This is a genomic window from Streptomyces sp. NPDC000880, from assembly GCF_053599675.1.
Genome location: NZ_JBSFMS010000019.1, coordinates 1 through 55,691 on the forward strand (window position 1 = coordinate 1; position 55,691 = coordinate 55,691).

The 55,691-nt window shown below is 70.2% G+C and carries 49 protein-coding genes and 6 pseudogenes (1 of these 55 running past the window's edge); 33 read left to right on the top strand and 22 right to left on the bottom strand.

Translation table 11 applies throughout. The features are described from left to right. Positions 1 to 102: 102 nt before the first annotated feature. Positions 103 to 472 (bottom strand): annotated as a pseudogene (locus tag ACWDO5_RS09130) (RHS domain-containing protein); the annotation flags it as partial. 723 nt (positions 473 to 1,195) lie between these two features. Between ACWDO5_RS09130 and ACWDO5_RS09135 the strand changes: the two are divergent. From ACWDO5_RS09135 to ACWDO5_RS09170, 8 genes are all read left to right on the top strand, one after another. Next, positions 1,196 to 1,615, top strand: a complete 420-nt coding sequence (locus ACWDO5_RS09135; RefSeq protein WP_450529687.1) for a hypothetical protein — start codon at positions 1,196 to 1,198, stop codon at positions 1,613 to 1,615. Positions 1,616 to 2,392: 777 nt separating this feature from the next. Continuing rightward, complete coding sequence (locus ACWDO5_RS09140) at positions 2,393 to 3,541, top strand: PLP-dependent cysteine synthase family protein (protein WP_450529688.1); 1,149 nt, start codon at positions 2,393 to 2,395, stop codon at positions 3,539 to 3,541. Then, the gene (locus ACWDO5_RS09145; protein ID WP_450529689.1) at positions 3,538 to 4,842 is read left to right on the top strand and encodes an MFS transporter; all 1,305 of its coding nucleotides are present in this window, start codon (positions 3,538 to 3,540) and stop codon (positions 4,840 to 4,842) included. The genes ACWDO5_RS09140 and ACWDO5_RS09145 overlap by 4 nt, the downstream gene beginning before the upstream one ends. 379 nt (positions 4,843 to 5,221) lie before the next feature. Beyond that, the gene (locus ACWDO5_RS09150; RefSeq protein ID WP_450529690.1) at positions 5,222 to 6,499 is read left to right on the top strand and encodes a serine/threonine-protein kinase; all 1,278 of its coding nucleotides are present in this window, start codon (positions 5,222 to 5,224) and stop codon (positions 6,497 to 6,499) included. 573 nt (positions 6,500 to 7,072) lie between these two features. Beyond that, entirely contained in the window at positions 7,073 to 8,566 is a 1,494-nt protein-coding gene (locus ACWDO5_RS09155; RefSeq protein WP_450529691.1) for an APC family permease, read from the top strand. A 1-nt stretch (position 8,567) separates the two neighbouring features. Continuing rightward, on the top strand, positions 8,568 to 8,984 hold the full coding sequence (locus ACWDO5_RS09160; protein ID WP_450529692.1) for a universal stress protein: 417 nt from the start codon (positions 8,568 to 8,570) through the stop codon (positions 8,982 to 8,984). Positions 8,985 to 9,347: 363 nt separating this feature from the next. Further along, positions 9,348 to 9,695, top strand: coding sequence for a hypothetical protein (locus ACWDO5_RS09165; protein WP_450529749.1), 348 nt, complete (start codon positions 9,348 to 9,350; stop codon positions 9,693 to 9,695). A gap of 662 nt (positions 9,696 to 10,357) precedes the next feature. Next, complete coding sequence (locus tag ACWDO5_RS09170; RefSeq protein WP_450529693.1) at positions 10,358 to 11,047, top strand: CAP domain-containing protein; 690 nt, start codon at positions 10,358 to 10,360, stop codon at positions 11,045 to 11,047. Positions 11,048 to 11,381: 334 nt separating this feature from the next. On the opposite strand, the gene ACWDO5_RS09175 is transcribed toward ACWDO5_RS09170, so the two are convergent. Together ACWDO5_RS09175 and ACWDO5_RS09180 are read right to left on the bottom strand one after the other, a co-directional pair. Next, positions 11,382 to 12,473 (bottom strand): sugar ABC transporter substrate-binding protein, encoded by a 1,092-nt coding sequence (locus tag ACWDO5_RS09175; RefSeq protein ID WP_450529694.1) that lies wholly within the window; start codon positions 12,471 to 12,473, stop codon positions 11,382 to 11,384. 472 nt (positions 12,474 to 12,945) lie between these two features. Next, positions 12,946 to 13,314 carry an ArsR/SmtB family transcription factor gene (locus ACWDO5_RS09180; RefSeq protein WP_450529695.1) on the bottom strand — a complete coding sequence of 123 codons (369 nt, stop codon included), beginning with the start codon at positions 13,312 to 13,314 and terminating at the stop codon, positions 12,946 to 12,948. A gap of 70 nt (positions 13,315 to 13,384) precedes the next feature. Between ACWDO5_RS09180 and ACWDO5_RS09185 the strand changes: the two genes are divergently transcribed. Further along, positions 13,385 to 15,373, top strand: coding sequence for a heavy metal translocating P-type ATPase (locus tag ACWDO5_RS09185; RefSeq protein WP_450529696.1), 1,989 nt, complete (start codon positions 13,385 to 13,387; stop codon positions 15,371 to 15,373). Between the two features lie 109 nt (positions 15,374 to 15,482). On the opposite strand, the gene ACWDO5_RS09190 is transcribed toward ACWDO5_RS09185, so the two are convergent. After that, positions 15,483 to 16,880 carry an NAD(P)-binding domain-containing protein gene (locus tag ACWDO5_RS09190; protein ID WP_450529697.1) on the bottom strand — a complete coding sequence of 466 codons (1,398 nt, stop codon included), beginning with the start codon at positions 16,878 to 16,880 and terminating at the stop codon, positions 15,483 to 15,485. A 338-nt stretch (positions 16,881 to 17,218) separates the two neighbouring features. Between ACWDO5_RS09190 and ACWDO5_RS09195 the strand changes: the two genes are divergently transcribed. The 3 genes from ACWDO5_RS09195 (at position 17,219) to ACWDO5_RS09205 (ending at position 18,785) form a co-directional block, all read left to right on the top strand. After that, on the top strand, positions 17,219 to 18,004 hold the full coding sequence (locus tag ACWDO5_RS09195) for a DUF72 domain-containing protein (RefSeq protein ID WP_450529698.1): 786 nt from the start codon (positions 17,219 to 17,221) through the stop codon (positions 18,002 to 18,004). 137 nt (positions 18,005 to 18,141) lie between these two features. Continuing rightward, positions 18,142 to 18,438 (top strand): DUF3303 family protein, encoded by a 297-nt coding sequence (locus tag ACWDO5_RS09200; protein WP_450529699.1) that lies wholly within the window; start codon positions 18,142 to 18,144, stop codon positions 18,436 to 18,438. Positions 18,439 to 18,464: 26 nt separating this feature from the next. Beyond that, positions 18,465 to 18,785: a GYD domain-containing protein gene (locus ACWDO5_RS09205; protein ID WP_450529700.1), complete on the top strand. Its 321-nt coding sequence runs from the start codon at positions 18,465 to 18,467 to the stop codon at positions 18,783 to 18,785. Between the two features lie 2 nt (positions 18,786 to 18,787). On the opposite strand, the pseudogene ACWDO5_RS09210 reads toward ACWDO5_RS09205, so the two are convergent. Both ACWDO5_RS09210 and ACWDO5_RS09215 read right to left on the bottom strand, forming a co-directional pair. Continuing rightward, positions 18,788 to 18,922 (bottom strand): annotated as a pseudogene (locus tag ACWDO5_RS09210) (SpoIIE family protein phosphatase); the annotation flags it as partial. Between the two features lie 139 nt (positions 18,923 to 19,061). Continuing rightward, positions 19,062 to 20,096, bottom strand: a complete 1,035-nt coding sequence (locus ACWDO5_RS09215; RefSeq protein WP_450529701.1) for a M28 family peptidase — start codon at positions 20,094 to 20,096, stop codon at positions 19,062 to 19,064. 187 nt (positions 20,097 to 20,283) lie between these two features. Here ACWDO5_RS09215 and ACWDO5_RS09220 point away from each other — a divergent pair, with 187 nt between their 5' ends. Both ACWDO5_RS09220 and ACWDO5_RS09225 read left to right on the top strand, forming a co-directional pair. Next, positions 20,284 to 21,678: a chloride channel protein gene (locus tag ACWDO5_RS09220; RefSeq protein ID WP_450529702.1), complete on the top strand. Its 1,395-nt coding sequence runs from the start codon at positions 20,284 to 20,286 to the stop codon at positions 21,676 to 21,678. Positions 21,679 to 21,729: 51 nt separating this feature from the next. Next, positions 21,730 to 22,470 (top strand): PP2C family protein-serine/threonine phosphatase, encoded by a 741-nt coding sequence (locus ACWDO5_RS09225; protein WP_450529703.1) that lies wholly within the window; start codon positions 21,730 to 21,732, stop codon positions 22,468 to 22,470. A 15-nt stretch (positions 22,471 to 22,485) separates the two neighbouring features. Here the strand turns inward: ACWDO5_RS09225 and ACWDO5_RS09230 are convergent. Beyond that, positions 22,486 to 22,725: pseudogene (locus ACWDO5_RS09230) on the bottom strand (potassium-transporting ATPase subunit B); the annotation flags it as partial. A 137-nt stretch (positions 22,726 to 22,862) separates the two neighbouring features. Between ACWDO5_RS09230 and ACWDO5_RS09235 the strand changes: the two are divergent. Next, positions 22,863 to 23,945 (top strand): magnesium and cobalt transport protein CorA, encoded by a 1,083-nt coding sequence (locus ACWDO5_RS09235; RefSeq protein ID WP_450529704.1) that lies wholly within the window; start codon positions 22,863 to 22,865, stop codon positions 23,943 to 23,945. Positions 23,946 to 24,382: 437 nt separating this feature from the next. Continuing rightward, positions 24,383 to 24,754 carry an ArsR/SmtB family transcription factor gene (locus tag ACWDO5_RS09240; RefSeq protein ID WP_450529750.1) on the top strand — a complete coding sequence of 124 codons (372 nt, stop codon included), beginning with the start codon at positions 24,383 to 24,385 and terminating at the stop codon, positions 24,752 to 24,754. Positions 24,755 to 24,812: 58 nt separating this feature from the next. Here ACWDO5_RS09240 and arsM read toward each other — a convergent pair whose 3' ends face one another. Beyond that, on the bottom strand, positions 24,813 to 25,583 hold the full coding sequence (gene arsM / locus ACWDO5_RS09245) for an arsenite methyltransferase (RefSeq protein ID WP_450529705.1): 771 nt from the start codon (positions 25,581 to 25,583) through the stop codon (positions 24,813 to 24,815). A gap of 160 nt (positions 25,584 to 25,743) precedes the next feature. On the opposite strand from arsM, the gene ACWDO5_RS09250 reads away from it, so the two are divergent. Continuing rightward, positions 25,744 to 27,075, top strand: coding sequence for a phosphoribosyltransferase family protein (locus tag ACWDO5_RS09250; protein WP_450529706.1), 1,332 nt, complete (start codon positions 25,744 to 25,746; stop codon positions 27,073 to 27,075). A gap of 51 nt (positions 27,076 to 27,126) precedes the next feature. Here ACWDO5_RS09250 and ACWDO5_RS09255 read toward each other — a convergent pair whose 3' ends face one another. The 3 genes from ACWDO5_RS09255 to ACWDO5_RS09265 form a co-directional block, all read right to left on the bottom strand. After that, positions 27,127 to 27,801 (bottom strand): class I SAM-dependent methyltransferase, encoded by a 675-nt coding sequence (locus ACWDO5_RS09255; protein ID WP_450529707.1) that lies wholly within the window; start codon positions 27,799 to 27,801, stop codon positions 27,127 to 27,129. Between the two features lie 46 nt (positions 27,802 to 27,847). Further along, entirely contained in the window at positions 27,848 to 28,030 is a 183-nt protein-coding gene (locus tag ACWDO5_RS09260) for a hypothetical protein (RefSeq protein WP_450529708.1), read from the bottom strand. A gap of 134 nt (positions 28,031 to 28,164) precedes the next feature. Next, positions 28,165 to 29,346: an MFS transporter gene (locus ACWDO5_RS09265; protein ID WP_450529709.1), complete on the bottom strand. Its 1,182-nt coding sequence runs from the start codon at positions 29,344 to 29,346 to the stop codon at positions 28,165 to 28,167. 265 nt (positions 29,347 to 29,611) lie between these two features. On the opposite strand from ACWDO5_RS09265, the gene ACWDO5_RS09270 reads away from it, so the two are divergent. After that, the gene (locus ACWDO5_RS09270) at positions 29,612 to 30,526 is read left to right on the top strand and encodes a LysR family transcriptional regulator (RefSeq protein WP_450529710.1); all 915 of its coding nucleotides are present in this window, start codon (positions 29,612 to 29,614) and stop codon (positions 30,524 to 30,526) included. A 68-nt stretch (positions 30,527 to 30,594) separates the two neighbouring features. Here the strand turns inward: ACWDO5_RS09270 and ACWDO5_RS09275 are convergent, their stop codons facing one another. Next, positions 30,595 to 31,134, bottom strand: coding sequence for a PadR family transcriptional regulator (locus tag ACWDO5_RS09275; protein WP_450529711.1), 540 nt, complete (start codon positions 31,132 to 31,134; stop codon positions 30,595 to 30,597). A 24-nt stretch (positions 31,135 to 31,158) separates the two neighbouring features. After that, positions 31,159 to 33,186: an FAD-dependent oxidoreductase gene (locus tag ACWDO5_RS09280; RefSeq protein ID WP_450529712.1), complete on the bottom strand. Its 2,028-nt coding sequence runs from the start codon at positions 33,184 to 33,186 to the stop codon at positions 31,159 to 31,161. Positions 33,187 to 33,365: 179 nt separating this feature from the next. Between ACWDO5_RS09280 and ACWDO5_RS09285 the strand changes: the two genes are divergently transcribed. Further along, positions 33,366 to 33,905 carry a hypothetical protein gene (locus ACWDO5_RS09285; RefSeq protein WP_450529713.1) on the top strand — a complete coding sequence of 180 codons (540 nt, stop codon included), beginning with the start codon at positions 33,366 to 33,368 and terminating at the stop codon, positions 33,903 to 33,905. Positions 33,906 to 33,944: 39 nt separating this feature from the next. Further along, positions 33,945 to 34,730: a bestrophin-like domain gene (locus tag ACWDO5_RS09290; RefSeq protein WP_450529714.1), complete on the top strand. Its 786-nt coding sequence runs from the start codon at positions 33,945 to 33,947 to the stop codon at positions 34,728 to 34,730. Between the two features lie 3 nt (positions 34,731 to 34,733). On the opposite strand, the gene ACWDO5_RS09295 is transcribed toward ACWDO5_RS09290, so the two are convergent. Next, complete coding sequence (locus tag ACWDO5_RS09295; protein WP_450529715.1) at positions 34,734 to 34,862, bottom strand: DUF6126 family protein; 129 nt, start codon at positions 34,860 to 34,862, stop codon at positions 34,734 to 34,736. Between the two features lie 150 nt (positions 34,863 to 35,012). On the opposite strand from ACWDO5_RS09295, the gene ACWDO5_RS09300 reads away from it, so the two are divergent. From ACWDO5_RS09300 to ACWDO5_RS09310, 3 genes and pseudogenes are all read left to right on the top strand, one after another. Further along, positions 35,013 to 36,095, top strand: coding sequence for an LLM class flavin-dependent oxidoreductase (locus ACWDO5_RS09300; protein ID WP_450529716.1), 1,083 nt, complete (start codon positions 35,013 to 35,015; stop codon positions 36,093 to 36,095). Then, a complete protein-coding gene (locus tag ACWDO5_RS09305) occupies positions 36,092 to 36,703 on the top strand; it encodes an FMN reductase (RefSeq protein ID WP_450529717.1) in 612 nt (203 codons plus the stop codon). The genes ACWDO5_RS09300 and ACWDO5_RS09305 overlap by 4 nt, the downstream gene beginning before the upstream one ends. Before the next feature lie 72 nt (positions 36,704 to 36,775). After that, positions 36,776 to 36,997: pseudogene (locus ACWDO5_RS09310) on the top strand (AAA family ATPase); the annotation flags it as partial. Between the two features lie 100 nt (positions 36,998 to 37,097). On the opposite strand, the gene ACWDO5_RS09315 reads toward ACWDO5_RS09310, so the two are convergent. The 4 genes and pseudogenes from ACWDO5_RS09315 to ACWDO5_RS09330 form a co-directional block, all read right to left on the bottom strand. Next, the gene (locus ACWDO5_RS09315) at positions 37,098 to 37,964 is read right to left on the bottom strand and encodes an ABC transporter permease (RefSeq protein ID WP_450529718.1); all 867 of its coding nucleotides are present in this window, start codon (positions 37,962 to 37,964) and stop codon (positions 37,098 to 37,100) included. After that, a complete protein-coding gene (locus ACWDO5_RS09320) occupies positions 37,961 to 38,932 on the bottom strand; it encodes an ATP-binding cassette domain-containing protein (protein WP_450529719.1) in 972 nt (323 codons plus the stop codon). The genes ACWDO5_RS09315 and ACWDO5_RS09320 overlap by 4 nt, the downstream gene beginning before the upstream one ends. 118 nt (positions 38,933 to 39,050) lie before the next feature. Continuing rightward, positions 39,051 to 39,254, bottom strand: a pseudogene (locus tag ACWDO5_RS09325) (NADPH-dependent oxidoreductase); the annotation flags it as partial. Between the two features lie 118 nt (positions 39,255 to 39,372). Beyond that, the gene (locus ACWDO5_RS09330; protein WP_450529720.1) at positions 39,373 to 39,747 is read right to left on the bottom strand and encodes a hypothetical protein; all 375 of its coding nucleotides are present in this window, start codon (positions 39,745 to 39,747) and stop codon (positions 39,373 to 39,375) included. A 197-nt stretch (positions 39,748 to 39,944) separates the two neighbouring features. Here ACWDO5_RS09330 and ACWDO5_RS09335 point away from each other — a divergent pair, with 197 nt between their 5' ends. Then, complete coding sequence (locus ACWDO5_RS09335; protein WP_450529721.1) at positions 39,945 to 40,859, top strand: hypothetical protein; 915 nt, start codon at positions 39,945 to 39,947, stop codon at positions 40,857 to 40,859. On the opposite strand, the gene ACWDO5_RS09340 is transcribed toward ACWDO5_RS09335, so the two are convergent. After that, positions 40,828 to 41,637 carry an MBL fold metallo-hydrolase gene (locus ACWDO5_RS09340; protein WP_450529722.1) on the bottom strand — a complete coding sequence of 270 codons (810 nt, stop codon included), beginning with the start codon at positions 41,635 to 41,637 and terminating at the stop codon, positions 40,828 to 40,830. The genes ACWDO5_RS09335 and ACWDO5_RS09340 overlap by 32 nt on opposite strands. A gap of 679 nt (positions 41,638 to 42,316) precedes the next feature. On the opposite strand from ACWDO5_RS09340, the gene ACWDO5_RS09345 reads away from it, so the two are divergent. The 4 genes from ACWDO5_RS09345 (at position 42,317) to ACWDO5_RS09360 (ending at position 46,714) form a co-directional block, all read left to right on the top strand. Beyond that, positions 42,317 to 43,336, top strand: a complete 1,020-nt coding sequence (locus tag ACWDO5_RS09345) for an endonuclease/exonuclease/phosphatase family protein (protein ID WP_450529723.1) — start codon at positions 42,317 to 42,319, stop codon at positions 43,334 to 43,336. A 70-nt stretch (positions 43,337 to 43,406) separates the two neighbouring features. Next, positions 43,407 to 44,357 (top strand): NADP-dependent oxidoreductase, encoded by a 951-nt coding sequence (locus tag ACWDO5_RS09350; protein ID WP_450529724.1) that lies wholly within the window; start codon positions 43,407 to 43,409, stop codon positions 44,355 to 44,357. A gap of 62 nt (positions 44,358 to 44,419) precedes the next feature. Then, positions 44,420 to 44,665, top strand: a complete 246-nt coding sequence (locus ACWDO5_RS09355; RefSeq protein ID WP_450529725.1) for a DUF2630 family protein — start codon at positions 44,420 to 44,422, stop codon at positions 44,663 to 44,665. 60 nt (positions 44,666 to 44,725) lie between these two features. Continuing rightward, positions 44,726 to 46,714 carry an FUSC family protein gene (locus ACWDO5_RS09360; protein WP_450529726.1) on the top strand — a complete coding sequence of 663 codons (1,989 nt, stop codon included), beginning with the start codon at positions 44,726 to 44,728 and terminating at the stop codon, positions 46,712 to 46,714. 61 nt (positions 46,715 to 46,775) lie between these two features. On the opposite strand, the gene ACWDO5_RS09365 is transcribed toward ACWDO5_RS09360, so the two are convergent. After that, the gene (locus tag ACWDO5_RS09365; RefSeq protein WP_450529727.1) at positions 46,776 to 47,174 is read right to left on the bottom strand and encodes an RNA-binding S4 domain-containing protein; all 399 of its coding nucleotides are present in this window, start codon (positions 47,172 to 47,174) and stop codon (positions 46,776 to 46,778) included. A gap of 231 nt (positions 47,175 to 47,405) precedes the next feature. Here ACWDO5_RS09365 and ACWDO5_RS09370 point away from each other — a divergent pair, with 231 nt between their 5' ends. Then, positions 47,406 to 48,881, top strand: coding sequence for an APC family permease (locus ACWDO5_RS09370; RefSeq protein ID WP_450529728.1), 1,476 nt, complete (start codon positions 47,406 to 47,408; stop codon positions 48,879 to 48,881). Positions 48,882 to 48,896: 15 nt separating this feature from the next. Continuing rightward, a complete protein-coding gene (locus ACWDO5_RS09375) occupies positions 48,897 to 49,862 on the top strand; it encodes a hypothetical protein (RefSeq protein ID WP_450529729.1) in 966 nt (321 codons plus the stop codon). 9 nt (positions 49,863 to 49,871) lie between these two features. Here ACWDO5_RS09375 and ACWDO5_RS09380 read toward each other — a convergent pair whose 3' ends face one another. Continuing rightward, positions 49,872 to 51,935, bottom strand: coding sequence for a PhoX family protein (locus ACWDO5_RS09380; protein WP_450529751.1), 2,064 nt, complete (start codon positions 51,933 to 51,935; stop codon positions 49,872 to 49,874). Positions 51,936 to 52,206: 271 nt separating this feature from the next. Between ACWDO5_RS09380 and ACWDO5_RS09385 the strand changes: the two genes are divergently transcribed. Next, a complete protein-coding gene (locus ACWDO5_RS09385; RefSeq protein ID WP_450529730.1) occupies positions 52,207 to 54,162 on the top strand; it encodes a VWA domain-containing protein in 1,956 nt (651 codons plus the stop codon). On the opposite strand, the pseudogene ACWDO5_RS09390 reads toward ACWDO5_RS09385, so the two are convergent. Further along, a pseudogene (locus ACWDO5_RS09390) lies at positions 54,159 to 54,316 on the bottom strand (two-component sensor histidine kinase); the annotation flags it as partial. The gene ACWDO5_RS09385 and the pseudogene ACWDO5_RS09390 sit on opposite strands and share 4 nt — an antisense overlap. Positions 54,317 to 54,727: 411 nt before the next feature. Between ACWDO5_RS09390 and ACWDO5_RS09395 the strand changes: the two are divergent. Together ACWDO5_RS09395 and ACWDO5_RS09400 are read left to right on the top strand one after the other, a co-directional pair. After that, positions 54,728 to 55,372 (top strand): hypothetical protein, encoded by a 645-nt coding sequence (locus tag ACWDO5_RS09395; protein ID WP_450529731.1) that lies wholly within the window; start codon positions 54,728 to 54,730, stop codon positions 55,370 to 55,372. 103 nt (positions 55,373 to 55,475) lie between these two features. Beyond that, a protein-coding gene (locus tag ACWDO5_RS09400; protein WP_450529732.1) for a DUF4913 domain-containing protein crosses the window boundary here: on the top strand, positions 55,476 to 55,691 show its 5' portion. The gene runs 177 nt beyond the window's last position; the window shows 216 of its 393 coding nt (coding positions 1-216); the start codon lies at positions 55,476 to 55,478; its stop codon lies beyond the right edge, outside the window.

The following is a 55,691-nucleotide window of genomic DNA, read 5'->3' on the forward strand; positions in this document are numbered from 1 at the left end:
ACGGCCGCCTTACGGCCGGACGAGTGTAGGCCGATCAGCCCACCGAAAGACCCGTAGGCCAAACAGACGAATCACACCTAATTCCTGATAGACCCTTGCCTGGCCCCAGAGGGTGGTGCGGGTGTGCCAGGCGAGGGCGCCGGATTCGTCGATGAGTTCGCTGGGGGTTCCGACGAGGTCGGTGGCGATGGCGAAGAAACGTTCGTCGATCACGTCCTGGGGCGCGTCTGCCGTGAGGATACGTTCGGTCTGGGCCAAGGGGGCGCAGACCGAGGTGGTCCCAGGTGAGGGCTACGGGATTCGGCAACTCGGGCGAGATCGTGGTCTGTTCGCACAGTGCCGTGCCGTCCCAGGTGAACAGCACCTCTTCGCAGACCGTTTCGCCGTCGTCCGCCAGGCGCAGTTTTGCCGTGCGCCGGCCCAGCGGGTCGTAACGGTAGCGCCACAGCGTTCCGTCGGGAGTGGTTACCGTAGGTGGCGGCGCGGCCGTCGACCAGTTCTGTCTTGATCCGCCCGCGGCGGTCGTACTGTTGAAGTGCTCTCCGGGCTGAAGGACGGAGCACTGGCCAAGATCAGAGGTAGAAACCGTAGGACAAGAGGTGACGGCCAGACCAGACGCCCTCATTCGCTGCCCCGCCCTGATGCCGAAGGCGAGCGTGTCCGGGACTCTGAAGGTGCCTGACGGATTCCATCCACTGTCAAGCCAGGACGCCGGGTCGTACCGATCCGGTTCTGGTTGCCTTTGCTGGTGAGCTTCGAGGGGCCCGGCATGGTCGGCAGCTCCTGCCCGACGACGCCCGCGCGGTCCTCACCGCGTGCGACACCGTCGGCAAGGCATGCGCGCCAAGGAATGCGAACACCACGCCGACATGCACGACCACCGCCGTGTCTGCGCGGAAGCCTGCCGCCGCTGCCAGACAGCCCGCAATGACCTCCGCACCTCCCTGGGCTGGCACACCCTCCGGCGCGCCGGTGCCTCGCTGCGGGCGGGTGCGCCGACGCCATGGCCCTTTCCGTTGTGACCATGTCCCTTCGGAAAAGGGCCAGTTCATTACTGCACTTCATTCCGGTCACCGCGCGGCAGCCGCCAGTCGCGTTCCACCTTGGTTGTTGCGCATGCGCGCCCCAGATATTGGCGTGATGTTTGCCACTGGAGCGGCGGGGAGCCGCCAGGACGAGCCGCTACGATCACGGCATGGTCACGGCCTGGTCGTCCTCCCGCATGTCGCGGGCCCGCTCGTCGGCGGGCCCGCTGCACGTGCTGTGGGTGGCGATGACGCTGTTCGCCTTCGTGTACGCGCACGGCGTGAGCGCCGAAGGCGTCACCGGCCATCTCCACGCAAGCGCGACCGCGGTGGACGCCTTTCACGGCCACGCGGTCGAGGACGCGCCGGTGGAACACCACGGTGGTGGTCACGGCCCCTCCCATCCGGCTCACGAGTGCGTGCCCGGCCAGCCGCAGGAGACGCCTGCTCTCGATGCCCCCGGTGCCTGTGCCCTCGTAGAGGAGGGCACTTCCCCGGCGCCGCGACCTGCTCTGGTCGCCTTCGGTGAGGTGGCGTCGGCCAAGCAATTGCCGAGCACGTCGATAAGAGCCACGGTTCTGCAGATCTAGGATCCGGCGACTCTTCGCCGGCCCTCGACGCCTTCCCGTCCGACACGACTCCGGGACAGCCCACCGCGGCTGTGGGCGCGGTGCGGCCGGCTATCGCCGCAACCTGCCTCGCCCAATCGCGCCACGGCCCACTGCGAGGCAGGTTCCTGCGGCGTTGCCTTTGACACTGCCCGCCCCGCCCGCCGTTTTGGTGCGCCTCATGGTGCACGACGGCAGCTTGCGGAGGAACTGTGCTGTCGCCGTCCCGCATTCGCCCACTCCCCGCTGCCTCACCTGTGCAGTGCCGGCTGCTCGCCCTGCTCCTGAGCGGGCTGCTCCTGAGCGTGCTCGACTGTGCACTGCTGCTGCACGAGCCCGGCCATGCTCACGGCTCGGTCCGTACGGCCTCCGGCGCCCAACAGGATGCCGAGCAGGTGCCGCCTGCTGCGGCACCTGCTGACTCCTCCTGCGTACCGACCGCTTTGGATATGGAGTCGGCCGGACGGCAACAGGCGCGTACGCCGGTGTCCGCTGCGGTTACGAACCAAGCGCCAGCGACGCGCACCGCGGCACCCGGTGGAATTTCCCGGCCCGCGGTCGGGGAGGTACCAAGAGCCACATCCGGCCGCTTCACGCTGTGCGCCTTGTGCCGGTGGAGGACGTAGGCCATGCCCTTTTGAGCCGCAGCATGCCGCGGCCGTCGCCCCTGCCCCGGAGACCGGGCCACCGGTCCGGGACGGGCGGCGTGCGAGAGATCCGCACCCGACGCGCCATTCACCGAAGGATGAGAGCCGACTGATGCACTCTCCGAACACCACCCCCCTCACCAAGCCCGGCCACGCCGCCTTGTCCGGACTGGTCGGCAACACTCCCCTCCTGCACGTCAGCGAGCCCTTTGCTCCTGCGGGGCAGGGCTTCTGGGCAAAGCTGGAAGGCTTCAACCCCGGCGGCATCAAGGACCGGCCCGGCCTGCACATGGTCGAACGCGCCCGCGCCCGAGGCGACTTGAAGCCCGGGGCGAGGATCATCGAGTCCACCAGCGGCACCCTCGGCCTCGGCCTGGCCCTCGCGGGCATGGTCTACGGCCACCCGGTCACCCTGGTCACCGACCCGGGCCTGGAGATGTCCATGACCCGCCTGCTGACCGCTTACGGCGCCCAGGTCAACGTCGTCTCCGAAGCCCACCCCACCGGTGGCTGGCAGCACGCCCGCCGCGACCGCGTCACCCAGTTGATGCGGCAGCACCCAGATTCCTGGTGCCCGGACCAGTACAACAACCCCGACAACACCGCCGCCTACACCCCGCTCGCCCTGGAACTCGCCACGGAACTGGGCCACATCGACGTACTGGTGTGCAGCGTCGGCACCGGCGGCCACTCGGCGGGAGTCTCCCGCGTTCTGCAGCAGCTTTACCCCGGCCTGAGGCTCGTGGGCGTGGACACCATCGGCTCCACCATTTTCGGCCAGGCTGCCCGGCCGCGCCTGATGCGCGGGCTCGGATCCAGCATCTATCCCCGCAACGTCGCCTACGACAACTTCTCCGAGGTGCACTGGGTCGCCCCGGCCGAAGCGGTATGGGCCTGCCGGCAGCTGGCCGCCTCGCATTACGCCACGGGCGGGTGGAGCGTGGGTGCGGTCGCCCTGGTCTCCGGATGGCTGGCGCGCACCCTGCCCGAGGACGCCCGTATCGCGGCGATCTTCCCCGACGGTCCGCAACGCTATCTCGGCACGGTCTACGACGACGACTACTGCGCCGCCCACGGCCTGCTGGACTCCCCGCCCGCGGCCGAACCGGAGGTGATCGGCCGCCTGGACGAGAAGGAGGTCACCCGCTGGACCCGGTGCACGAGTGTGGTCGACCCGCTCGCCCGCGCCCACGACGCGGGCGAGGGCGATCCGGCCGCCGAGGAGATGCGCGCCGAGACCGACGTGGAGGAGGACCGGTGAAGAGCACCATCGCGCAGGTCCGCACCTACGAGCGCAGTGTCCAGCTGTTGATGGTGAATCAGTTCACCATCAACCTCGGCTTCTACATGCTGATGCCGTACCTGGCCACGCACTTGGCCGGGCCTCTCGGGCTGGCCGGATGGCTCGTCGGCCTGATCCTCGGGGTGCGCAACTTCAGCCAGCAGGGCATGTTCCTGGTCGGCGGGACGCTGGCCGACCGGCTCGGCTACAAGCCGATGATCATCGCTGGGCTTGTGCTGCGTACTGCCGGCTTCGCCACCCTCGGGCTCGTCGACTCGGTGCCCGCTCTGATCGCCGCGTCCGCGGCGACGGGGCTGGCCGGGGCGCTGTTCAACCCGGCCACCCGCGCCTACCTGGCTGCGGACGCGGGGGAACGCCGGGTGGAGGCGTTCGCGTTGTTCAACGTCTTCTATCAGGCCGGCATCCTGCTCGGCCCACTGCTGGGCATGGTGCTGACCGGTGTCGACTTCCGCGTCACGTGCCTGACGGCGGCGTGCATCTTCGCGGTGCTGAGCACCGTGCAGATCCGGGCCCTGCCCGCGCGCCGGGCCGACGATGCGAAGGCCCGGCCGGACGGACAGCGGGAGAGCGTGCTGTCGCAGTGGCGGAGCATCCTGGCCAACCGGCCGTTCCTCCTGTTCTCGCTCGCCATGATCGGCTCCTACGTCATGACCTTCCAGGTCTATCTCGCGCTGCCGCTGGAAGTGCGACGCCTGGGCGGCGAAGGGGAGTTCGGCACGGCCGCGGTGGCAGCGCTGTTCGCCGTCTCGGGACTCAGCACCATCCTCGGCCAGACCAGGGTGACCGCCTGGTGCAAGGCCCGCATGGAACCGGGCCGTGCCCTCACCTGGGGTCTGCTGACCATGGGAGTCGCATTCGTACCCTTGCTGCTGGCCACCGCAGTGCCGGCCCCGAGCGCCGGAATTGGGCTGTGGCTGCTGGCGGCGATCCCGCCCGCGCTGTCCGCGCTGCTGCTGGCACTCGGCACGATGATCGCCTATCCGTTCGAGATGGACACCATCGTCCGTCTCTCCGGTAACTGCCTCGTCGCCACCCACTACGGCCTCTACAACACCATCTGCGGCGTCGGCATCACCCTCGGCAACCTCCTCACGGGCGCCGCACTGGACGCGGCCCACAATGCCGGAGTGTCCGCGCTGCCGTGGATCGCCCTGCTCCTGCTGGGCCTTGCATGCGCCGCCGCCGTGTACGGGCTCAATCGCACCGGCCGCCTCGCGTTCCCGGCGCCCGCCGCCCGGCCCGAACCCGCAACGGCCTGACGCGACCGGCCCCACGAATGCAGGGGAGGGCAACCACGCCCCGCCCTCCCCTGCACCGGCCGCGCTGAGGAGCCGGTCCCGCGGAGCTCGCCAAGGAGGCCCGTGGCGCTTCCTGTCTGCGGTCAAGGCCGGCCGGACCGTCCCATGGGCGTTGGAGGAACGCTGCATGTCGCCGATTACGTGGAACAACTCGCTGCCATCGGAAAGTCGACGTTCGAGGCCTGACAATCCTTCACGCTCGCGGTCGGTACCCTGAAGCCGTCGCGGTCCCCCACCACCTCACTCGTACGGTGAAGTTGTTCCGTCGGCGTCGGGTTGGATCACAGGATCGATCGAGATCGAGGTTGGTGCGCAGGTGCTGGTGGCGGATCGGTACCGGTTGGAGTCACCCATAGGCCGCGGCGGCATGGGCGAGGTCTGGCGGGCCACGGACGAAGTGCTGGGTCGGCCCGTGGCCGTCAAGCTGCTGCTCGGGGACGAGCCCGACTCCGAAGCGGCTGCCCGTTTCCGGCTGGAGGCTCGGACAGCGGCCCGTCTGAGCCACCCCAATATCGTGGGGGTGTTTGATTTCGGGGCGCGGGACGGCCGCTTCTATCTGGTGATGGAACTCGTCGAAGGCCGAAGCCTGGCCCAGGAGCTGGCCACTGAAGGCGCACTACGGTCGGAGCGAGTGGCCGCTGTCGCCGCCCAGACGGCCGCGGGGCTGGCCTCCGCGCACCGCACGGGAATCGTTCACCGGGACATCAAACCCGGCAACTTGATGTCCGACGCCGACGGGACGGTCAAGCTCGGGGACTTCGGGATCGCAAGGTTTGTCGACGATCCGGCCGCCGCGCTCACCACCGCCGGGCAGATCGTAGGCACCAGTCTCTATCTGGCCCCCGAGCGCGCCCTCGGGCAGCCCGCGGGCCCGGCCTCCGACATGTACTCCCTCGGATGCGTGCTCTACCACCTGCTGACGGGGCACCCGCCGTTCCAGGCCGACACCGCAACCGCCACGCTCTACCAGCACATCGATGTCCCTCCGGTGCCTCCCCTTCAGCGGGGCGCCGATCTGCCACCCGCATTCGAGAACTATCTTCTGGGGCTGCTCGCGAAGCAGCCCGAGGACCGCCCCACCGCGCGGCAAGTAGCCGACTGGTTCGGTTCGGGCGCCTGGCAGGGGCGCCCAGAACCCATGCCCGCGCCCGCGCCGGAGCCGCCCCCGGCCGCGCAGGCGTTCGGGGCCGGTCCGATGGGCGGGTCGGAGGCGGATACCGGGACCACATACATGCTGCCGCCGACTCTCGGGCAGCCGGGCGGAGGACGCCGGTCCGTCCCCGCCCAGCGGCCCAGCACCCGCGAGTTCGCCAGGCGCCGGCCGAGGGTGGCGAGTGCCGTCGCCGGTGCCGTGGCCTTCCTCGCCGCGGTTCTGATCGGCATGGCATGGTTCTCACCCGACAACAGCTCGGCGAACAGTCCCGGCGGCGAAACGTCCGCCCCACCGCATCCTGACCCGGTGCCGACACCGACGTCCGTTCCCGCTAACGCCCCAGCCGTCTCCCCCGCACCCGCCGACGGCCCCGTCGACCGGCCGAGCAGGAACGAAGAGGAAGACGACCAGAGGAAGAAGGGCAAGGGTGAGGACGCGAAGGGACGTCAAGGCGAGGAAGACTAGACCGGCGCCTTCGCTCATCCGTCTCAGCGACGCAGTCGCGACTCAAGGAATACGGTCGGCGTTACGGGTCGAGCCGCTGACCGACACGACTCCGTCGGAATGAGGGCGATGTACGAATCCACGCCTGCCTCGGCCGCCGAGAAGCCGTGGCCCGCGCAGGCCTGAGGGTGGAGCTGTACGAGCGCGCGGAGGCTGCTGGTCCCGAGGTGAGCCGCGAGGCGGAGCAGTGGGTGGTGCACCTGGTCCCGCTGCAGCTCCGCCACGCCGCGGGGAGGCCGGCGAGGTCGCTTCGGTGCTCGGCGTCGGTGAGTTGCAGCGCACTTCCGCCGTCGCCGTGACCGCCCATGCATGGCACGGCCGGCTCGACCTCGTGGAGTGAGATCGATGGCCCCGCCCTCTGGCTTCAGCGCCCTCTGGCGTCAGCCTGCGGCCGCAGCGGTGCGCGTCGCGGCACCGTCGCGGTTCTGGGATTCGGGTCCGGCGTGTGACGTGAATTCCCAGGAGAGCCTCAATAGCCTAAAAGTGGCATACCTCCCTGTTCTATGTATGTACGCACAACCGGAGCGAGGGGACATGGCCGACGACATCGCGGACGCAAGCCCACCTTATGGATTGAAGGCCAATGCGATCGGCTTCGTCGACGCGCTCGTCATCGGGCTCAACGCCACCTCCCCGGCGTACTCGCTGGCGGCGGTCATCGGCCCGATCGTGGCGCTCGTGGGTATCTACGCCCCCGGCGTGATGTTCGCGTCGTTCGTGCCGATGCTTTTGATCGCGTCGGCGTTCTTCTACCTCAACAGGGTCGATCAGGACTGCGGCACGACGTTCTCGTGGGTCACCCGGGCCATGGGGCCGTGGGCCGGCTGGCTCGGCGGATGGGCCATCGCCGTGACCGGAGTTCTCGTGGTCGGGTCGCTGGCAGACGTCGCCGTGAGCTTCGCCCTGCTCGCCTTCGGCCTCGACAGCTGGGTCGACAACGACTTTGTGCGCCAGTTGCTCACGGTGCTTCTCATCCTGGTGATGACGGCCGTGTGCGTCATCGGCATCGAGGCGTCGTCCAAGGTGCAGAACGTCCTCATCCTCGCGCAGATCGCCTTCCTGCTCATCTTCGTGGTGGTGGCGCTCTACCGCGTCTACGCCGGTACGAGCACGTTCGATTCCATTGAGCCGTCGATCGGGTGGGTGAACCCCTTCGGTGCCGGAGGCGCGGCGCTTACAGGAGGTCTGCTGCTGGGCGTGTTCATCTACTGGGGCTGGGAGTCGGCAGTCAATCTCACCGAGGAGGTCGAGGACTCCGCCACCGCTCCCGGGAAGGCCGCCGTCTGGTCGACGGTCGTGCTGCTGGTGACCTACGTGTCGGTCGGTTTCGCGGTCGTGGCCTACGCCGGAACGACCTTCCTGGCCGACAACGCCGACGAGGAGGAGTTCATCTTCGCCCAGCTCGCCGGCGAGGTGATGGGTGGCTGGGACTGGGTCCTGCTGCTGGCGGTCTCGACGTCCGCGCTGGCCTCGACGCAGACCACGATCATTCCGGCGTCGCGCACGGCGTTGTCCATGGCGCGCCGTCACGCGCTGCCTGCGCATTTCGCACACATCCACCCGCGGTTCCGCACGCCCGACGTAAGTACGTGGTGGGTCGCCGGCATCGCCATCGCCTGGTACGTCGTTGTCAACCAGATCAGCACCAACGCCCTCTTCGACTCGCTCACGGCGCTGTCGTTGCTGATCGCGTTCTACTACGCGCTCACGGGCGTCGCATGCGCGGTCTACTATCGCCGCCATCTGACCGAGAGCGTCCACAACTTCGTGCTCATCGGTCTCGGCCCGCTGGTCGGCGCCGCGCTGCTGGCGTGGCTGCTCGTGAGGTCGGTCACCGACATGTCCGACCCGGCGAACTCCTACAGCGGCACCTCGTGGTTCGGGCTCGGCCCCCCGCTCGTCATTGGCATCGGCATCGCCGTCACGGGTCTGGTTCTCATGGTCGTGTGGCGGCTGGTGTCGCCCGCCTTCTGGTCGGAACGCCCAGGTGTGGCCGACCCCGAGCTTGTCCACGGCAAGGAGTCCTGACATGTCGCTTGTCCTCGGATACGACCAGTCGCCGGGCGCGGCACGCGCATTGCGCGTCGCGATCGAGGTGTCGGCCGCGTTCGGCGAACCGCTCGTGCTGGTCTACGGTGCTGCGGCCCCGGGGCTTACCGGCGAGGAGTACAAGGCTCACTACGAGGCCATCCGCCAGGCTGGGCGCATCGGACTCGATCACGCCGTCATGGTGGCCGACGAGGCCGGCGTACCGACAACTGTCGAAGTCATCGACCAGAAGCCGGCGCAGGCGCTGCTCGACGCCGCGTCACGCCATGGGGCGAGGCTCATCGTGGTGGGCACCTGGGGCGAGAGCCCGATGCGCGGGGCGCTGCTGGGCTCGACTCCCCACAAGCTTCTGCACTTGTCGAGCATCCCGGTTCTCTGCGTGCCTCCCGAGGAATGAGCCATCCGAACGCCTGCTCAGGAAGACATCCCGAGGCCGCTCGCACAGACATGTAAGGGCCCCGGCGGCGGGGGATCCTTCATCACCGGACCACGATGCCGGGCGCGATGGCCGCCTCCAGGCGAAGCGGGGTACTGGGCCTACTGGTCAATCGGGTCACTCCGAAGTCGGGGCTCATGGCTTCTCACCCCGCAAAGGAATACCAAGTCCGGAAAAGAGTCCGGAATTGGGACACCGGCGTTCGCGGCACAGACCGAAGTGCCGGTAGAGAGCCGGAAACCGATATGCAATCGCAGGTTTGAATGAGGTTTCGTGCGCGCGCGCGAGGCAAGCAGGGAGGGCATGAGCAATCCCCATGAACCCATGCCCGTAAACGACCCCTACAACCCCTATGACCGTAACCGGGACACCCATACACGTCGCAGCCCGGACGGCGACGGAGCAAATCGGGCAGCCTTGGTCATCCATACGATCGCGGACATCGCTGCAGGCTTTCTGGGCCTCTGGATCCTGCTGTACCTGCTTGACGCCAACCAGGGAAACGTCTTCGTCGGCTTTGTGCACGGTATGGCCGACTGGCTCGCCGGGTGGTCCCAGGACATCTTCACCATGGAGACCGAAGGCCTCCGGGTTTTCCTCAATTACGGCCTACCCGCCGTGATTTACCTTCTGCTCGGCCACGGGATCGCTGCGCGGGTACGCCGTCTCTGATCCAGGTGGAGCGCGTCGCTCATGTCGGTGAGGTCCGTGATCAGATCACGCAGAAAATCGCGGGCCTCACGAAACGCGGCGCCGTCACAACCGCCCAACCCCACGGGTGACAGCTGCCGCCCACACCTGCCGGATCTCCCGGCCTAGCGGGCCGGCGTGAACCTCCAGGGCCGATCTCTCCCTCGCATTCAATCGCCCGGCTCCTTACGCGCGGCGCGGTGATCTTTTCGAGGTCCAGGGTGATCGTGGCGAACCCATCGCCCAGTGACATCAGCCACATGGACTTTTGGCACTTAGGTCGCTGAATAGTAGATGGCCCCTTGGCGACATAATGATATTTGTCCGTCTTGGTGCAGACATGCCCGGCGCAGGGTTTGACGACATTCGGCCCGCTCGGCACTTTCGCCCGTTCATTGAGCGCGCAAGGGCTTCTGACGGAGCAACAGAATTCTCCGGAACTCCAGGAGCCGGACCAGCACGCCTGTGCGCCCGTTTCAAGAGCCGTCCGGTACTACGAAGCAAGGTAGTACTGGCCCCCATTGCCCTGCCCCGACAGCGCTTCTAAGAATGGCGGCCGCAAGGCGTCTCCGCAGCTCAGGCGCAGGAACTGCGCAGAGCCGACCAGACCGGGGGCGCTCCGCGATTATCGAGCGAGGTCACGCATGAGGAAGCATCGCAGGAAGACGTACTACCGGAAGATAACCATCGCTGCCGTCGCCATCGGAGCCGTGGGTGTGCCCTCTGCCGCCATGGCTTGCCTGGACCCTCAGGAGAACGCGGGCAGTCGGTCCTACGACCACTGGAAGCGCGCGAACTCCGAGCAGCGGTGGACGGGTGACCCATGGGGCCAGAGGCCGACTGCGGGAGCGTCGCAGACGCCCATCGCGCCTCCGGCCGCACCGAAAACCACCGCGCCCCCGGCCGCACCGAAAACCACCGCTTCTCCAAGCGCACCGAAAACCGCCGCCCCGGCATCCGGGGCCGCGACCCTCGTGTTGAAGCTCGTCAACAGCGAGCGCAGCAAGGCCGGGTGCTCTCCGCTGGTCATGAACGCGAAGCTGACGAAGGCCGCTCAGGACCACAGCAAGGACATGGCATCCCATCGGAACATGTCCCACACGGGCTCCGACGGGTCGTCTCCGGGCGACCGGATCACGCGCGCCGGTTATACCTGGAGCACCTACGGCGAGAATGTCGCCTACGGCTACAGCACACCCGAGAGCGTCATGGCGGGCTGGATGGCCAGCCCCGGCCACAAGCGCAACATCCTCAACTGTGCGTTCAAGGAGATCGGCGTCGGCCTCGCGCAGCCCGGCAACTATTGGACGCAGGACTTCGGAACGGCCCGATAGAGAGCACAAGGATCCGCACACCACTTGCCCCGGTCTCACTTGTCCGGGGATGGCGCGCATCCTCCACCGGATGAAAGGCCCCGACCTCGCCAGTCGGGGCCTTCGTCGTCGGCTCGCCGCAAACGCCGCGTATGCGGCGAAAGGTAAATCCGCTGCCGCGGGATTCGCAGAGTCGATTCAGGCCTTTCTATCGGGGTCATTGCCCTCGACGGACTGGTTGACGTGTGGTTTTTCCCGTCTGTGGGTGCGCGACGGACGTCGAGCACCCGGTGTTGGCTGCGTCGGTGAAGGTACGGCTTGGGCCCGTGAGCGTCGCGGTGCCGGCTTGCGGGCCCTACTTCAGGCCGACGTCGTCGCAGGCGGCCTTGTACTTGGAGGTGCAGATCTCCTCGACGGTGTAGACGCCGTCCGTGATGACGGTGTCCTTGATGTTGTCCTTGGTCAGCGAGATGACCGGGACCAGCACCGAGGGGATGCGCTTGTTGGTGGGACTGTCGACGTCCGCCTGCGCCATGGAGTTGAGCGACATGCCCCTGGCGAGCAGGATAGCCATCTCGGCCGCGGCGTCGGCCTCCGGGGCGTAGGGCTTGTAGACGCTCATGAACTGCTCACCCGCGACGATCCGCTGCACGGCGGCGAGTTCGGCGTCCTGGCCGGTGACCGGCGGGAGCGGCGAGATGCCGGCGGCCTTCAGGGCAGCGATGATGCCGCCCGCCATGCCGTCGTTGGCAGAGTAGACGCCGGTGATCTTGTCCTTGCCGAGGGCCGAGATCGCGGCCTCCATGTTGGCGTTGGCGTTCTCCGGCTTCCACTCCTTCGTGTCGTACTCCATGCCGACGTTCACCTTGCCGTCGAGCTCGGCGTGCGCGCCCTTCTTGAACTGCGCGGCATTCGGGTCGGTGAGCGCGCCGTTCATCATCACGATCTCGCCCGACTTGGCGTCGGAGCCCAGCGCCTCCAGCAGCGCTGTGCCCTGGACGTGGCCGACCTCTTCGTTGTCGAACGAGGTGTAGGCATCAATCGGGCCCTCGGCGAGACGGTCGAAGGCGACAACCGGGATGCCCGCGTCCTTGGCCTTCTTGACCGAGCCGGCGATGGCCTTGGAGTCCACCGCGTCCACGATCAGGACATCGACCTTGTCGGCGATCATGGTTTCTACCTGCTGCGTCTGCAGAGTGGCGTCCTGCTTCGCATTGGCGTAGAGGACCTTGCCCTTGCCGTTCGTCAGTTGGCTGATCTTCTTCTCGATGACCGGCCTGTCGAACTTCTCGTAGCGAGCAGCCTCGTTCTCCGGAAGGAGTAGACCGACAGTGATGTCGTCGCTCGTCCTTACGCCCGAGCCCTGGGCGCTTACACAGGCAGCAAGCGAGACGGCCATCGCAGAAGCGGCGACAGCAGCGGCGGAGCGACGCAAATGTGCGTTCATCGGTGGAAGTCAACCTCCCTGAAAGGCCACGTAGTTGCGGCCGAGGTGGCTGGAAGTCAACTCCGCCCCGACAAAAGCGTCAAGAAGTACAAGATTAACGAGATGGCAACGGGTCTTGTGTGTTAGTCAAGCGATGACGGCGCCGGTCGGCGACGCGTTCCGGGAACTGCCGCGCGGACTGGCGGGTTGCCGTCGTCCCCCCTCACCGTCCACACCGGACCCCGTCCGCGCGTTGGCGTTCTCTCCCGACGGCCATCTGCTTGCCCCCACCAGCGAAGACGGAGCGGTGCGGCTATGCCGGGCGCCTTGGCGCCCGGGCCGAGCCGGCACCAGCGCCTACCGCGAGTTCGGCGCATTACCGATGTCGCTGGACGCCGTGTCCACCAAGCGTGCGACTGCTCGGCCTGCTCGCCGGCGCCGGGGGATCCAGCGGCATCGAGGTCGTCGGAAACTCGGGCCAAGCGGATCAGGCTCAGCCGAGGTCCGCCTGCGCGGGCAGGTCGCGGGCGCCGAGCCGCAGGTGCTCGATGTGATAGACGGCCTCGTCCAGGAGCTGGGCGACATGGCTGTCATAGAGGCTGTAGACGATCCGGCGTCCCTGGCGTGAGCCGGTGACCAGCCCCAGCGCGCGCAGCAGGCGCAACTGGTGAGAGACCGCCGACTGCTCCATTCCGATCGCCTCGGCGAGACCGCTCACGCCGCAGGGCCCCTGGCGCAGCGTGGTGAGGATCATCAGCCGGGACGGGGTGGCGAGGGCCTGCAGGGTGGCGGCGATGGTGGCCGCGGAATCCGCGTCGAGGCGCGCCGCGGGCGTGGTCTGTCCATCGACTCCATGTCCCATGGGACCATCGTATCTATAGTTACAATTGAAGAGCTCTTCATGTGTTCCGTTATGGTGGAGGGACTTGCTCATGTCCCCCCACACGAAGAGGTGTGCTCCGGTGGCTTCTGCCCTGGTGAACGACCAGTCGGCCCCCGCTCCTGTTGCTCCGCCACCGGTACATCCCCGCCGGACCGGGCTGGCGGCCCTGCCCGAAGTCCGGTGGGCGGCCCTGTCCTCGGTCGCCTTCCTGCTCGCGTTCCCCCTCGACCTGGCCGAGGCCCCGGCGTGGGCATGGGGTCCGCTGTACGCGCTCTGTTACGCGGCTGGTGGATGGGAGCCGGGCTGGGCCGGACTCCGGGCGCTGAAGGACAGAAAGCTCGACGTCGACCTTCTGATGGTGGTCGCCGCACTGGGTGCGGCGACCATCGGGCAGTTCCTCGACGGCGGACTGCTGATCGTCATCTTCGCCGTCTCCGGCGCGCTTGAAGCCCTCGCCACCAAGCGCACCGCCGAATCCGTCCGCGGCCTGCTCGATCTGGCACCTGCCACAGCCACGCGGCTTGCCGTCGGCGGAGGCGAGGAGCGGGTGAACGTTGCCGAGCTGCGGGTCGGTGACAGTGTTCTCGTACGACCCGGTGAGCGGCTGCCCGCCGACGGCGCCGTACTGGAGGGGACCAGCGACGTCGACCAGGCCACCATCACCGGTGAACCGCTGCCGGTGACCAAGGCGCCGGGCGACGAGGTGTTCGCGGGGACGCTCAACGGCACCGGCGCGCTGCGCGTACGTGTCGACCGCGACGCGTCCGCATCGGTGATCGCCCGGATCGTGGCCATGGTCGAGGAGGCCAGCGAGACCAAGGCTCCGACGCAGCTGTTCATCGAGAAGGTCGAACAGCGCTACTCGGTCGGCGTGGTCGTCGCGACGCTTACGCTCTTCGCCGTCCCGCTCGCTCTCGGCTCCGACTTCACCGAGACCCTGCTGCGGGCCATGACTTTCATGATCGTGGCATCGCCCTGCGCGGTCGTGCTCGCCACCATGCCGCCGCTGCTGTCCGCGATCGCCAACGCCGGCCGGCACGGCGTACTCGTCAAGTCGGCCGTGGTCATGGAGCGGTTGGGCATGGTGACACGGGTCGCCATGGACAAGACGGGCACCCTCACCGAGGGCTCGCCCCGCGTCGCCGAGGTACGGACGCTGTCCGGCGCGGACGAGAGCGAGACGCTGGCCCTGGCCGCGGCTGCCGAGTACCCGAGCGAACACCCGCTTGCCCGCGCCGTGGTGGCCGCCGCCCGGGAGCGCGGCCTGCGTCCGGAGACCCCACGCGAGTTCTTCTCCGCCCCCGGCCGCGGGGTCCGCGCGATCGTCGGGGGCCGTACCGTCCAGGTCGGCAGCCCGGCCCAACTGCTCGACGGCGCCGCCGAAGAGGCCCGCGCTGCCGTGCTGGAGGCGGAGTTGGACGGCCGCACCGCCGTCGTGGTCCTGACCGACGGCACGCCGGTCGCCGTCCTGGCCCTCGCGGACCGGCTGCGTACCGGGGCTGCGACGGCCGTCACCGCCCTCGGCAGGCTCACCGGAACCACTCCTGCGCTCCTGACCGGCGACAACAAGCGCTCTGCCGCCCGCCTGGCGGAGGAGGCCGGGATCACGGACGTACGGGCCGGGCTGCTGCCGCAGGACAAGGTCGCAGCGGTACGGGAATGGGAGCGGGAGGGCGAGAAGGTCCTCGTCGTCGGCGACGGCGTCAACGATGCCCCCGCGCTCGCCGCCGCCCACAGCGGCATCGCCATGGGCCGGGCCGGATCCGATCTGGCGCTGGAGACCGCGGATGCGGTTGTCGTGCGCGATGAACTGGCCACAGTGCCCGCCGTCGTAGCGCTCTCCCGCCGGGCCCGGCATCTGGTGGTGCAGAACCTCGTCATCGCCTCCGTGTGCATCAGCGCCCTGGTGGTCTGGGATCTGGCAGGCCACCTGCCGCTGCCGCTCGGCGTCGCCGGCCATGAGGGTTCCACCGTCCTCGTCGGCCTCAATGGCCTCCGTCTGCTGCGCGAGTCGGCGTGGCGCAGGGCGGCCGGCTGACACGGCCCCAGGCCGAGCAGACGGGGGATGTACCGCGAGTGCTCCGGGTCCCAGGGGTACTCGCGGCCACATGCGTGTACCCGACAGCCCGGGCGGATGGGGTGAGAGCTCAGCAGCCGCCGGAGGAGGCCGGGGCTCCGGCGCCGATCTGGAGGGTGGTGGGGGCCGCGCAGCAGCCGCCGTCTTCGGACGTGGCGGCGTCGGGCTCGTCGAACAGGCCCGCGCCGCCGCAGACTCCGGTCTCCGGGAGGGTCAACTCGACGCGCTCGGCGGCTTCCTGGTCTCCGGCCAGCGCTGCGGCGATGGAACGGACCTGCTCGTAGCCGGTCATGGCGAGGAAGGTGGGGGCGCGTCCGTAGCTCTTCATGCCGACGAGATGGACGTCCTTCTCCGGGTGGGAGAGCTCGTTCACGCCGTGCGGGTAGACGGTGCCGCAGGAGTGGACGTTCGGGTCGATCAGCGGGGCGAGTTCGACCGGGGCTTGGAGACGCTCGTCGAGGGCGAGGCGGAGCTCTTCGAGGAAGGACAGGTCGGGGCGGAAGCCGGTGAGGGCGATGACCTCGTCGACCGGGTCGAGTCGGCGGCCGTCCTCGGACAGCAGCGCAAGCCCCTCGCTGGTCCTCTCGACGGCGGACGTACGGAATCCGGTGACGGCGTCGGCGTATCCGTCGTCCACGGCTGCCTTGGCCGCGAGGCCCAGTGCCCCGCGGGCGGGGAGCTGGTCCGCCTCGCCGCCGCCGAAGGTGGAGCCGCCGATGCCGCGGCGCACGATCCAGACCGCGTGCGTGCCCGGGGTCTGGATCGCCAGGGCGGCCAGGTGGGCCAGGGCGGTGAAGGCGGAGGCACCGGAGCCGATGACCGCGGTGCGCTTGCCCGCGTAGCGGGCGCGTACGGCAGGGTCCTTGAGGTCCGGGACGCGGTAGGAGATACGGTCGGCGGCCGCGCGCTCGCCGAGAGCCGGGAGGCCGTCCCCGCCGATCGGGCTCGGGGTGGACCAGGTGCCGGAGGCGTCGATCACGGCGCGGGCGGTAAGGCGTTCCCCGGTACCGTCGGCGTTCGTGACGTGCACGGTGAAAGGCTGCTCCTCTCGGCCGGAATCCACGACCCGGTCGCGGCCGACGCGCGAGACGCCGGTGACGCGGGCGCCGAAGCGGACCTTGCCGCCCAGCACGTCGGCCAGCGGCTCCAGGTAGCGCTCGGCCCAGTCGCCCCCGGTGGGGTACGTAGCCCCGTCCGGCGCGGTCCATCCGGTCGGGGCCAGCAGCTTCTCGGCGGCCGGGTCGACGAGCTCGGCCCAGGTGGAGAAGAGACGTACGTGGCTCCACTCGCGTACGGCACTGCCCGCGGCCGGTCCGGCTTCCAGGACGAGCGGTTCGATGCCGCGCTCGACGAGGTGGGCGGCGGCGGCCAGGCCTACCGGGCCGGCTCCGATCACCACGGTGGGCAGGGCGGCGGTGGGCACATCGGCAATCGGCACGGTCACGACGACTCCCCGTTGTTTCGACATCTATCGATGGCTTACGCCGTCAGCATCGCACCTGTTTCGACGGGCGTCAACATAGACATTCTTCGAATCAGAGGCCGAGACCCGTGAGCCGCGCCTCTCGCCGCACCTGCGCCCATCACGCCCAATTCTCGACCGCGCCAATTCGCCTACGCATCAAGCCCGTTGAGCACGCCCCGCCCCACCCGCACGCGACGGCACGACGGCACGACGGCTGATGTTTGTACGGATGTCGCCCATCGACGCAGCTCCGAAGGCCGCCTCTGCGCCTCAGCACATCCAAGTAGAGATATGCCCTTAATGGGGCGATATCTTCTCGCCTCCTGGGCAGGGATCCGACCATGCCCATGCTCGTCGGAACCTCGGGATGGCAGTACAAGGACTGGCGCGGCATTCTCTATCCGCCCAAGCAAGCCCAGCGGCTGTGGCTGGAGGAGTACGCCCGGCACTTCGCCACTGTGGAGAACAACAACGCCTTCTACCGGCTTCCCACCAGGGAGATCTTCGCCTCCTGGCGGGAGCGGACGCCGGAGGGGTTCGTCATGGCGGTCAAAGCCAGCCGCTATCTGACCCATATGAAGCGGCTGCGCGCCCCCGAGGAGCCGGTGCGCAGGCTGATGGATCGCGCAGAGGGCCTGGGCAACCGGCTGGGGCCCGTCCTGCTGCAACTGCCTGCCCACTTCCGGGAGGACATCGGGGATCTGGACGCCTGCCTGAGGTGCTTTCCCGGCACGGTTCGGGTGGCCGTCGAATTCCGCCACACGTCGTGGTGGGAGGCGGAGCGGGAACTCCGGGCGCTGCTGGAACGGCACGGCAGCGCCCTGTGCTGGGCGGATCGGGGGTCCCGCCCGGTGACGCCGCTGTGGCGCACCGCGTCATGGGGGTACATGCGATTCCACGGCGGCATCTCCGAGCCACCACCGCGCTACGGCCGCCAAGCGCTGAAGTCCTGGGCCCGACGCATCGCCGACGCCTGGCCGGACGAGAACGATGTGTTCGTGTACTTCAACAACGACCCGGGGGGTGCGGCCCTACTGGACGCCGCGAAGTTCGCCCGGGCAGCGACCGCGTTGGGCCGGACGGTGAGCCGTACGCCTCCGTCCCTGGCGGCGCGGTCCACGTCCTGAGCGGGCCAAAGCGAGGCGCCCTGCCAGGATGCAGTCGTGCTGGGGCAGGGCGACGATGGATGCAGAGCCACACGGCGGGCTGCGAATGCCTCGTACATCACGCCGTGCCGGGACACGGACAATGAGATGGAGCGCTCATGAGAGTACTGCTGACGGTCCAACTCGACACCGAGAAGGCAAACAAGGCGATCAAGGACCAGAGCCTCGCCACGACCATGAAGTCGGCGCTCGAGCGGCTGAAGCCGGAGGCCGCTTTCTTCGGATCGCAGAACGGAGAACGCACCGGATTCTTTGTCTTCGACCTTCAGGAGCCGTCTCAGATCCCGGCAATCGCTGAGCCCTTCTTCCAGGAACTCGGCGCCAAGGTCACCTTCACACCGGTGATGAGCTTCGACGACGTCCAGGCCGGTCTCCAGGCATACGGCTCCGGCTGACCGGTTGACAGCAAAGGCGGAGACCGATGGCGAAATACCTCTTCAGGGTCAAGTTGACGGTAGACGGACTGAAGGGCTTGCTCAAAGAAGGCGGTACTGCGCGCCGTGAGGTCGTCGACCGCATGGTCCAGAGCCTGGGGGGCCGGCTCGAATCAATGCACTGGGCATTCGGCGACGAGGACGTTTATGTCACGGTGGACCTGCCGAGCAACGCCGCCGCCGCGGCCATGGGACTGATTACGTCGGCGGCCGGTGGCGTTCGCACGAGCACGGGCGTGCTGCTGACGCCCGAGGAAATCGACGAGGCGATCCGCCAGAAGGTGGACTACCGCGCACCAGGCGCCTGACGCGCCATCTGGTCGGTCTCCATGCCGACGAGCAGGTGGTTGGCGCGGGAGACGACCACGTCGGGCGGGTGACCCTCCACGGCGTAGGCCCTGATCGCCGTACGCATCTGGCCCATGATCGTCGCGGCGCCGGCCGAGCGCCTTGACGAGGTGGCCCGCCCACCTCGTCATGCATATGGGACCAGTCATGTCCAGCGTAGGGAAGGCGGGGGCCGCGTGCGGGCTTCTACGGGGGTTCCTCCGATCTCGGCGGCCCGAGACGGGCGGAGACCGGGATCAACCGGTCGCGCCGGGCCAGGAGGTGACCGTGGCGGCGGTCGCAACGGCGACCGACGCCAGACGCCGGTAGTCGATGGTGTCCGGAGTGTCGGTCGGCTGGTGGTAATTGCGGTTCCGGAAGTTCGCCGTGCTCGTGAGCATCAGGGCCGGAATCCCCACGTTCCAGAAGGCCGCGTGGTCACTTCGGTCGAGATGGCTCAGCGGCGGCACCACAAGGCCGACGAGCGCGCCCCGCGGGCCGTCCGGTCGCGGGTCGCGCAGTCTGACGACGGGCAGCGGGGGCTCGGCGGCGCCCGCTGCCCGGCACCACAGGGAGGCCGCCGCCGTCGTCGAACGCCGGTGGACGACAAGGGTGAAGTCGCCCCGTTGCCCGGCCGAGCGGACCGCGGCGGCCACGCGGGGGAAGGCCGCGCCGAACCCGGCGGGCAGCAGTTGGGCTCCGGGCTCGTTCGCGAAGAAGCCGACCGACTCGAGACAGATCATGCCCGCGACCTGCCGGGTGCGGCCCGGCCGCCGGGCGGCGAACCGGGAACCGATCAACCCCAGCTCCTCCATGTCGAAGAACATGAGGGTGACCGCGGGCGGTTGCGGCAGCCCGCCGAGGAGGCGCGCCATCTCCAGCAGCGCGGCGACGCCGGAGGCGTTGTCGTCGGCGCCGGGGGAGCCGGCGACGGTGTCCAGGTGCGCTCCGACGACAACCGTTGGCCGGTCGTCGCCTCCTGGCAGCCCGGCCAGGAGGTTCGCGCCGGTCAGCCGCCGGTGCAGGCGCAGCGTGAGCGCGAGCGCCTGATGGCCGTGGCGGTCGGTGGAGCCCAGTCGCCACCGTACGTCGAAGGGCTGCCGCTCGGTCCGCCAGCCCGCGGCGGCCAGTTGACTGGTCACATGGGCCTCGGCGCGCAGCATGGCCTCGGGGGCGCGGGTGCGGCTGCGCGGGCGGTCGGCGAGGTACTCCACGTCATGACGCACGCGCAGCGGGTCCGCCCGCCGGGTCAGTTCACGTACGAGCGCGGGCACGTCGGGGGCGAGGTCCATGACGCGGTTTCACCGCCTTCGCCTTCGTCGGTGCAGGACAGCCGACTTCCGTTGATGGTGGTGTACGTCTGATGGTGGTCCATGCCGAGGCGGTCGCGCACGCTGGGGCTCGGCCCACTGGGTGGCCGCCGCGCGGGCCGCGGCCACGAACCGCTGCGCGGGCGCACGGTCCGCCTAGTCTGCCGCCATGGCAGACGTGGACGCGTCCGGCCGGCACCAGTCCGGTACCGGCGGCGGGCAGGAGCTGGGCGCCGTGCTGCGCAGCCGCGCATACGTACGCCTTCTCCTGCTCTCCGCTCTCCTCGGCGTACCGGTGTCTCTGGCCTGCTTCGCCTTCGTGAGCCTGGAGCACGAACTCCAGCACGCCGTCTGGGAGTCACTGCCCAAGGCGTTCGGCATGAACGTCGCGCCATGGTGGTGGCCGCTGCTCTCACTGACGCTCGCCGGACTGCTGCTCGCTCCGATCGTCACGCGGATGGCGGGGAAGGGCGGACACGTTCCCGTGGGCGGTCTGGGCGGTCCGCCCATCGGCCCCAGAGAAGTGCCGGGCGTCGTCCTCGCCGCCCTCGCCTGTCTGCCTCTCGGCGTCGTACTGGGCCCGGAAGCCCCTCTCATGGGCCTCGGCAGCGGGCTGGCGCTGCTCGCGCTGCAGTACGGAAGTCGATACGGAAGACACCACGGCGACCAGGTGAACGACCCCCAGCTCTCCGTGGTCCTGGGGGCCGCGGGATCGACAGCCGCGATCTCGACCATCTTCGGCAGCCCGATCGTCGCCGTCGTGATGACCCTCGAAGCCGCGGGCATCGGTGGACCCGCGCTTTTCGCACTGCTCCTGCCCTGTCTGCTGGCCAGCGGCATCGGAGCGCTGGTCTTCACGGGGTTCGGTAACTGGACGGGCCTGGAGATCGGCGCACTGTCCCTGCCCTCGGTGCCGCCCGCCGAGGCCCCGGACGCCGGGGACTTCCTGTGGGGTATTCCGCTGGCTGTGCTCATCGCGATCGTCGTCTTCTGCGCGCACACCCTGGGGCGGCGCGTCGTGGCCTGGGCCGCGCGGCCGACAGCACCGCAAACCGCGCTGCGAACGGTGGCCTGCGCCATCGCGGTGGGTGTCTGTATCGCGGCGTACGCCCTGGTCACCGGGCGTTCACCACAAGAGGCGGCCCTGTCGGGCCAGGGCACGCTCGGCGCCCTGGCCGCGCAGCCGCACGCCTGGCCGGTTGCCGCGCTGGCCGCGCTGGTCCTGTTCAAGGGCCTGGCCTGGGGCATCTGCCTGGGCAGTCTGCGCGGTGGCCCGATCTTCCCCGGGATCATGGTCGGCGCGGCGATGGGCATCGCCTTCGGCGCGCTGCCCGGATTCGGCATGGCATCGGGACTGGCCGTCGGCATGGCCGCATCCTGCAGCGCGAACACCCGGCTGCCGGTGACCAGCACGGTGCTGGCCGCACTGCTTCTCGGCAAGGACGTGAGGGACGCGGTCCCCCTGATGATCATCGCCGCCGTCGTCGCCCTGGTGACCACGGAGCTGCTACGGGGCTGGACCGCTTCCTCGTCCGCCTCCTCCACGCGGGCGTCCTCGGCGTAACAATGGGGGTGAGGGGCACGCCTGCCGTTGCCGAGAGGCGGGACATCCAAGGTGCCGTACATAGCAGTGACTGCCTTGAGCCATGCCGGGCTGATCCGCGACCACAACGAGGACAGCCTCGTCGTCGGACCGTGGACGTTGTGCGGCACCGTGACCGAGAATCCCCAGACGCTGCTGTTCCCCATCGGCACACCGCTCGTCGTCGCGGTCGCCGACGGACTCGGCGGGCAGCCGGGCGGCGAGGTGGCCAGTACGCTGGTGGTCCGCCAACTCGCCTCGATCGGCCCTTCGTTGGACGACGAGATGGCCGTCAGTGACGCCTTGGACATCTGCAATCACGCGGTGTACTCGGCCGCTCGCGACCATCCTGAGCTGGTCACCATGGGGACCACGGTCGCGGGTGCCGTCGTCCTGACCCAGTCGCTGCTGACGTTCAACGTCGGCGACAGCAAGGTGTTCGAGGCGGCTCAGAACGGGCTTCGCCAGGTGAGCGTGGACGACAGTCCGCCGCTGCGGCCGGGACAGCGCACCACGTCGGCCGTCACACAGACGCTCGGCGGCAGCCACACCTTCAGCGCCATCACGCCCCATGTGACGGCCTCGGCGCTGTCCGTAGGCGATCGCTACCTGGTGTGCACCGACGGGCTGACCGACCCGGTGCCTGACGAGGAGCTCGACGGCCTGCTGCGGGTGCACGACGACGGCAGGGCCGCCTTCGAGTTGTGGAAGGCTGCGATCGAGGCCGGAGGGCCGGACAACATCACGTTCGCGCTGGTACGCATCGCCGAGTAGAGCCTTTACGTCGGACTTCTCCTTCGCGAGTACAACGATGGAGCGGCCCTCCGGGGTCTCGTCGGCGAGCGAGGAAAGCTGCGCGGCGTCCGCCGGCTCGGCCTCCTTGCCCTTGACCGGGACGAACTCGGCGGCCTGACGATTGCCAAGGGTGATGGTGCCGGTCTTGTCCAGCAGCAGGGTCGACACATCGCCCGCGGCCTCGACCGCGCGGCCGGACATCGCCAGGACGTTGCGCTGCACCAGCCGGTCCAAACGCAGGCCCGGGTTACTCCGGAGGGCGGCGTACGGTCCACCGGCCCGTCGGTTTCCGGTCAGCAGTACCGGCCCCCGGTCACTGGTGGGGCGGTGGCACACTGGGGACCGGTTGTCCGAAGGAGCCAGCTGTGCCGATGATCCGCAATCTCCGCCGCGCCGTGCGCCGCGCCTATCGCAGGACTGTGGACCTGAGCCACCCGGCCCGCTCCCCGCTGGGCAGCACGGTGGTCAACTGCGTGATCTACGAGGACGGCGTACGGCAGCCCGACGCCTGCCCGGTGGACGAGGCCCTGCGGCGGGTCCGCAAGGCAGGCCGGGGTTTCGTCTGGATCGGGCTGCACGAGCCCTCCAAGACGGAGTTCGCCGGGGTTGCCGAGCTGTTCGGTCTCCATCCGCTGGCCGTCGAGGACGCGGTGGTTGCCCATCAGCGGCCCAAGGTGGAGCGGTACGACGAGACCCTGTTCGCCGTCTTCAAGACCTGCGGCTACGTCGAGCACGAGGAGCTCACCGCCACCAGCGAGGTGGTGGACACCGGCGAGCTCATGGTCTTCACGGGGCCCGACTTCGTGATCACCGTCAGGCACGGCAGGCACGGCTCGCTCGGCCCGCTCCGGGAGGCCCTGGAGGACACCCCCGAGCAGCTGGCCAAGGGCCCCGCCGCCGTACTGCACGCCATCGCCGATCATGTGGTCGACGACTACCTCGCCGTGGCGGACGCCGTACAGAACGACATCGACGCCGTCGAGAGCACCGTCTTCACCGAGCACGCGGGCCGCGGCGACGCGGGCCGCATCTACCAGCTCAAGCGCGAACTGCTCGAGCTCAAGCGCGCGGTGGCGCCGCTGGGCCGGCCGTTGCAGGCCCTCGCCACCCAGCCGCTGCCGCCGGTCGGCCCGGACATACAGCCGTACTTCCGTGACGTCGCCGACCATCTGGCCCGCGTCACCGAGCAGATCACGTCCTTCGACGCCCTGCTCGACTCGATCCTCCAGGCCCATCTCGCGCAGGTGACGGTCGCCCAGAACGAGGACATGCGCAAGATCACCGCATGGGCGGCGATCATCGCCGTGCCGACCATGGTCTGCGGTGTGTACGGCATGAACTTCGACCACATGCCGGAGCTGCGCTGGACCTACGGCTACCCCCTCGTTCTCGGCGTCATGGCCACCGCCTGCTTCGTCATCCACCGCAGCTTCCGCCGCAACGGCTGGCTCTGACGCTCCCTTCGAGCGGCTCCGACGCTCCGTTCGCCCCGGCCGGAGGTGCGGGCGAGGATGTGGGTGGATACTCGCTCCTCGTTGTCCGACGGACCGGCAGGGAGACCCATCGCATGGCCGGCACCGACACCACAACGCCCGGGCGGCGAGCCCTCCAGCGCTGGCGCGGCTTGGCTGCTGGAGGGGCTGAGCGAGCAGACGGCCCGTCACCGGGGCCGCACGGCACCCCGCGCGCCGAGCACAAGGGCCACCGGTGGTGGCGGGTGATGTGCCTGACCGGCGTGGACTGCTGCTCCACCCTCGGCTACCAGCCGGGCATCGCCTCCCGCGTCCACCGGAACCGGCGCGGCGGCCGCGGGTGCACGTCGGCTGACCGGCTGCCCGAAGGCGGCCACGAGCCCTTGGGCGGCTGGTTCGACATGTGTCAACATAGACGTATGTCGAATGTGAAGGCGTTGCCGCTGCTGGAGCCGGATGCAGACCTGGATGTCGAGCCGTGCTGCCCGCCGCTGACCGAGCGCCCCCTTACGGCGGAGGAGGCGGTCCGCACCGCCGCCATGTTCAAGGCGCTCGGCGACCCGGTGCGCCTGCGGCTGTTCTCGGCGGTCGCCTCCCACGAGGGCGGCGAGGCCTGCGTCTGCGACATCTCCGACGTCGGCGTTTCGCAGCCGACCGTCTCCCACCATCTGAAAAAGCTCAGGGAGGCGGGCCTGCTCACCTCCGAGCGGCGCGGCACCTGGGTGTACTACCGGGTCGCGCCCGCCGTGCTGGCCGCGATGGGGAAGATGTTGGGGCAGTACGCCGTCTGATCGGCCCGGGCGCTTGATCGGCCCCGGCGCTTGATCGGCGATTGATCGGCCCCGGCGCTCACATGGCCGGCGCGGACGGCTTGACCGCGCGGACGACGGCGGACCGCATCCCGTCCGCGACCTCATGCGTCGGCGTGATCTCGACGCCGCCGAACCCGGCCGCCTCAAGGCCCTCGCGGTACTCCGCGAAGGACAGCGCTCCCGCGACGCAGCCCACATAGCTGCCGCGCTCGGCGCGCTCTGCGGGGGTCAGATGGTCCGCAGCCACCACGTCCGAGATGCCGATACGGCCGCCGGGCACCAGCACCCGGAACATCTCGGCGAAGACGGCGGGCTTGTCGACGGACAGGTTGATCACGCAGTTGGAGATCACGACGTCGACGGTCTTCGCGGGCAGCGGCACGGACTCGATGGTGCCCTTGAGGAATTCGACGTTGGTGACGCCCGCCTTCTCCGCGTTTTCCAGGGCGAGGGCGAGCATCTCCTCGGTCATGTCCAGACCGTATGCCCTGCCGCTCTCGCCGACCCGGCGGGCGGACAGCAGTACGTCGACGCCGCCGCCCGACCCCAGGTCCAACACGCGTTCGCCCTCCCGCAGTTCGGCGACGGCAAGCGGGTTGCCGCAGCCGAGGGAGGCCGCGACCGCATCGGCTGGAAGCGCCTCGCGGTCCTCGTTCCCGTACAGCCCCGCGCCGAAGTTCTCGTCGACGTCGGCGGACTGGGAACCACAACAGACCGTGCCGCCCTGGGTGACCTTGAGGGCGGCCGCGGCATAACCGGCGCGGACCGTCTCACGCATGTCCTCGCGCATGTCCGACTGATCGCTCATGACGCACTCCCCGGCATCGATGCCTGTGGAATCAACAGTGCGCGCTAAATCGACAAGCGTCAACATAGAAAGCCGTCTAATCACGGCATCGGCGGCTAGCCTTCCGCTTGCGGAACAGTGACAAATAGGGTTATTACGAAGGGGATGGGAGTGAACCGCTGTGCTGTTCACCGATCGCATGGATGCGGGACGCCGACTTGCCGACGCGCTGCGGCACGTACGGGGGGAGAGTCCTGTCGTCCTGGGCCTGCCGCGGGGCGGAGTCCCGGTGGCCTTCCAGGTTGCGCGGGCCCTTGGCGCACCACTTGATGTGATCGTGGTCCGCAAACTCGGGGTCCCGTACCACCGGGAGCTGGGGTACGGCGCGATCGGCGAGGGCGGAGTACGGGTCATCAGCGACGACATCGTCCAGCGCAGCGGCGTCGGCCGGGACGAACTCGAAACGGTCGAGCGCGCCGAGGAGGCGGAGCTCGCACGGCAGGCGAAGCGGTTCCGCGCCAACCGGCCGCGGACAGACATCAGGGGCCGGACAGTGATCATCGTGGACGACGGGATCGCGACCGGCGCGACGGCCGCGGCGGCGTGCGAGGTGGTACGGGCGCAGGGCGCGGCCCGGGTGGTGCTGGCCGTGCCGGTGGCGCCTCCGGACGCGGTCGCCTGGCTGCGCACCAAGGCGGACGAGGTGGTGTGCCTGTCCACTCCTAGGGCGTTCCGGGCAGTCGGCGAGTGGTACCAGGACTTCTCCCAGACCTCCGACGAGGAGGTCGTCGCCCTGCTCGCGCAGGCGGCCGCGCGGGGAGACGAGGACCGGGCCGGGGGTGAGACCGAAGTCGAGGTGGACGCCGGCGGGGTCCGGCTGGCCGGGGACCTCACTCTGCCTCGGGGCACCGAGGAGATCGTGATGTTCGCCCACGGGTCCGGCAGCAGCCGGCACAGCCCGCGCAACCGGCAGGTGGCGGCCGCCCTGAACCGGGGGGGCCTGGGCACCCTGCTCTTCGACCTGCTCACCCCGGCCGAGGAAGCCGACCGGGCGAACGTCTTCGACATCGAAACACTGGCCGGGCGGCTGGTGGACGCCACCCGCTGGCTGCGGGAGCGCGAGTCGGCCCAGATCGGCTACTTCGGGGCGAGCACCGGAGCCGCGGCTGCGCTGCGGGCCGCCGCGACATTCGGCGCCCTGGCTTCCTCGGGTGCCGGCGGCGACGCCGACGCGGACATCGCCGCCGTGGTCTCCCGCGGCGGCCGTCCCGACCTCGCCGGGCCGCACCTCGCCGACGTACGCGCGCCCACACTGCTCATCGTCGGCGGCAGCGACCCGCTGGTGCTCGAACTCAACCGCCAGGCCCAGGCGCAGCTGCGCTGCGAGAACCGGCTCGAGGTCGTTCCGGGCGCCACGCATCTCTTCGAGGAACCGGGCGCCCTGGACACGGTGGCGGACCTGGCCCGGGACTGGTTCACCAGCCACTTGGCGGCGAGTCGTCCCCTGCGGTGACGGTGCGCGAGGCCCGCCTCCTCACCGGGGCATCGCATCAGCGTACTGAGATCATGAATCAATGGCAGTCGCGCGGGTGCCGATGAGGGCATAGCGCTCGTCGGTCACCGGGCGGCCCCACAAGTCCGGGTCCCCGCCGAGCGGTTCGACTCGTACGTCCGCCACCAGCGGGCGGACCGCGGCAGCCAGGGCGTCCGCGCCGATTCCGCCGCGCCAGGGCAGTGCGTCCGCTCCGGCCACGTACGGCACACCCTTCTGGCCCGACTCGCGCCAGCGGCCCTCGACGAGGACCAGGCGACCGCCCGGGCGCAGGCGCGATACCCAGTCGCGCAGCGCCGCCTCGGGGTCCGGCAGTGTCCACAGCAAGTGGCGGGAGAGCAGGACGTCGAAGCGGGTGTCGGCGGTCGGCGGCTGCGCCGCGTCCCCGACGAGGAAGCGGGCCGCAAAGCCGGCCGCGGTGAGCTTTGTGCGAGCGCGCTCGACCATGCGGGGTGCCAGGTCGACGCCCGTCACCCGGTGGCCCGCCTCGGCCAGCAGCAGGGACAGGGAGCCCGTGCCGCAGCCGACGTCGAGTATGTCCACCGGAGCGGACGGCACCCAGGAATGCAGATACCTGGCCCAGGCTGCGCGCGTCCCATCGGCGCGCAGGCCGTGGTCAGGTTCGTCGTCGAAGGACGACGCGGCAGCGTCCCAGTAGTCGGTGATCGAGGCAGCGTCAGCAGTCATGGGACAGAGCCTGACAGCTGCCACTGACAGTCCGGCGGGCGTCCCTTCACGCCAGGGCGATGAACAGGCCCAGCGTCAGCACGGCGACGCCGCATCCGTACAGCGCCAGCCTTACGGAGTGCGCCTGGGCCGACGGGTCGGCGCTGCCCGCGCGACAGAGGCCGAAGGCAGACTTCAGGAGCAGGGCGAGCGCGGCCGCGGAGAAGGCGGCGATCAAGGAATCCGTCACGCCGCGACAATCTCACGGGCCGTCAGGCGTCGCATGTCGGCCTACTCCGTCCCGGCAAACGACAGTGCCACGCGCTCCGCCCGTACTCCGCCCGGCCGGGGACAGCTGCCCATCACTCAGCGCCCGGCGTTCGGTCAACGCGGTGTCCGCGCGCCTCCTCGCATTGCGAGTGCCACGGCGACGGCCGCGCCCAGCGAGACCGCTGAGGCGAAGCCGATCATGGAGGGCCGCAGGGCTGCATGCTGGATCACGATGCTGAAGGCGATGGAGGGCAAGCCAAGACCGAGATAGGCGACGACGAAGAAAACAGCCAGAACGCCGGCCCGGGAGGCGGGGTCGGCGGTGGCGACCGTTTGGCTGACGGCTCCCTTGAACAGCAGCCCGGCGCCGGCGCCCGCCAGCCCGGCGGCGGCCAGGGCAAGCCAGAGCATGGGGTAGTACAGGGAGAGCGCGGTGAGGGCGAGACCGGCGGGGAACAGGAGCACGCCGGTGGCCAGCAGGCGGGGCTGGGTGAGCCTGCCCAACGCGATCTGGGCGAGGGCGGAGGCGGCGAATGCGATGAAGGGAGTCAGGCCGGCGATGAAGTAGGAGCTGATGCCGAGCTGGCCGCGCACGATGATGGCGCCGAGGGAGGAGAACAGGCCCATCACGGCGAATGCGAAGAAGCCGACGGCCGATGCGGCGCCGAAGGCGGCCCGGTGGCCCGGACGGAGCGCGAATCGGATGGGACGGTCACGGTCGGCGAGCTCGACGTCCACGGTCTCGGGGCTGGCCAGGACCAGTACCAGGAATACGGCCATGACGGCGGCGAACACCGCGTAGGAGGTGACGAGTGGGGCGGGGAGCCACTGCGCGGCAGCCCCTGCAAGCAGTGGACCCATGGCCAGTCCGCCGAGGTTGGCAGCGGTGGCGACGAGCGAGGGTACGGGTGAGCCAGTACGGTCGGGGTGCGCAGCGTGGTAGAGGTCGGAGAGGTACGCGGTAGCCGTGGATGCCATGAGGCCCACGGCGACGCCGGTGAGGAACCGCCCGATGATCAGGCCTGGCAGGGCCGGCCACGCTGCCAGGACGGCGGCGGACGCGACGCCCACCAGGAGCGCGGGGACGATGACGCGGCGCCGGCCGAACCGGTCGGACAAGTGACCGAGGCTGAGGAAGCTGACGGCGGTGCCCACGACCATCACCGCGAAGGCGATGGTGACGGTGGTCGCGCCGAAGTGGTCGCGCTGCTGGTAGAGGGGCCACAGCGGAGTGGGTACGGTACCGAACGCCATCAGCGAGGCGAACGCGGTGGCCACGATCCAGAACCCGGACATGTGCGAGGCCCGAGTCTGTCGGCCGGGCGTCCGTGGGTCGGACGCGGGGGAACCTCGTCGGCCGGCCGCCGCACGTGTGGCACTGCTCATCTTTTCTTTGCCTATCTGGCTGGACTGCAGACGGGAACGCCGAACAGCGACCCCGTGCGCGGCCCATCCGGAGGTAGGGCTGCGCATAGGTGCCAACGGGACCCGCATGTTCCGCCATACCAACTCTGCTGGACCTGTCAGAGCTGCATTCCATCTGCTCCAGAGATAATGTGTCATGGAACTTCGCCACCTGCGCCACTTCGTAGCCCTCGCGGAGGAACGCAGTTTCACCCGCGCCGCCGCCCGCGAGCTGATCGTTCAGTCGGGTCTGTCCTCTTCCGTGCGCGCTCTGGAGAAGGACGTCGGAGCCCTGCTTTTCGTGCGCGGCACCCGACCGGTGCGGCTGACGTCAGAGGGGGAGGCCCTCGTGTCCGCGGCCCGTCGCGCGCTGGACGCCGTCGATGCCTCGTACCAGGCCGTCCGGGACATCCGCGGAGTCCTCACCGGGCATCTGCGCATCGGTGCGCTTCAAGCGAGCGGCCACTCCCTGCCGTTCACCTCATGGCTCGCGGGATTCTCCCGTGCCCACCCGGGCGTGGACATCACGGTGCGTCAAATGCCCGCCATGCGCATGCTGGCCATGGTGGGCAAAGGCGAACTCGACTGTGCCCTGGTCCCCGCGGAGCCTGGCCGCCCCGCGGGTCTCGACGTCGTACCTCTCGTCTCGGAGCCCGTCGTGCTGGCCTGTGCGGAAGGGCACCCGCTCGCGACGGCCGAGTCGGTCACGCTGCGGCAGTTGGCCGACGAGCGATTCGTGGAGACCCACCCGGAGTGGGCGATCCGATCACTCGTCGACGCGGCCTTCAACGAGGCCGGCCTGACCCGTCGCATCGTGTGTGAGGTGAACGAATGGACGACAGTCCTCGGTCTCGTGGCCGAAGGAGTGGGTGTCACCTTCGTCCCCCACCCGCTGAACGTCGCCCTGCTTCCGGGCAACGTCGCGTCCCTGCGGCTGATCCCGCTCCGTGGAGTCCGTTTGGAGCGTCGCATCGATCTCGTACTGCCCAAAGGACACGCGGCCAGCCCTGCCGCCCGCCGCTTCGCGGGGTACGTACGCCGCGCGCTGCCCCCTGTCCGTGATCCCTCGTGAGCGACCTCCGGGAACGAAAGGCGAGGGCGCCCGGGCCCCCTGTGCCCGGCTGTGGGTCGTCAGGGTCGTCAGGCCCCGGGCCCCAGTCCGGTCAGCGCCTCCGTCAGCCACTTCGTCCAGAACGTCTCCAGCTCGATCCCGCCCCGCAGCACCAGATGCCGCAGCCTGTCCTGCTCCGTCGACTGCCGCTCCGGCGGGAAGTCGCGCGCCTCGATCGCCTCGTACTGCTCCAACTGCCGCTGGTGCAGCGCCAGATGACGGCCGAGCTCCGCCTCCAGGCCCGCGCTGCCGACCACCCCCGCCGCGCGCAGCCGCAGCAGCAGTGGGTCGCGGACCGGCTTCGGGTCCTCGGAGCGCGCGACCCACGCGGTCAGCTCCTCGCGGCCCGTGGGCAGGACTTCGTACTCCTTCTTCTGCCCGCGGGTGGGCTGCGCGGACGGCAGGGCGCGGATCTGGCCCGCCTGCTCCAGTTTCCCCAGCTCCCGGTAGATCTGCTGATGCGTGGCCGACCAGAAGTAGCCGATCGACTTGTCGAAGCGGCGGGTCAGCTCCAGCCCCGACGAGGGCTTTTCGAGCAGAGCCGTGAGGATCGCGTACGGGAGGGACATGGCCCGCATCCTAGGCAGGAGGCGTCAGAGCGTCGCCGCGAGGCGCGTGCCCTGGTCGATCGCCCGCTTCGCGTCCAGTTCCGCCGCCACATCGGCCCCGCCGATCAGGTGCACCGGCCGGCCCGCGGCGCTCAGCTCCTCGTACAGCCCGCGCCGCGGCTCCTGCCCGGTGCACAGCACGACCGTGTCGACGGACATGACCCGACTCGCCCCGTCGACACTCACGTGCAGGCCCTCGTCGTCGATCCGCTCGTACGTCACCCCGGCCGTCATCGTCACCCCGCGGTGCTTGAGCTCCGTACGGTGGATCCACCCCGTCGTCTTGCCGAGACCCGCGCCGACCTTGCTCGTCCTGCGCTGGAGAAGGTGAACGGTACGCGGCGGCTTCGGGCGCTCGGGGGCAGTCAGGCCGCCCGGGGCGCTGTAGTCCGTGTCGACGCCCCACTGCCGGAAGTACGTCCCCGCGTCCAGGCTCGCGCCCTCGCCGCCGTCCGTCAGGAACTCCGCGACGTCGAATCCGATGCCGCCCGCTCCGATCACCGCAACACGCTCGCCGACCGGCGCGCCGTCGCGCAGGACGTCGAGGTAGCTGACGACGCTCGGGTGGTCGACGCCCGGGATCTCAGGGGTCCGTGGCGTGACCCCGGTGGCGACGACGATCTCGTCGTACGCGGCCGATGAGAGGTCCTCGGCGGTGACGCGGGCGCCGAGACGCACCTCGACGCCGTGCAGTTCGAGCTGCGTACGGAAGTAGCGCAGCGTCTCGTTGAACTCCTCCTTGCCCGGGATCCGCTTGGCGATGTTCAGCTGCCCGCCGATCTCGTCCGCCGCGTCGAAGAGCGTGACCTCGTGTCCGCGCTCGGCGGCCGAGACCGCGCAGGCGAGCCCGGCAGGCCCCGCGCCGACCACCGCGACTCGCTTGCGCAGCCGGGTCGGGGAGAGGACCAGCTCGGTCTCGTGGCAGGCGCGCGGGTTGACCAGGCAGGAGGTGATCTTCCCGCTGAAGGTGTGGTCCAGGCAGGCCTGGTTGCAGCCGATGCAGGTGTTGATGGTCTGCGCGCGGTCCGCCTTCGCCTTGGCGACGAAGTCCGGGTCGGCGAGGAAGGGGCGGGCCAGCGACACCATGTCCGCGCTCCCCTCGGCGAGCAACTGCTCGGCCATCTCGGGAGTGTTGATGCGGTTGCTGGTCACCAGCGGCACGGACACGGACCCCATCAGCTTCTTCGTCACCCACGTGTACGCGCCGCGCGGCACCGACGTGACGATGGTGGGGATACGGGCCTCGTGCCAGCCGATCCCGGTGTTGATGATCGTCGCCCCGGCCGCCTCGATTTCCTTTGCGAGCGTGATCACCTCCTCCAGCGAGGAGCCGCCGGGCACCAGGTCCAGCATGGACAACCGGTAGATCAGGATGAAGTCCGGGCCGAGCCGCCCGCGCGTGCGGCGGACGATCTCCAGCGGGAGCCGCATCCGGTTCTCGTACGAGCCGCCCCAGCGGTCGGTGCGTTGGTTTGTGGCGCTCGCGATGAACTCGTTGATGAAGTAGCCCTCGGAGCCCATGATCTCGACGCCGTCGTAGCCGGCGGACTTCGCCAGCTGCGCTGCCCGTACGAAGTCCTCGATGGTCTCCTCGACCTCGGCGTCGGTCAGGGCATGCGGTACGAACGGGCTGATGGGGGCCTGGATGGCGCTCGGCGCGACGAGGTCCGCGTGGTACGCGTACCGGCCGAAGTGCAGGATCTGCATCGCGATCCGGCCGCCCTCGGCGTGCACGGCGGCGGTGACGGTCCGATGGCCTTCCGCCTCGGCCTCGGTAGTGAGCTTGGCACCGCCCTCGTACGGACGGCCCCGGTCGTTGGGGGCGATGCCGCCCGTGACGATGAGGCCGACACCGCCGCGGGCGCGCGTGGCGTAGAAGGCGGCCATCCGCTCGAAGCCGCGCTCCGCCTCTTCGAGGCCGACGTGCATGGAGCCCATGAGCACCCGGTTGGGCAGGGTGGTGAACCCGAGGTCGAGCGGGCTCAGCAGATGCGGGTACGGGGTCGGGCTCATCGGGGCGCCTCCTCGCGCAGGGGTCGACAGCCCAGTTGTAGCCGCCCCAAAGCCATTATGCAACAAAGTGCAAAACCTTTCCCCCGGCCACTGCCGCCCACCCGTCCGACAAGTGTGCTAATCAGTCGTACGGGTGATATTGGCCCTTCGCTCAGGTAGCGCGCCCTTAGCGTGCCCGTGTGGCGGTATGGGAGCAGTTCAGCGCACTGGGGGTCGCGGCGATTCTCGGCTCGCAGGGGGTCGGGGCGCCGGTCTCCGTAACGGTGTTGTCCGTATCGGTGTCGGTTAACTTCGGGGACTGCCCGCCGACTCCGGCACCGGCCCCGACACCGACACCGCCGCCTACGCAGCCCGTGCCGCCGGATCCCGCGCCGCCCAGCACTCCGGCGCCGCCTCCCACACCGCCGCCCTCCACACCTCCCGCCTCTCCTACGTCTCCCACGCCGGCCGCGCCACCTGCCGAGCGGCCCCCGCCGCCGCAGGACGCCCCGGAGCCCCCTCCTGAGAAGGCCCCCGAGACGGCCCCCGCACCCATCGCCGGTACGGGACCCGAGCGGCGCCACGTCGTCGCCGTACGCAACTACCGCCGTGCGACCGGGAAGCCGGAGGACACCGGGACTCCCCTCGTGGTCCTGATGCTGGTCACCACCACCCCGGCCGTGCTCGCCGCGGCGCTGCTGCGGCCCCGCTCACGGTCCGCCGGGCGCGGCCGCGCCTGATCCACACCCTCTCCCCCACACCCCATTCGGAGAACCCTCATGTCGGAATGGCTGGTCCTGGCCGTCGCGATGGCCGCCGCCTGTGCCGTCGTCCTCGTCATCACCCTGCTCAGGCAGTACCGGCTGAACAGGGCCGGGGCGGCCGAGGACGACGACGCTCCCGAGACCCCCGACGTCCTCGAATACATGACGATGATGGTCGGCGTCGTGTACGCGATCGTGCTCGGCCTGGCCATCGCCGGTGTCTGGGAGGCGCGGGGGGCCGCGCAGGACGACGTACGCCGCGAGGCACAGGCGCTGCACGAGGTCACCCAGCGAGCCGCGGTCTACCCGGCCGGCGTCCAGGAGCAGCTCCGTACGGACATCGACCGTTACGTCTCCCACGTCGTCCACCAGGAGTGGCCGAGGATGATCGACCACAACGAGCTGTCCGGGCGGGGAGCGGAACTGCTCGGCGCCGTACGCGCGCGCATCGCACACCGGGCGCCGGCCAACGAGCTCGAGACGCAGGCGTACCAGCCCATGCTCGACCAGGTCGCCGTCGCCGACGACGCGCGCAACGCACGGGCGCAGAACGCCGGGGAGACGCTGCCGGGAGTCGTGTGGTTCGGCCTGATCACCGGGGCACTGGTGACGGTCGGCCTGATCTTCACGCTGCAGATCGGCCGCACCCCCAGGGAGCTGTTGCTGGCCGGTCTTTTCAGCGCCCTGATCGCCTTTCTGCTCTTCCTGGTCTGGGACTTCGACGCGCCCTTCGGGCGGTCGGGCACGGACTCCGCTGACGCCTTCCGCCAGCTGTTCGCGAGCGCCGCGGGACCGAGCTGAGGCCTACTTCGGCGCGTGCTCGCCGACATAGAAGAGCAGCCACACAAAACCGGCGAAGAGGTGGGTGGCGAAGACATACACGAAGACGCGCAGCATCACGCCGCGCTCCTTCCAGCTCTCGCTCTCGCTCACGACAGGCCTCCAGCCGGTCCGTACGTGCGTCAGTGGTCGGTCCCCCGCACCACAGGGTACGAGGAGCCGGAATAGGGGGGCCGGGGTCGCCGTTATAGGGTTTCGTTCAAGATTCAACCAAACGGATCCCTGCTCGAGAGGTGGCCATCCATGCAGTTCGGCATTTTCACGGTCGGCGATGTGACCGCCGATCCGACGACGGGCCGTACGCCGAGCGAGCACGAGCGGATCAAAGCGACAGTCGCCATCGCGCTCAAGGCCGAGGAGGTCGGGCTCGACGTCTTCGCGACCGGCGAGCACCACAACCCGCCCTTTGTCCCGTCGTCCCCGACGACGCTCCTCGGGCACATCGCGGCGCGCACCGAGAACCTGATCCTGTCCACCTCGACCACACTGATCACCACCAACGACCCGGTGAAGATCGCCGAGGACTACGCCGTCCTGCAGCACCTGGCCGACGGCCGCGTCGACCTGATGATGGGCCGCGGCAACACCGGGCCGGTCTACCCCTGGTTCGGCAAGGACATCCGCCACGGCATCCCGCTCGCCATCGAGAACTACGCCCTGCTGCACAAGCTGTGGCGCGAGGACGTCGTGGACTGGGAGGGCAGGTTCCGCACCCCGCTTCAGAGCTTCACCGCCACGCCGCGGCCGCTGGACGGCGTACCGCCGTTCGTCTGGCACGGATCCATCCGCTCCACCGAGATCGCCGAACAGGCCGCGTACTACGGCGACGGCTTCTTCCACAACAACATCTGCTGGCCCATGTCACACACCAAGAGGATGGTCGACCTCTACCGCAAGCGCTACGCCCACTACGGCCACGGCACGCCCGAGCAGGCCATCGTCGGCCTCGGCGGGCAGGTGTTCATGCGCAAGAACTCCCAGGACGCGGTTGCGGAGTTCCGGCCCTACTTCGACAATGCGCCTGTCTACGGACACGGCCCCTCCCTGGAGGACTTCACCGAGCAGACCCCGCTGACCGTCGGCTCCCCGCAGGAGGTAATCGAGCGCACCCTCGGTTTCCGCGAGGCCGTCGGCGACTACCAGCGCCAGCTCTTCCTGATGGACCACGCGGGACTGCCCCTGAAGACCGTGCTGGAGCAGCTCGACATCCTCGGTGAGGAAGTCGTGCCCGTCCTGCGCAAGGAGTTCGCCAGCCTGCGGCCGGTCGGCGTGCCTGAGACCGCCCCGCTGCACCCCGCTCACGCCGCCCGTACGAAGGAGGCATGACCATGCAGACGCTGAAGCTGGTGGCCGTATCGGCCGGGCTGAGCGTGCCGTCGTCGACCCGGCTGCTGGCCGACCGACTGGCTCAGGCCGTACGCAGCCGGCTCGTCGAGGTGGCCGACGCCGACACGGACGTGCAGGTACAGGTCGTCGAGCTGCGCGAGCTCGCCGTGCCGATCGCCAACCATCTGGTGACCGGGTTCCCGGCGCCGGCGCTCGGCGAGGCGATCGATGCGGTGACCGAGGCGGACGGCCTGATCGCGGTCACGCCGGTCTTCACGGCCTCGTACAGCGGGCTGTTCAAGTCGTTCTTCGACCTGATCGAGCCCGACGCGCTCACCGGGAAGCCGGTGCTGATCGCGGCGACGGGCGGCACGGCCCGGCACTCGCTGGTACTGGAGCACGCGCTGCGTCCGCTCTTCGCGTATCTGCGGGCGCTGGTCGTACCGACGGCGGTGTACGCGGCGTCGGAGGACTGGGGCGGCAGTGGTGACGCGCTCACCGACACGCTGCCGGTCCGGATCGAGCGCGCGGGCGGCGAGCTCGCGAGGCTGATGACCGGCGGGGACGTCAGGGCGGGCGGCCTGGTGCCCGCAGCCCGTATCGCCTAGGTCGCACGTCGCACACAGGCCCGGTCCCGCTCCGGATGTCCGTTGTCAGTGCCGCCTCTTATGGTTCTCGGCATGACCCCTGCACTCATCGGGCGCGACCACCCCGCAGGCGTCCTCCGGGTGGAGATCGGCCGGGCGACGGACAGCCACGGGGACCTGGTGCTGGTCACGGGCGAGGCCGGCATCGGCAAGACATCGCTCGTCACCGACGCCGCCGACGAGGCGCGGCGGCGCGGTGCGCTGGTGCTCGGCGGGTCCTGCTGGGACTCGGAGAGCGCGCCCGGGTACTGGCCCTGCCGGCGGCTCTGACGCTCACGGAGACGGTCGAGGCAGACGGCGAGGAGCGTCCCCGGACCAGCCGGGGACGCCCTGACCGCTCAGCCGCACCCACCGCTCACTTGCGGTTGTAGAGCCGCATCGTCACCGAGCCGAAGACCAGCGCCAGCAGCCCGGCCCACCCCAGCGACCAGGCGATGTCGGCCATCGGCCAGTTGCCCTCCATCAACTCCCTCACCGCCGTGGCGACATGGGTCACCGGGCTGTTGTTGACGAAGGCCTGCAGCCAGCCCGGCATGGTCTTCGGGTCGACGAAGACATTGCTCAGGAAGGTCAGCGGGAAGATCACCATCATGCTGACGCCCATCACCGACTTCTCGGTGCGCAGCAGCAGGCCGAACATCGTCCAGATCCAGGAGAAGGCGAACGAGAAGACCATCAGCAGCGCGACTCCGAGGACCACGCCCAGCGGCCCGCCGTGCGGGCGGTAGCCGATGATCATGCCGACGGCCAGCATCACCAGAGAGGCGATGAAGTAGCGGACCACATCGCCGAGCAGATAGCCGACCATCGGCGCCGGCCGCCAGATCGGCAGCGTACGGAACCGGTCGAAGACGCCCTTGGTGATGTCGGTGTTGACCGCGACGCCCGTGTACATCGTGATCATCACGACGCTCATGGTGAGGATGCCGGGGAGCAGGAACTGGATGTACGCCGAGACCGAGCCGGCCAGCGCCCCTCCGAAGAGGTACGTGTACATCAGCACCATCATGATCGGGAACGCCGTCACATCGAAGAGCTGCTCCGGCACATGCTTGATCTTGAGCATGGCCCGCCAGCCGAAGGTGAAGGATGCGGAGAGCGCGCTGGGCCGTGGTGGGCGGTCCTTGCTCACCAGCAGCGCCGCGAGATCCTCCGCCTTGGGCGCTTCGAGGACGAGATCGTCGATGTCCTTGGTGGACTTGGTGCTGGTCGCGGTGCTCATGCCGCAGTCCCCTTCTTGTCGGTCAGGGCGAGGAAGACCTCGTCCAGGCTGGGCTGGCCCAGCGCGAAGTTGTCCACAGTGATTCCGGAGCGGGCCAGCTCGGCCAGCGCCCGCGCGGCCTGCGCGGCCGCGCCCTGCTCGGTGCCATGGCCATTGACCCGGGCGGTGAGCGCGACCGGATCGGGATCCAGCTGCACCTCGGCGCCGAGCGCGGCCCCGAGCACCCGCTCGGCCTCCGGCCGCTGGCCGGGATCGCGCAGCCGCAGATGGACGGCGCCGGAACCGACCGAGGCCTTCAGCTCGCCCTTGGTGCCCTCCGCGATCACCTTGCCGTGGTCGATCACGGCGATACGGGACGCGAGATGGTCTGCCTCGTCCAGATACTGCGTGGTCAGCAGCACCGTCGTGCCCTGCGCGACGACCGCGCGCACGATGTCCCAGACCTGGTTGCGGCTGCGCGGGTCGAGCCCGGTGGTCGGCTCGTCCAGAAAGAGCAGATCCGGGGTGTTGAGGATGGACGCGGCGATGTCGATACGGCGCCGCATGCCGCCCGAGTAGTTCTTGACCTGCTTCTCGGCCGCCTCGGAGAGCCCGAAGGCGTCCAGCAGTTGCGCGGCACGCTCCCGCGCCGCCGGTTTGGAGTGGCCGAGCAGTCGGCCGAGCAGCACCAGGTTCTCGGCGCCGGTGAGGTCCTCGTCCACCGAGGCGTACTGACCGGTGAGGCTGACCCTGCTGCGGACTGCGTCGGCATCCTTCTGCACGTCCTTGCCGAAGACCCGGGCCTGGCCGCCGTCCGGCCGCAGCAGGGTGGCGAGCATCCGTACCGTGGTCGTCTTTCCGGCGCCGTTCGGGCCGAGGACGCCGTAGACCGTGCCCGCGGGCACGCTGAGATCGACGCCGTCGACGGCCCGGTTGTCACCGAAGACTTTCACCAGGCCCGTGGTCTCGATTGCCAGATCTGTACTCATCGTCAGTTCCTTCTGATCCTTCTGGGAGCTCTGCCGGACGGTCCAGGGGGTTGACTCGGGTCGTCGGGTGAAGTCATCGGCGGGGCCTCGGGTCCGGGGAGCTCCAGGACCAAAGGCCCTAGGAGACGTACGGGCGGGCGGCGCGGGCCTCCCGCAGCGCCAGGCCCCACCAGCCCAGCTGATCGAGCATCAGCCCCGCCGCGCGGTCCCGGCCCTCGGGCGCCTCGTCGAGGAGGTTGATGCTCACGACATTGCGCAGGGTCACGGTGTGCAGCCCGGTGAAGACCGAGCGCAGCTGCTCGACTGCGTACAGCCCGCCGGAGTCCCCGCATGGGGCGCCTCCCTCGGCCGGTCTCCGGCCCGCACCCAGGGGGCGCGAGACGGCGGCGCGCGGCCGCCGGATCAGATCTGGCGGCCGAGCGAAGAGGAGTCCGGCAGCCCTATTCCCTGCTGTGGAAGACGTAGAACGCGGAGACGAACATCGCCCCGGCGAGGATCAACCCGATACCCGACGACTTGAGCACGCTCTCCCCGCTCTGGCTGTACAGATAGCCCATGGCCCCGCCGAACAGCGTTGCGTACGCGGCGGCCCGGACCTCATACGGCAGCGCATGCTGGATCCGGCCCAGCGCGAAGGCGAGAGCCGCGACGATGACGCCGCAGACGACCCCGAAAAGGACGTCGCCCCAGTTGACGTCCCGGCCGGTGCGGCGGAGGAACCCCGCGTAGAAGCCGTAGACCACGCCCAAGGTGACGGGCACCACCCAGGCGCGAGAACCGTGGTGCCGTACGGGCACCGCTGCATGTGCGGCCATGGCGGAGAGCTCCTTCCCTCGTCCCCCTTTTCGTCCCCTCCCCCGAATTTCCCCGCTTTCCCGCGCCCTCCCCCGCGTCCCCTTTCAGGGCACACCCGCACCCGCCGCCGGGCAAGTCGGAACACCGCTCATTCAGGGCACGCCCGGTCGGCGGAGCACCGGTCGCGCCCGGCCCGCGGCACACGTTCCCTTGAGGAGTGCGGAGCTTCCTCTCAGCGGTGTCGGCGGTGCTGATCGTCCTCGTGGCCCTCCTGACGCCACTGAGCGCGCTCGCGGTCTGGGCCGACCGGGAGATCGGCGACACGAACGCCTACGTCGCCACGACGGCGCCGCTCGCGTCGGACCCCGCGGTGCAGAACGCGGTCGCCGTACGGATCACCGCCGAGGTCATGCAGAAGATCGACGCCGGTCCTTTCGACGTCGGTCCTTTCCAGGAGGACGTACGGAGTCTGCTGTACGAGGCGGTGATCTCCTTCTCCGGCACCGACTCCTACAAGACCGCGTGGAACACCGTCAACGGAGCCGCCCACACCGCGGTCGAGCAGGCGCTGACCAGCGACAGCGGCGATTCGGTCAGCATCGATCTGGCACCCGTGATCGAGCAGGTGAAACAGCAGCTCAGCGCGGACGGACTGCCGTTCGCGGACCAGATTCCGGTCGGGCGGACCCGGATCACGATCCTGGATTCCGACAAGCTCGGCGTCGCACGCGAGATCTTCGACGGCCTGCAGATCGCGGGGGTGTGGCTGCCGATCGCGACCTTGCTGCTGGCGGCGGCCGCGGTGCTCCTGGCCGTCCGCGGAGGCCGCGCCCTCATCGGCCTCGGCATCGCGCTCGCGGTGGGCGGTGTGCTGCTCCACATCGCGGTCACGCTCGGCCGCGGCCTCGCCCTCGACGACCTTCCCGGGGACGTGGACCGCCCGGCGGCGAGCGCGGTGTACGACGCCCTGACGGCGACGCTGCGCACGACGGCCTGGTGGGTGCTGGGGGCGGGCCTTGCCCTGGCGGCGATCGCGTGGCCGGCGCAGCGGCGGGGGCGGCCTGATCGGGGGAGCTCCTCCCCTCCACCCCGCCTCGACGTCACCGCAAAGGACCGACCCTTTCTTCGCTGAACTGGGCGAACTCGTACGCGTCGTGCGACGAGAAGATCCGGATCAGCCTCGGGTCCGCCCGGCGCAGTTCCTGCAGCCGTTCCAGCTGCATCAGCCGCTCGCCGTGGTTGTCCGCCACCAGGCGCTGGTGGAGCGCCACCGGGCGGGGGCAGCGGGAGCGGCGCAGATCCATTTCGCCGTGGAAGAAGTACGCGTCGCCCGCGTGCAGCAGCCAGCGGTCCGGCTGTTGGACGGCCACCGCGCAGTGACCGCGGGTGTGGCCCGGCAGGGGAACCAGCAGGATGTCGGGGGAGCGCAGGATCCGGGCCGCGGCGAAGCCGTGCCAGTCGGAGTCCGCTGTGTCGTGGACGATCCAGCGCGGGCCGTGGGCCCACTGCGCGGTGACATAGCGGCCGGCGTCGAGGCGAGTGTCGCGGCGCATCGCCGCGCGGTACTCGTCGGCCATCACATGGACCCGCGCGTCCGGGAAGTCGGCCAGACCGCCCGCGTGGTCCTGGTCGAGGTGGGTCAGCACGATGTCCTGGACGTCGTAGGGGTCGTAACCCAGCGCCCGGATCTGATGGACCGCAGTACGGGACAGATCCAGCGTCGGCCTCATGGTCCGCCGGAAGAACGCCCCGAGCCGCCGCGGGTCCCCGACGTCGGCGGTGCCCAGGCCCGTGTCGACGAGGACGAGGCCGCTGCCCGTGACCACCAGCAGGCAGTGGGCGACCAGCGGGGCGCCGCCGACCGGGTGCATCGGGGCGCAGTCGAGATGGTGAACAGTGGGCACAGACATGCCTGACTCCGCTTACGCGGGGAGGGGGAGGAACGGCGCGAGGCCGAACTGGGCGAGGATGGCCGCGGTGTCGTCCGCGTGCCGCGGCAAGACCAGCTCATCGCGCTGGTCGGTCAAGGCGGTGGTGCGGGTCGCCTCGTAGTACGCGGCGGGCCCGTCGAAGACCTGGCCTGTGGCGACGATTTCGTACCGGCGTTGGCCGAAGGTCTTCGGGGGTGTCGTCGAACTCGTACTGGCGTTGGCCGAAGGTCTTCGGGGGTGTCGTCGAACTCGTGCCGGTTCTCGCCCGCCATGTACTCGAGGACGAGAGCCTCGCGCGCTTCCTTCGTCATCGTCCGGGCCCTCCAGGCCAGTAAGTCCCGTACTTACGCCGTGAGCAGGCGAAGTACGCGACCGAGGGAAGCACCTAGGCTGTAAGCCGTCAAGGAATATGACAGGAGTCCGCGAAACCCCCCCAGGAGCACCCCGATGTCTGACGAAGGGTCCCGTCAACACCCCACGGAGCGCGGCACATTGGCCCAATGACCGACCTCCTGCGAGCCGTCGCCGAGCGGGCCGGCATCCCGTGAACCGCTGTCCCACGAGCGGATCGACGCAACAGACTCACCGAGACTGACGTCCTCATCACCGACGGACATCTGACAGACATCCAGCGACATCCCGCGGCTCGGAGGCCGGTATGGACAGCGCCATCTCGACGGCGGCACCGGCCGCCGCGCAGGACGCCCCCTTCCGCCGGTCCGGCGGCCGCCGCGCCGCCGCCTGGCTGGCCGGCCTGCTGCTCATCGTGCCCAGCGTGGTCGCCGCCTGCCGGGCCGGGGACACCGACGGCATCACGCCCGTCCCCCAGCTGCTCGCGTTCCTGCCCTGGCTGCTGCTGCCCGCCGGGGCCGCCCTGCTGCTGGCCCTCCTCGCGCGGTGGCGCACCGGCACGGTCTGGGCCCTCGCCGTGCTGGCCGTCACCGGGTGGTTCGTCAGACCGTACGACACAGGGCTCACCGAAGATCCGCCCGGCCCGGTCGTCGCCCGCCTCGAAGTGCTCACATCGAACGTCGAGTTCGGCAACGCCACCAAGGGGCTGCTCGCCACCATCCGCCGCGAGCAGCCCGACCTGGTCTTCGTCCAGGAATGCGACCACACCTGCTCGAACGCGCTCGCGGCGGAGATCTCCCGCGCCGACTACCCGTACCGCAATGTCGTCGAGGGCTACTCGGCCTCCGGCTCGGCCATCATCAGCAAGCACCGGCTGGGCCCGGCCCCGGAGATCGACGCCACGCTCGCGATGCCGGGCTCGGTCGCCATGGTCGGCGACCGCCCGGTGAATCTGCAGCTCGCGCACCCCCTGCCGCCCATCCCCAACGGGGTGGACGACTGGCAGCGGGAACTCGGCCTGGTGCGTACGTACGCCGCCGGAACCAAGGGGCGACCGGCCGTCCTCGCCGGAGACTTCAACGCCACCCAGGACCACGCCGCCTTCCGCCGGCTGCTCGACGCGGGCCATCTGCGCGACAGCGCCACCCTCGCGGGCGCGGCCCGCACCCCCTCCTGGCCGGCCATGGTCCGCCGACCGCTGGGCGCCCAGATCGACCACGTCCTGATCAGCGCGGACTTCTCGGTGCGCAGGGCACGCTTCCTGGATCTGGCGGACACCGACCACCGGTCGCTGCTGGTCGAACTGGAACTGCACGACGTGCGCTGAAGGCCCGCCCGGGTAAGAGTGGGGTCGAGGTGGCCAGAGCAGGGGGGCCGTCCATCAGGAGGCATTCCGGATGCGCGCTGTCGCGGTCAGGGCGTTCAGGGCCGAGCCCGAGCTGATCGAGGTCCCCAAACCGGAGCCCCGCGAGGGCGAGGTGCTGGTGAAGGTCGAGTACGCGGCGCTCAACCCATTCGACTGGCGGGCCGCCGACGGACTGCTCGAAGGCCGGGTCCCACATGTGTTTCCGCTGGTCATGGGCTCGGACTTCGCGGGCAAGGTGGATGTGGTCGGCCCCGGCGAGAACCGCTTCCGGGTGGGCGACCCGGTCTTCGGCCAGGCCGGCCGGCCGCCGGTCGGCACCGGCACCGGCACGTACGCCGAGTACGTGACGATGCCGCAGGACGCGGCGATCGCGTTCGTGCCCGACGGCCTGCCGCTGAAGACGGCGGCCCTGCTGCCGACGGCCGGGATGAGCGCCGCGCAAGTCCTGGACGCGGCGGGCGTACGCGCCGGCCACTCGCTGCTGGTCATCGGCGCGGCGGGCGGCGTCGGCAGCTATCTGACCCAACTGGCAGCCGACCGCGGCAGCCACGTCCTGGCGGCGGTGCGCGGCGACGAAGAGCACCGGATGTCCGCGCTCGGGGCGGCCGTCACCCTCGACACCACGACGCGCGATCTGCACTCCGCGGTACGGGACGCCTGCCCGGACGGCGTCGACGCCCTGGTCGACCTGGTCTCGCCCGACCCGGACTCCTTCACCGCGAACGCCACCCTGGTACGGCCCGGCGGCCGCGCCCTCACCACCCGCTCCGCGGCGGACCCGGCGCGGCTCCCCACTGGGGTCGAGGGCGTTGACTTCCATCTCAAGGCCTCGTCCGCCCTGCTGGACATCCTGGCCGAGGCGGCCGCGGACGGCTCCCTCAATGCCCCGGTGGACGCCGAATACCCGCTGGAGAAGGCGCCGGACGCGCTCGCGCAGAACCGGGTGGGCGGGGCGCGCGGCAAGACGGTCTTCGTACTCTGAATTCGTACGCCGCGTTCGCACGCGGGTTCGTACGCCGCGTTCGTACTCCGAGAGGAGGTGTCATGGACAACGATCAGATACTCGGCAGCATCAACGATCTCGTCGCCGAGGAACGCGCCCTGCGGGAGCGGTCTTCCCAGCAGCACGGCCTCGACTCCGACGAACTCGCGCGGCTGCGCGACCTCGAGGTCCGGCTCGACCAGTGCTGGGACCTGCTGCGCCGGAGGCGCGCCAAGGCTGAGTTCGGAGAGGACCCGGACACGGCGAGGGTGCAGCCCGCCGACGAAGTGGAGGGCTACCTCGGCTGACCGCCCCGCCCTGACGTCCCGCAGGGGAGTTGCGCCGGAGGGCGACTTCGAGGTCTTTTGATGACCATGGGCGACGACGCGGGCGGGACTTCCTCCGGATCAGGGACAAGAGCGGGACGGCTGTCCCCGCCCGAGTGGCTGCTCAAGGGCCTGCGTCCGCAGACCGCGCCCGTCCCGTGGGCGGCCTGTGCCCGCGCCGCCGTCGCGCTCGCCGCACCGCTCGCGGTCGGGCTCGCCGCCGGGCAGCCCGTGTACGGGGCGCTCGTGTCGATGGGCGCGCTGTCGGGCGTCATCGGCGACACCGCCGACGCGTACCGCATGCGGATCTTCAATATCGCGGTCCCACAGCTCTTCGGCGCGGTCGGCGTCACGCTCGGCACGCTCGTGTACGGGGAGGGCTGGCTCGCGGTCGCCGCGCTGACCCTCGTCGCGCTGGTCTCCGGGATGATCTCGTCGATCGGCGCGGTGGCCTCCGTGGGCGGGCTGCTGCTACTGCTCAACGCGGTGGTGGCCGCGGGGCTGCCGATGCCGGGGCCGTGGTGGAAGGCGCCGCTGCTGCTCACGCTCGGCGGGCTGTTCGTCCTCGTACTGACGCTGCTGGCCTGGCCGATGCGGGGGCGGACAGCGGAGCGGACCGCGGTCGCCGAGACGTATCGCAGTGTCGCCGATCTGCTGGGGGCCGGGGGCACGGCGGCGTACGACGACAAACGCCAGGCCGTCACGGAGTCCCTCAACACCTCCTACGACCTGATCCTCGCCAGGCGGGCCCGCGACCACGGGCGGCGCAGCCCGCTCGTACGGCTGCTCTCGCAGCTCAATGCGCTCATCCCGCTCGTCGAGGCGGCCGCGGCCGCGCATCTGCACGGGCGGGCCTCGCGGCGGCCCGAAATCGCCGCGGCCGTACGGGACTTGGCCGACGCGGTCGACCGGGGCGGCCGCGGCGATGCACCCGACCTGGTGCTGCCGGAGCCGGAGGGTCCCGCCGACCGCGCCGTCGACACCGCACTGCGGCACGCCGCCGTCGTCGTGCACAAAGCCGACCCCGACCCCTACAACGTCGACGACCGGCTCGGCCGGCCCGCGGCACTGAGCATCCGGGCCCGGCGCGCAGCCCGCAGCGTGCTGCTCTCCGAGCCCTCCTGGCGCTACGGGCTGCGGCTCGCCCTCTGCATCGGCCTCGCGCAGGCACTTGTGTCGCTGGTGCCGGTGTCGCGCTCGTACTGGGTCGCGCTCACCGTCACCTTCGTCCTCAAGCCGGACTTCGGCTCGGTCTTCTCCCGCGCGGTGCTGCGGGCGCTGGGCACGGCGGCGGGACTGGTCGTCGCGGCGGCGGTGCTCGCGCAGGTGCCGCGCGGCTGGTGGGACGTGCCGGTGATGATGCTCCTCGCGGCGCTCATCCCCGCGTTCTCCGCGAAGGGGTACGCCTTCCAGACTGCGGCGATCACCCCGGTGATCCTGCTGCTCTCCGACATCCTCAACCACCAGGGCTTCGACCTGGTCCTGCCGCGACTCGTGGACAGCCTCATCGGCTGCGCGATCGCGCTGGTCGCGGGCTATCTGCTCTGGCCGGAGAGCTGGCACACCCGGATCGGCGACCGATTGGCGACGGCGGTGGAGGACGCGGCGCGCTACGTGGAGTGGGCGTTCGGCACCGAGGCGGAGGACCAGGGGGAGCGGGTGCGCAGGCGGCGCCGGATATACCGCGACCTGTCGTCGGTCCGGTCGGAGTTCCAGCGAGCCCTGACCGAACCGCCGCCGACGGGGGCGCGGGCGAAGGCCTGGTGGCCGCTGGTCGTAGCCGTCGAGCGCATCGTGGACGCGACGACGGCGGCGAGGGTCCGGGTCAACCACGGCGCGGAGCCGCCGACACGGGCGGAGGTGGCGGCGGTCGAGCAGCAGCTGCACGAGCTGGCGGAGGGGCTCAGGGCGAGCGAGGTGCTGGTGGAGGTACGGGCGGAGCTGGCGGGGGACGAGGAGGGGGTGCTGGGGGCGCTGCGCCAGGAGGTAAAGGCGGCGAGGGCGATCGCGTCACCGGAACGACCGGGGTGAGCGGCCCCCGCCGCTTCCCGGCTGCGCCGGGCAACACCGCGACCCACACCGCGGACCCGCCTCACCGCGCCTCCGGCAAACCCCCCTGCAGCTTCTCCAGCTCCCGCCTGTCCCTCTTCGTCGGGCGGCCCGCGCCCCGTTCCCGGACCGCCACCGGGGCCGTGAACTCCCTCGGCGGAGGCGGCGGGCTGTTGTCCACGTAGCACTGGGTCGCCACCGGCGGGCCCACCCGTTTGCGGACGATCTTCGAGACGACCACCAGGCGTTCACGACCCGCGTGGAACACCCGCACCTGGTCCCCCGCCCGCAGCGTGTGCGCCGGCTTGACCCGTTCGCCATTCACGCGGACATGTCCGGCCCGGCAGGCCGACGCCGCCTGGGAGCGGGTTTTTGTGAGCCGGACCGACCAGATCCATGCGTCGACCCGTACGGTCCCCTCGTCCGAAACCTCTGCAGCCATACCCCGACTCTACGATTCATTCGGCCCGCGCCGCAGACCCAAAGCAGTCCCGGGCGCCGCGACCGGGTGGGGGCAGCCCCACCCCCTCACGCCGTCGGCGTTCATCCGACTACGATGCGCACGTTCTCTCTTCACGGAGGCCTTCACTCCGCAGCGGGCGTTCGTCTCTGAGATACCGACATATGTCGTGCGGCACAAGGGCATTCAGCACCAGGGCGTTCGGAGAATCCCATGCGCAACAGCTCCGGCAGAGGGCTACAGCCCAATGTCCTCGGCACGTTCGACACCATCGTGATGGCAATCGCGGGCAGCGCTCCCGCCTATTCCATCGCGGCCACCACCGCCGTACTCGTCGCGTCCGTCGGCCTCGCCGGACCCGCCGCCCTGCTCTACTGCGCCATACCCATGCTCGGCATCGTCCTGGCCTACAGCAGGCTCGGCCGGATCGATGTCAGCGCGGGCGCCGGCTACTCCTGGGTGGGCCGCACCCTCCATCCCTTCCTCGGCTTTCTGTCCGGCTGGGCGCTGGTGGTCTCCGCGACGATCTTCATGGTGGCCGGTTCGCTGCCGGCCGGTGCCATGACGCTCGCGCTCTTCGACCCCGCGCTCGCCGAGAACACCTTCCTCGCGACGGCCGTCGGCGCCGCCTGGTTCGTGATGATGCTGATAGTCGTACTCGGCGGGGCGCGGCTGACCGTACGAGCACAACTCCTCATGTCCGGCGTCGAGCTGCTGATCCTGCTGTTCTTCATCCTCGCCGCGCTGCTGCACAACGGAGCCGCCGCCGCCTTCGACTGGTCCTGGTTCGGCTTCTCGCACTTCGACGGACCGGCAGAATTCGCCTCCGGCGCGCTGGTCGCCGCGTTCTACTACTGGGGCTGGGACGTCACCAGCAACCTCAGCGAGGAGACCCGCGACAGCCGCCGCACCGCCGGCCTCGCCGCGCTCGTCGGCGTCGGCGTCGTCTTCCTCCTCTTCGAGGCCTTCACCATCGCGGTGAACGTGCTCCTGAAAGCCGACGACATCAAGGCAGGCGGCGCCAACGTCCTCGGCCTTCTCGGCGATACGATCTGGCCCGGCGTCGGCGGGAAACTGCTGGTCGTGGCGGTGCTGCTGTCCACCGTCGCCACCTTGGAGACCACTCTGATCCAGGTCACGCGGTCGCTGTTCGCGATGGGCCGGGACCGTACGATGCCCGCCGCGCTCGGCACCGTGCACCGCCGGTGGAACACCCCGTGGGTCGCGGTCGCCGTCGTCGGCGCGGTGGCGCTCGTAATGTTCGTCGCCTCCACCGCGCTTGGCTCGGTCGGCAATGTGCTGTCGGCCGCGGTCTCCGCCATGGGCCTGCAGATCGCGTTCTACTACGGGCTCGCGGGCATCGCCGCGGTCGTCGCGTACCGCAAAATGCTGCTCACGTCCGTACGCGACTTCGTCCTCGGCGGCGTGTGGCCGCTGCTCGGGGCAGTGTTCATGCTCTGGATCCTCATCGAGGCGCTGAGCGAGCTGAGCGCGGCCTCGATCGCGATCGGCATCGGCGGTCTTGCCGCCGGTCTGGTGCCGATGATCCGTTACTGGCGGCAGGGGAGTTCGTACTACCGTCCTGCCCGGCTGGAGGCGACGCGCGCCGTCGCCGCCGAGGAGCAGTACGCCAACTCCGCGTCGCAGCATCCGGATTACGCCGACAAGTCGCTGGCCACGGACTTCTGAGAGGAAGTGCCGCAGATGGCCGCCGCTCGCCGCCGTTTCGTACCGGACTTCGATCCCGCCCTCGGGGACCGGCCGCTCGCCGACGCCGTCCACGACATCGTCATCGGCCGCTGGCAGGGTGTACGGGATCTACTGCGCGCCACCGGCGACGACTGGCCGCTGCGCACCCACCGGCTGCGGCTGCTCGCGCACGCGGCGGCGGGCTCGTCGGCGGTGGAGACCTGGCGGGCGGCGGAGCCGGACAACCCGGACGCGGCCGTGCTGCGGGCGGCGACGGAGGTCGTACGGATCTTCCACCAGGCGATCGAGGCGGGCCGCGGGGTCGGGCTCGACGAGGCCCGGCTCGATGTGGCGGTGATGGCCTGCCTGAGCGCGGCCGACGCGCGGCCGGCCGACCCGATGCCGTGGGTGTCGCTGCTGACAGTGGCGCGGCTGTACGAGACGGGGATTTCGCGGCGCGAACTGCGCTCCTGGTTCGACGAGTTGCGCCACCGCGACCCGTTCAACATCGAGGGCCATGTGCAGCTGCTGCGCTACTACTCGGCGCGCTGGCACGGTACGCACGGCAGGATGTACGACTTCGCCCGCGACGCGGCAGGCGCGGCACCGCCCGGGTCGCCGCTGCCTGTGCTGGTGCAGATCGCGCGGGTGGAGGAGTACCGCTATGCCACCGAGGGCGTGCTGGGCCGGGCGCCGGTACGGGACTTCGGGCGGCACTGGCACCACGAGCTGGCGGTGACCGAGGTGCAGCGCACCTGGGAGCGCTGGATCGGCGGCCGGGCCGGGGGCCCCGCCGTCCCGGAGGAGATCGGCGAGCTCAACTATTTGGCGCACGCGGCCTGCTACGCGGGCCTGAGCGAGGAGGCCCGGCTGCTGTTCGAGCTGCTGGGGACGCGGGCGTCCCGTGTCCCGTGGTCGTACACGGGCGACGCGACGGAGGAATTCACGAGGTGGCGCGCACACGTACGCGCCACCCCGTGAAGTTACGACTTACACGCCGATGTCGCGGCCGTCCTTGCGCCAGACGGAGACGACCGACGGACGGACGATCTTGCCCGCTCCGTCCGGCCACGCGCTCGCGGGCTTCTCGACGGACGCGCCGTCGAGCTCGCCCGGGTGCTGGACCGCGACGAGAACGCGGCGGTCCTGGATGATCGGGCCGCAGGTCTCGGCGCCGGTCGGGACGGTCAGGAACTGCTTGAGCTCACCGCGCTGCTCGCCCTGGGTCGCGACGCCGAACAGGCCGTCGTGGGAGCCGAGCTGGTTGCCGTCCGTGGAGATCCACAGGTTGCCGTACGGGTCGAAGGCGACGTTGTCCGGGCAGGAGATCGGGCTGACCTTCTCCTTCGGGAAGCCCGCGAAGTATGTCGCCGGATCGTTCGGGTCGCCCGCGACCAGGAAGAGCCGCCAGGCGAAGCCGTCACCGGCCGGGTCGTCCCAGTTTTCGGCGAGCTCCAGGATCTGGCCGTGCTTGTTGAGGTTGCGCGGGTTGGCCTCGTCCGCACCGGCCTTGCCGGGCTTGCCGCGGTCGGTGTTGTTGGTCAGCGCGACGTAGACGCGGCCGGTGCGCGGGGACGGCTCGACGTCCTCGGGACGGTCCATCTTGGTGGCGCCCACCTTGTCGCCGGCGAGGCGGGTGAAGATGTACACCTCTTCGGCGGACATGCCGGGGACGAACGACTTGTCGCCGCTGGCGAGCGGGATCCAGACGCCGCTGCCGTCGAACTCGCCGTCGTTCGGGAGCTTGCCGCTGCCGTCGAACTCGCTCGCCGGGCTGTCGCCGGTGAGCTTGGCGACGTAGAGCGTGCCCTCGTCGAGGAGCGTGCGGTTGTGCTCGCGGGCGGCTCGGCTGTCGCCCTGCTTCATCTGCTTCGACGAGACGAACTTGTAGAAGTAGTCGAAGCGCTCGTCGTCGCCCATGTAGACGACGGGGCGGCCGTCGTCGGTCAGGCGGGGCTGCGCTGCCTCGTGCTTGAAACGGCCGAGCGCGGTGCGCTTGCGCGGCGTGAACTCCGGGTCGTACGGGTCGAGCTCGACGACCCAGCCGAAGCGGTGGACCTCGTTGGGCTCCTGCTTCAGGTCGAAGCGCTTGTCGAAACGCTCCCACTTGCGCTCGGTCGCGCCGGTGCCGATGCCGTAGCGCTTGTCGGTGTCGCTGGAGGCATTGGCGAAGTACTGGTTGAAGTTCTCCTCGCCATGGAGCGTGGTGCCCCAGGGGGTGGTGCCGCCGGCGCAGTTGTTGAGCGTGCCGAGGACCTTGGTACCGGTCGGGTCGACGCTCGTACGCAGCAGGGCGCTGCCCGCGGCCGGGCCGGTGACCTTGAACTCGCTGGTCGCGGTGAGGCGGCGGTTGAGCGGGTGCCGGTTGACCGGGGTGAGCTTGCCGCTGCGGTTCTCCTCCTGGACCACGACAACGGACAGGCCGTGTGCGGCCCAGGCGATCTCGACCTGCTCGCGGGTCGGGTTGGCCGCGTCGTAGCCGCGGAACATCAGGACTTCGTCCGTGTACTCGTGGTTGGCGACGAGGACCTGCCGCCCCTCCTCACCGCGGAGGGGGAGCAGGGAGAGGAAGTCGTTGTTGTAACCGAACTGACCCGCCTGCGCCTTGGCGGTCTGCTTGTCGGCGTCGAAGGCGGGGGCGCCGCGGAGGATCGGGTCGCCCCACCGGATGACGACGTTCTGGGAGTAGCCGTCGGGGATGGTGACCTTGTCGTCCGTGTTGGGCGCGACGGCGGCGAAGCGGAGCCCACGGGCGCCGTCGGTCTTGCCGGGCGTGTTTCCCTTACCGTCCGTGGTCGCGGGCGCGGCGACGGCCTGGTTGCCGCTCTGGCCGATGACGGCACCGCCTGCGGCGGCGGCGACGGTCACGACGGCGGCGGTGCGCATCATCGATCTTCTCGAGAGCGCACCGGCTATGACGTCGCCGACGTACTCGTTGTCACTGGTGTTGGGCACTTCATGGAAGCAGGCGTCGCCGCAGCGATACCGGCAGGTGAGAGCGGAACGTCCGCCCGCATGGGTGTTCGAGTTCAACAGCGGCAGCAGTTTGCGCACTTCGTCCTCCTGCGGCGCAGCCTGCGCCGACATGGTGTCGGAATATCTCCAGCCGCGACGTTAAGGGCGTACATGTGCAATGCGGCAGCCGTGAAGTGAACGGGGGATGAATCCGGCGCGGCCGGGGCGGGGTTGACAACGAGGGCCTGCCCCTCCCCGGGTAAGAGCCCGGTGGCCGGTAACCTTACGTGTCCGCCCTGGCCAGGACACCCTGTGGACGCCCGGCCCAAGTGTGGACATTCACGCACTCACTCATGCGAAAGGCCTGGCCATGGGCATTCGGAGCTTGCTGCGCAAGGTGTTTGGACACGACCCATCGGAGCTCAACGAGTCGGCGGCAGCCTCCGTCCCGCCCCAGACCGAACGCTCGGACCCGCCCACAGCAACGGTCCCGGCCCCGTCCCCGGCGGAACGGGCGGCGGCGGACCTGGTCTCGGCGGCTTTCGACAACCCGACCCCGAGGGTCAGCGGCGCGTCGGTCCCGGCACAGGCGTCGCCGGACAAGGTGCCGGCGAGCCCGTCGGAGGCGGAGACCGCGGAGCCGTTGAGCGAGGCGGGCGAGCCCGTGGCCGAGGAGGCCGCCGCGGCATCCGCCGAGCCGGAGGACACCGAGCCCGTGGCCCCCGCCGAGGCGCAGGTCGCCCAGACGGAGGACACCGAGCCCGCGGCCGCCGAGGCGTCCTCGAACGCCACGGCCGAGGACACCGAGCCCGCCGCGGCGGAGCCGGAAGAGGAGACTGCGGCCCCCGAGCCTGAGGCCACCCCGGCCGCTGAGACCGGCACCGCGCCCGAGCCGGAGGCTGTTCCGGCGGAGCCGGAGAACGAGGCGGGCGAGCCCGTGGCCGAGGAGGCCGCCGCGGCTCCCGCCGAGCCGGTTGCCGAGCTGGAGGACACCGAGCCCGTGGCCCCCGCCGAGGCGCAGGTCGCCCAGGCGGAGGACACCGAGCCCGCGGCCCCCGCCGAGGCGCAGGTCGCCCAGGCGGAGGACACCGAGCCCGCGGCCGCCGAGGCGTCCTCGAACGCCACGGCCGAGGACACCGAGCCCGCCGCGGCGGAGCCGGAAGAGGAGACTGCGGCCCCCGGGCCGGAGGCCACCCCGGCCGCTGAGACCGGCACCGCGCCCGAGCCGGAGGCCGACGCTCCCGCCGAAGCGCAGACCGAGGTCCCTGCCGGTGCCGCGGCGAACGCCGAAGCCGAGGAGAGCGCCCCGGCTCCCGCCGCCGAGGCGGAGCCCGACGCATCCGCCACCGAGCCGGCAGCCGACGCCACGCCCCAGCCCGTCACGGCCGCGCTCGTCGAGCCGGAAGCCGACGCCACGCCCGAGCCGGAGGCACATGTACCCGCCGCCGAGCCGGAAGCCGACACCACGCCCGAGCCCGTCGCCGCAGCGGCCACCCAGCCGGAGGCCGACGCACTCGCCACCGAGCCGGAAGCCGACACCACGCCCGAGCCCGTCGCCGCAGCGGCCACCCAGCCGGAAGCCGACGCACTCGCCGCCGAGCCGGAAGCCGACACCACGCCCGAGCCCGTCGCCGCAGCGGTCGTCGAGGTCGAGCCGAAGGCAGACGCAGACGCCGTCGCCGACATCCCGCACCATCTCGCCCCCCACTACGCCGCAGCCGGCGCCGCCCTCGACAAGCGCGGGCTCACCGGAGCCGAGGCGCGTGTCTACCTCGTGCTCGACCGGTCGGGGTCCATGCGGGGCTACTACAAGGACGGCAGCGCCCAGCACCTCGGCGAGCAGGCCCTCGCGCTCGCAGCACATCTGAACGACGACGCCACCGTCAACGTCGTCTTCTTCTCCACCGAGATCGACGGCACCGGCGAGCTAACCCTCCCCGCCCACCAGGGACGCATCGACGAGCTCCACAACTCCCTCGGCCGCATGGGGCGTACGAACTACCACCTCGCCGTCGAAGAGGTCCTCGCCCTGCACGCCAAGGCCGACGCCGACGCACCCGCGTTCGTGATCTTCCAGACCGATGGTGCGCCCGAGTCCAAGACCGCCGCCACCGCCGCCCTCGCCGCGGCCTCCGCCAAGTCGGCACGGGTCTTCTGGCAGTTCGTCGCGTTCGGCGAGCACGACGCGAAGGCCTTCGACTACCTCCGCAAGCTCACCGCCGGCGACGCCACGGGCAACACCGGCTTCTTCCACGCCGGCCCCACCCCCCGCGAGGTCCCCGACGCCGAGCTGTACGAGGGGTTGCTCGCCCGCTGGCAGAACTAAGTCACCGGCAGCGTCACGGTGACGGCCGGCCCCCGCCCTCAGGACCCGGATCGGCCGTCACCGTGACGCCGTGGGCGTCAGCGATCGAGCGGACGATCGAAAGACCTCCACCCCCGCCCCGCCGAAGCCACACCCGGCCGCAGCCTTCACCTCGTAGCGCGCCGCCTCCTCCGCCACGACCTCCCCCAGGTCGACTGGCCCCAACTCTCCCTTCTCCTTATGGACGACATCTCACGGGGCACGGGGAAAGACCATGACCGCTGATTTCACAACGGACGAGAGCGACGGCTGGGTGGCCCGGCGGAGCGCAAGCGGGACGCCGATGTGCTGGACGAGCTCGGCGGGATGTGGGAAACACTCGGCCGGTACCCCGAGGCGATCTCCGCGGTGCGGGAGTCCGCAGCGCTGAGACGGGACCTCATGGCCCGGCCCCCGGGCACATCGACGGTCGCCGCACAGAAGGCGGAACTCGCGGACACGCTGCTGCTGCTCGCGTACTGCTACCTGCGGGCCGGGGCGGACGTGGCCGAGCGAGTGGTGCTCCGCGAGACCCTGCCCCTGCTCCGTGAGGGACGGACCGGCGATCCCGCGGCGGACAGCACGTGCCCGATGTCTGACGGATCTCGGCAGGTCCTACGCCCAGGCGGGGGCGCCCGCACGGGGGATCGGGCTGCTGGCCGAAGCCGTGGTGGAGTGGCGACGCGCGCAGGACCAGGTCCAGCTGATCGGCGCCCTCAGATCGCTGCGCGACGCCCAGCGCGACGCGGGCGACCACCGAGACGCGGTGCGCACCGCGGAGCTGGTGGATGAGGAGAGCCACCCCGGCGGGAGCGAGGCGTCCGGCATGGCCCACGCCCAGGATCTGCTCAACCTGGCCCATATGTATGCCCTGACGGGGCGGTACGCATCCGCCAGGCGCCGCGTGACGGAGGGTATGGCCCTGTGCCGTTCGGCGGCGGACGACGACCCCGGGGAGCGGCAGAGTCTGGCCTGGGGACTCCTGCTGCAGGCCAGGACCCTCGGTCTGTGCGGCCGGCGCGGTGGCCTCCGGGACATCTCGGCGGCGCTCCCCGTGGCGCGGGAGGCACTGGAGCCGTACACCCGGCTGTCCCGCTCCGCCCCCGAGCTGGTCCGCACCCGCCCGCGAGGCGGCCGACACCTGCGCCCAGCTGCTGACCCGCCTCGGCCGGGGTGGCCGAGGCCCGCCTGACGCGTCGCCTGCACGGCGCCTGAGACCTTAAGGGAGCTGTCTGTGCCCGAGGAAGACATGACCGCCGAACCCAGCGTCATCGAGGAGGAACAACGCGTTTGCGATGGCCTTCGGAACTCTGGAGGAGTTCGTGAAGGACTATCTGGCCCCGCTGCTCGGCGACCGCGATACGACGCACGCCGCCGCCTGGTGCCCGGCGTGGTTCAGGCATCCCGAGGCGCTCGTGCGTCTGAACGCGGTGTGGCGGGCCTTCGAGTATCTGAAGCCGGATGCGGCCCTCGGGCTCTCCAACTGGTGGCTTCACCACGCCGACCCGCAT

Excerpts from the sequence above, each read along its gene's own strand:
- ACWDO5_RS09135 (WP_450529687.1), top strand. The coding sequence starts at position 1,196 with ATGGTCACGGCCTGGTCGTCCTCCCGCATGTCGCGGGCCCGCTCGTCG.
- ACWDO5_RS09140 (WP_450529688.1), top strand. The coding sequence starts at position 2,393 with ATGCACTCTCCGAACACCACCCCCCTCACCAAGCCCGGCCACGCCGCC.
- ACWDO5_RS09155 (WP_450529691.1), top strand. The coding sequence starts at position 7,073 with ATGGCCGACGACATCGCGGACGCAAGCCCACCTTATGGATTGAAGGCC.
- ACWDO5_RS09160 (WP_450529692.1), top strand. The coding sequence starts at position 8,568 with ATGTCGCTTGTCCTCGGATACGACCAGTCGCCGGGCGCGGCACGCGCA.
- ACWDO5_RS09165 (WP_450529749.1), top strand. The coding sequence starts at position 9,348 with ATGCCCGTAAACGACCCCTACAACCCCTATGACCGTAACCGGGACACC.
- ACWDO5_RS09170 (WP_450529693.1), top strand. The coding sequence starts at position 10,358 with ATGAGGAAGCATCGCAGGAAGACGTACTACCGGAAGATAACCATCGCT.
- ACWDO5_RS09175 (WP_450529694.1), bottom strand. The coding sequence starts at position 12,473 with ATGAACGCACATTTGCGTCGCTCCGCCGCTGCTGTCGCCGCTTCTGCG.
- ACWDO5_RS09180 (WP_450529695.1), bottom strand. The coding sequence starts at position 13,314 with ATGGGACATGGAGTCGATGGACAGACCACGCCCGCGGCGCGCCTCGAC.
- ACWDO5_RS09185 (WP_450529696.1), top strand. The coding sequence starts at position 13,385 with ATGTCCCCCCACACGAAGAGGTGTGCTCCGGTGGCTTCTGCCCTGGTG.
- ACWDO5_RS09190 (WP_450529697.1), bottom strand. The coding sequence starts at position 16,880 with ATGTCGAAACAACGGGGAGTCGTCGTGACCGTGCCGATTGCCGATGTG.
- ACWDO5_RS09195 (WP_450529698.1), top strand. The coding sequence starts at position 17,219 with ATGCCCATGCTCGTCGGAACCTCGGGATGGCAGTACAAGGACTGGCGC.
- ACWDO5_RS09200 (WP_450529699.1), top strand. The coding sequence starts at position 18,142 with ATGAGAGTACTGCTGACGGTCCAACTCGACACCGAGAAGGCAAACAAG.
- ACWDO5_RS09205 (WP_450529700.1), top strand. The coding sequence starts at position 18,465 with ATGGCGAAATACCTCTTCAGGGTCAAGTTGACGGTAGACGGACTGAAG.
- ACWDO5_RS09215 (WP_450529701.1), bottom strand. The coding sequence starts at position 20,096 with ATGGACCTCGCCCCCGACGTGCCCGCGCTCGTACGTGAACTGACCCGG.
- ACWDO5_RS09220 (WP_450529702.1), top strand. The coding sequence starts at position 20,284 with ATGGCAGACGTGGACGCGTCCGGCCGGCACCAGTCCGGTACCGGCGGC.
- ACWDO5_RS09235 (WP_450529704.1), top strand. The coding sequence starts at position 22,863 with ATGATCCGCAATCTCCGCCGCGCCGTGCGCCGCGCCTATCGCAGGACT.
- ACWDO5_RS09240 (WP_450529750.1), top strand. The coding sequence starts at position 24,383 with ATGTCGAATGTGAAGGCGTTGCCGCTGCTGGAGCCGGATGCAGACCTG.
- arsM (WP_450529705.1), bottom strand. The coding sequence starts at position 25,583 with ATGAGCGATCAGTCGGACATGCGCGAGGACATGCGTGAGACGGTCCGC.
- ACWDO5_RS09255 (WP_450529707.1), bottom strand. The coding sequence starts at position 27,801 with ATGACTGCTGACGCTGCCTCGATCACCGACTACTGGGACGCTGCCGCG.
- ACWDO5_RS09265 (WP_450529709.1), bottom strand. The coding sequence starts at position 29,346 with ATGTCCGGGTTCTGGATCGTGGCCACCGCGTTCGCCTCGCTGATGGCG.
- ACWDO5_RS09270 (WP_450529710.1), top strand. The coding sequence starts at position 29,612 with ATGGAACTTCGCCACCTGCGCCACTTCGTAGCCCTCGCGGAGGAACGC.
- ACWDO5_RS09275 (WP_450529711.1), bottom strand. The coding sequence starts at position 31,134 with ATGTCCCTCCCGTACGCGATCCTCACGGCTCTGCTCGAAAAGCCCTCG.
- ACWDO5_RS09280 (WP_450529712.1), bottom strand. The coding sequence starts at position 33,186 with ATGAGCCCGACCCCGTACCCGCATCTGCTGAGCCCGCTCGACCTCGGG.
- ACWDO5_RS09290 (WP_450529714.1), top strand. The coding sequence starts at position 33,945 with ATGTCGGAATGGCTGGTCCTGGCCGTCGCGATGGCCGCCGCCTGTGCC.
- ACWDO5_RS09300 (WP_450529716.1), top strand. The coding sequence starts at position 35,013 with ATGCAGTTCGGCATTTTCACGGTCGGCGATGTGACCGCCGATCCGACG.
- ACWDO5_RS09305 (WP_450529717.1), top strand. The coding sequence starts at position 36,092 with ATGACCATGCAGACGCTGAAGCTGGTGGCCGTATCGGCCGGGCTGAGC.
- ACWDO5_RS09315 (WP_450529718.1), bottom strand. The coding sequence starts at position 37,964 with ATGAGCACCGCGACCAGCACCAAGTCCACCAAGGACATCGACGATCTC.
- ACWDO5_RS09320 (WP_450529719.1), bottom strand. The coding sequence starts at position 38,932 with ATGAGTACAGATCTGGCAATCGAGACCACGGGCCTGGTGAAAGTCTTC.
- ACWDO5_RS09330 (WP_450529720.1), bottom strand. The coding sequence starts at position 39,747 with ATGGCCGCACATGCAGCGGTGCCCGTACGGCACCACGGTTCTCGCGCC.
- ACWDO5_RS09340 (WP_450529722.1), bottom strand. The coding sequence starts at position 41,637 with ATGTCTGTGCCCACTGTTCACCATCTCGACTGCGCCCCGATGCACCCG.
- ACWDO5_RS09345 (WP_450529723.1), top strand. The coding sequence starts at position 42,317 with ATGGACAGCGCCATCTCGACGGCGGCACCGGCCGCCGCGCAGGACGCC.
- ACWDO5_RS09350 (WP_450529724.1), top strand. The coding sequence starts at position 43,407 with ATGCGCGCTGTCGCGGTCAGGGCGTTCAGGGCCGAGCCCGAGCTGATC.
- ACWDO5_RS09355 (WP_450529725.1), top strand. The coding sequence starts at position 44,420 with ATGGACAACGATCAGATACTCGGCAGCATCAACGATCTCGTCGCCGAG.
- ACWDO5_RS09360 (WP_450529726.1), top strand. The coding sequence starts at position 44,726 with ATGACCATGGGCGACGACGCGGGCGGGACTTCCTCCGGATCAGGGACA.
- ACWDO5_RS09365 (WP_450529727.1), bottom strand. The coding sequence starts at position 47,174 with ATGGCTGCAGAGGTTTCGGACGAGGGGACCGTACGGGTCGACGCATGG.
- ACWDO5_RS09370 (WP_450529728.1), top strand. The coding sequence starts at position 47,406 with ATGCGCAACAGCTCCGGCAGAGGGCTACAGCCCAATGTCCTCGGCACG.
- ACWDO5_RS09375 (WP_450529729.1), top strand. The coding sequence starts at position 48,897 with ATGGCCGCCGCTCGCCGCCGTTTCGTACCGGACTTCGATCCCGCCCTC.
- ACWDO5_RS09385 (WP_450529730.1), top strand. The coding sequence starts at position 52,207 with ATGGGCATTCGGAGCTTGCTGCGCAAGGTGTTTGGACACGACCCATCG.